At 70.2% G+C, this 49,463-nt stretch carries 54 protein-coding genes and 1 tRNA gene (1 of these 55 only partly in view); 29 read left to right on the top strand and 26 right to left on the bottom strand.

Annotated elements, in window-relative coordinates:
* Positions 1-390 precede the first annotated feature (390 nt).
* Positions 391-1,089, bottom strand: coding sequence for a GAP family protein (locus N1031_RS15870; RefSeq protein ID WP_259480715.1), 699 nt, complete (start codon positions 1,087-1,089; stop codon positions 391-393).
* 9 nt (positions 1,090-1,098) lie between these two features.
* Positions 1,099-2,349, bottom strand: coding sequence for a DUF1254 domain-containing protein (locus tag N1031_RS15865; protein WP_259480714.1), 1,251 nt, complete (start codon positions 2,347-2,349; stop codon positions 1,099-1,101).
* A gap of 158 nt (positions 2,350-2,507) precedes the next feature.
* On the opposite strand from N1031_RS15865, the gene N1031_RS15860 reads away from it, so the two are divergent.
* On the top strand, positions 2,508-3,092 hold the full coding sequence (locus N1031_RS15860; RefSeq protein WP_259480713.1) for a hypothetical protein: 585 nt from the start codon (positions 2,508-2,510) through the stop codon (positions 3,090-3,092).
* Between the two features lie 13 nt (positions 3,093-3,105).
* Entirely contained in the window at positions 3,106-3,999 is an 894-nt protein-coding gene (locus N1031_RS15855) for a formylglycine-generating enzyme family protein (RefSeq protein WP_259480712.1), read from the top strand.
* A gap of 3 nt (positions 4,000-4,002) precedes the next feature.
* On the opposite strand, the gene N1031_RS15850 is transcribed toward N1031_RS15855, so the two are convergent.
* Complete coding sequence (locus N1031_RS15850; protein WP_259480711.1) at positions 4,003-6,321, bottom strand: arylsulfatase; 2,319 nt, start codon at positions 6,319-6,321, stop codon at positions 4,003-4,005.
* Between the two features lie 98 nt (positions 6,322-6,419).
* Between N1031_RS15850 and N1031_RS15845 the strand changes: the two genes are divergently transcribed.
* Complete coding sequence (locus N1031_RS15845) at positions 6,420-7,424, top strand: DUF389 domain-containing protein (RefSeq protein ID WP_259480710.1); 1,005 nt, start codon at positions 6,420-6,422, stop codon at positions 7,422-7,424.
* Positions 7,425-7,548: 124 nt separating this feature from the next.
* The gene (locus N1031_RS15840) at positions 7,549-7,824 is read left to right on the top strand and encodes a helix-turn-helix domain-containing protein (protein ID WP_259480707.1); all 276 of its coding nucleotides are present in this window, start codon (positions 7,549-7,551) and stop codon (positions 7,822-7,824) included.
* Positions 7,825-8,082: 258 nt separating this feature from the next.
* Here the strand turns inward: N1031_RS15840 and N1031_RS15835 are convergent, their stop codons facing one another.
* The 4 genes from N1031_RS15835 to N1031_RS15820 form a co-directional block, all read right to left on the bottom strand.
* The gene (locus N1031_RS15835) at positions 8,083-8,538 is read right to left on the bottom strand and encodes a hypothetical protein (RefSeq protein ID WP_259480705.1); all 456 of its coding nucleotides are present in this window, start codon (positions 8,536-8,538) and stop codon (positions 8,083-8,085) included.
* A gap of 122 nt (positions 8,539-8,660) precedes the next feature.
* Positions 8,661-9,065 (bottom strand): PIN domain-containing protein, encoded by a 405-nt coding sequence (locus N1031_RS15830; RefSeq protein ID WP_259480703.1) that lies wholly within the window; start codon positions 9,063-9,065, stop codon positions 8,661-8,663.
* A complete protein-coding gene (locus tag N1031_RS15825) occupies positions 9,062-9,283 on the bottom strand; it encodes a type II toxin-antitoxin system VapB family antitoxin (protein ID WP_259480702.1) in 222 nt (73 codons plus the stop codon). The genes N1031_RS15830 and N1031_RS15825 overlap by 4 nt, the downstream gene beginning before the upstream one ends.
* Before the next feature lie 51 nt (positions 9,284-9,334).
* Positions 9,335-10,489 carry an epoxide hydrolase family protein gene (locus N1031_RS15820; RefSeq protein WP_259480701.1) on the bottom strand — a complete coding sequence of 385 codons (1,155 nt, stop codon included), beginning with the start codon at positions 10,487-10,489 and terminating at the stop codon, positions 9,335-9,337.
* 71 nt (positions 10,490-10,560) lie between these two features.
* Between N1031_RS15820 and N1031_RS15815 the strand changes: the two genes are divergently transcribed.
* Positions 10,561-11,142 (top strand): DUF998 domain-containing protein, encoded by a 582-nt coding sequence (locus tag N1031_RS15815; protein ID WP_259480699.1) that lies wholly within the window; start codon positions 10,561-10,563, stop codon positions 11,140-11,142.
* Between the two features lie 53 nt (positions 11,143-11,195).
* On the opposite strand, the gene N1031_RS15810 is transcribed toward N1031_RS15815, so the two are convergent.
* Positions 11,196-12,041: a M23 family metallopeptidase gene (locus tag N1031_RS15810; RefSeq protein WP_259480697.1), complete on the bottom strand. Its 846-nt coding sequence runs from the start codon at positions 12,039-12,041 to the stop codon at positions 11,196-11,198.
* 142 nt (positions 12,042-12,183) lie between these two features.
* Here N1031_RS15810 and N1031_RS15805 point away from each other — a divergent pair, with 142 nt between their 5' ends.
* Genes N1031_RS15805 through N1031_RS15795 form a run of 3 tightly spaced genes read left to right on the top strand, consistent with a single transcriptional unit; the run spans position 12,184 to position 14,122 of the window.
* Positions 12,184-12,846 carry a 4a-hydroxytetrahydrobiopterin dehydratase gene (locus N1031_RS15805; protein ID WP_259480696.1) on the top strand — a complete coding sequence of 221 codons (663 nt, stop codon included), beginning with the start codon at positions 12,184-12,186 and terminating at the stop codon, positions 12,844-12,846.
* 36 nt (positions 12,847-12,882) lie between these two features.
* Positions 12,883-13,725: an aldo/keto reductase gene (locus N1031_RS15800; protein WP_259480695.1), complete on the top strand. Its 843-nt coding sequence runs from the start codon at positions 12,883-12,885 to the stop codon at positions 13,723-13,725.
* Between the two features lie 46 nt (positions 13,726-13,771).
* Positions 13,772-14,122 carry a hypothetical protein gene (locus N1031_RS15795; protein ID WP_259480694.1) on the top strand — a complete coding sequence of 117 codons (351 nt, stop codon included), beginning with the start codon at positions 13,772-13,774 and terminating at the stop codon, positions 14,120-14,122.
* Between the two features lie 24 nt (positions 14,123-14,146).
* On the opposite strand, the gene N1031_RS15790 is transcribed toward N1031_RS15795, so the two are convergent.
* The 4 genes from N1031_RS15790 to N1031_RS15775 all read right to left on the bottom strand — a co-directional run bounded on the left by N1031_RS15790 (position 14,147) and on the right by N1031_RS15775 (position 16,266).
* Positions 14,147-14,410 carry a DUF6458 family protein gene (locus N1031_RS15790; RefSeq protein WP_259480693.1) on the bottom strand — a complete coding sequence of 88 codons (264 nt, stop codon included), beginning with the start codon at positions 14,408-14,410 and terminating at the stop codon, positions 14,147-14,149.
* A gap of 98 nt (positions 14,411-14,508) precedes the next feature.
* Positions 14,509-15,510: an aldo/keto reductase gene (locus N1031_RS15785; protein WP_259480692.1), complete on the bottom strand. Its 1,002-nt coding sequence runs from the start codon at positions 15,508-15,510 to the stop codon at positions 14,509-14,511.
* A complete protein-coding gene (locus N1031_RS15780) occupies positions 15,507-15,926 on the bottom strand; it encodes a MerR family transcriptional regulator (RefSeq protein WP_259480691.1) in 420 nt (139 codons plus the stop codon). The genes N1031_RS15785 and N1031_RS15780 overlap by 4 nt, the downstream gene beginning before the upstream one ends.
* Positions 15,927-15,987: 61 nt before the next feature.
* A complete protein-coding gene (locus tag N1031_RS15775; protein WP_259480689.1) occupies positions 15,988-16,266 on the bottom strand; it encodes a hypothetical protein in 279 nt (92 codons plus the stop codon).
* A gap of 129 nt (positions 16,267-16,395) precedes the next feature.
* Here N1031_RS15775 and N1031_RS15770 point away from each other — a divergent pair, with 129 nt between their 5' ends.
* Together N1031_RS15770 and N1031_RS15765 are read left to right on the top strand one after the other, a co-directional pair.
* Positions 16,396-16,560 (top strand): hypothetical protein, encoded by a 165-nt coding sequence (locus tag N1031_RS15770; protein ID WP_259480688.1) that lies wholly within the window; start codon positions 16,396-16,398, stop codon positions 16,558-16,560.
* A 95-nt stretch (positions 16,561-16,655) separates the two neighbouring features.
* Entirely contained in the window at positions 16,656-16,961 is a 306-nt protein-coding gene (locus N1031_RS15765; RefSeq protein ID WP_259480686.1) for a hypothetical protein, read from the top strand.
* A gap of 59 nt (positions 16,962-17,020) precedes the next feature.
* On the opposite strand, the gene N1031_RS15760 is transcribed toward N1031_RS15765, so the two are convergent.
* On the bottom strand, positions 17,021-17,323 hold the full coding sequence (locus N1031_RS15760; protein ID WP_259480685.1) for an iron-sulfur cluster assembly accessory protein: 303 nt from the start codon (positions 17,321-17,323) through the stop codon (positions 17,021-17,023).
* Positions 17,324-17,416: 93 nt separating this feature from the next.
* Positions 17,417-17,728: a tryptophan synthase subunit alpha gene (locus N1031_RS15755; RefSeq protein WP_259480684.1), complete on the bottom strand. Its 312-nt coding sequence runs from the start codon at positions 17,726-17,728 to the stop codon at positions 17,417-17,419.
* Positions 17,729-17,816: 88 nt separating this feature from the next.
* On the opposite strand from N1031_RS15755, the gene N1031_RS15750 reads away from it, so the two are divergent.
* The 5 genes from N1031_RS15750 (at position 17,817) to N1031_RS15730 (ending at position 24,398) form a co-directional block, all read left to right on the top strand.
* Positions 17,817-19,325 (top strand): MmgE/PrpD family protein, encoded by a 1,509-nt coding sequence (locus N1031_RS15750; RefSeq protein ID WP_259480683.1) that lies wholly within the window; start codon positions 17,817-17,819, stop codon positions 19,323-19,325.
* Entirely contained in the window at positions 19,325-20,230 is a 906-nt protein-coding gene (gene prpB, locus N1031_RS15745; protein WP_259480682.1) for a methylisocitrate lyase, read from the top strand. The genes N1031_RS15750 and prpB overlap by 1 nt, the downstream gene beginning before the upstream one ends.
* Positions 20,231-20,275: 45 nt before the next feature.
* A complete protein-coding gene (locus N1031_RS15740) occupies positions 20,276-21,394 on the top strand; it encodes a bifunctional 2-methylcitrate synthase/citrate synthase (RefSeq protein WP_259480681.1) in 1,119 nt (372 codons plus the stop codon).
* 36 nt (positions 21,395-21,430) lie between these two features.
* The gene (locus N1031_RS15735; RefSeq protein ID WP_259480680.1) at positions 21,431-22,654 is read left to right on the top strand and encodes a cation:proton antiporter; all 1,224 of its coding nucleotides are present in this window, start codon (positions 21,431-21,433) and stop codon (positions 22,652-22,654) included.
* Between the two features lie 160 nt (positions 22,655-22,814).
* Entirely contained in the window at positions 22,815-24,398 is a 1,584-nt protein-coding gene (locus N1031_RS15730) for a S1C family serine protease (RefSeq protein WP_259480679.1), read from the top strand.
* 132 nt (positions 24,399-24,530) lie between these two features.
* On the opposite strand, the gene N1031_RS15725 is transcribed toward N1031_RS15730, so the two are convergent.
* Positions 24,531-25,208: a DUF3800 domain-containing protein gene (locus N1031_RS15725; protein WP_259480678.1), complete on the bottom strand. Its 678-nt coding sequence runs from the start codon at positions 25,206-25,208 to the stop codon at positions 24,531-24,533.
* Positions 25,209-25,382: 174 nt separating this feature from the next.
* Between N1031_RS15725 and N1031_RS15720 the strand changes: the two genes are divergently transcribed.
* Together N1031_RS15720 and N1031_RS15715 are read left to right on the top strand one after the other, a co-directional pair.
* Positions 25,383-28,253 carry an AfsR/SARP family transcriptional regulator gene (locus N1031_RS15720; protein WP_259480677.1) on the top strand — a complete coding sequence of 957 codons (2,871 nt, stop codon included), beginning with the start codon at positions 25,383-25,385 and terminating at the stop codon, positions 28,251-28,253.
* Between the two features lie 38 nt (positions 28,254-28,291).
* The gene (locus tag N1031_RS15715) at positions 28,292-28,792 is read left to right on the top strand and encodes a nucleoside deaminase (protein ID WP_259480676.1); all 501 of its coding nucleotides are present in this window, start codon (positions 28,292-28,294) and stop codon (positions 28,790-28,792) included.
* Positions 28,793-28,830: 38 nt separating this feature from the next.
* On the opposite strand, the gene N1031_RS15710 is transcribed toward N1031_RS15715, so the two are convergent.
* Complete coding sequence (locus tag N1031_RS15710; RefSeq protein WP_310795706.1) at positions 28,831-29,322, bottom strand: gluconokinase; 492 nt, start codon at positions 29,320-29,322, stop codon at positions 28,831-28,833.
* A complete protein-coding gene (locus N1031_RS15705; protein WP_259480675.1) occupies positions 29,319-29,810 on the bottom strand; it encodes an Lrp/AsnC family transcriptional regulator in 492 nt (163 codons plus the stop codon). The genes N1031_RS15710 and N1031_RS15705 overlap by 4 nt, the downstream gene beginning before the upstream one ends.
* 157 nt (positions 29,811-29,967) lie before the next feature.
* On the opposite strand from N1031_RS15705, the gene ald reads away from it, so the two are divergent.
* A complete protein-coding gene (gene ald / locus N1031_RS15700) occupies positions 29,968-31,083 on the top strand; it encodes an alanine dehydrogenase (RefSeq protein WP_259480674.1) in 1,116 nt (371 codons plus the stop codon).
* A gap of 119 nt (positions 31,084-31,202) precedes the next feature.
* Here ald and N1031_RS15695 read toward each other — a convergent pair whose 3' ends face one another.
* A complete protein-coding gene (locus N1031_RS15695; protein WP_259480673.1) occupies positions 31,203-32,390 on the bottom strand; it encodes an MFS transporter in 1,188 nt (395 codons plus the stop codon).
* Positions 32,391-32,649: 259 nt separating this feature from the next.
* Here N1031_RS15695 and N1031_RS15690 point away from each other — a divergent pair, with 259 nt between their 5' ends.
* Entirely contained in the window at positions 32,650-33,198 is a 549-nt protein-coding gene (locus N1031_RS15690; RefSeq protein WP_259480672.1) for an NADPH-dependent FMN reductase, read from the top strand.
* Between the two features lie 22 nt (positions 33,199-33,220).
* On the top strand, positions 33,221-33,745 hold the full coding sequence (locus tag N1031_RS15685) for a flavin reductase family protein (protein ID WP_259480671.1): 525 nt from the start codon (positions 33,221-33,223) through the stop codon (positions 33,743-33,745).
* 68 nt (positions 33,746-33,813) lie between these two features.
* On the opposite strand, the gene N1031_RS15680 is transcribed toward N1031_RS15685, so the two are convergent.
* Positions 33,814-36,933 carry a DEAD/DEAH box helicase gene (locus N1031_RS15680; protein ID WP_259480670.1) on the bottom strand — a complete coding sequence of 1,040 codons (3,120 nt, stop codon included), beginning with the start codon at positions 36,931-36,933 and terminating at the stop codon, positions 33,814-33,816.
* A 128-nt stretch (positions 36,934-37,061) separates the two neighbouring features.
* Here N1031_RS15680 and N1031_RS15675 point away from each other — a divergent pair.
* Positions 37,062-37,135 (top strand) — tRNA-Arg (locus N1031_RS15675).
* Positions 37,136-37,175: 40 nt separating this feature from the next.
* On the top strand, positions 37,176-38,168 hold the full coding sequence (locus N1031_RS15670) for a hypothetical protein (protein WP_259480669.1): 993 nt from the start codon (positions 37,176-37,178) through the stop codon (positions 38,166-38,168).
* Between the two features lie 27 nt (positions 38,169-38,195).
* On the opposite strand, the gene N1031_RS15665 is transcribed toward N1031_RS15670, so the two are convergent.
* From N1031_RS15665 to N1031_RS15640, 6 genes are all read right to left on the bottom strand, one after another.
* Positions 38,196-38,855, bottom strand: a complete 660-nt coding sequence (locus N1031_RS15665; protein ID WP_259480668.1) for a DUF5701 family protein — start codon at positions 38,853-38,855, stop codon at positions 38,196-38,198.
* Positions 38,856-38,957: 102 nt separating this feature from the next.
* Positions 38,958-39,146 (bottom strand): hypothetical protein, encoded by a 189-nt coding sequence (locus N1031_RS15660; protein ID WP_259480667.1) that lies wholly within the window; start codon positions 39,144-39,146, stop codon positions 38,958-38,960.
* A gap of 58 nt (positions 39,147-39,204) precedes the next feature.
* Entirely contained in the window at positions 39,205-39,696 is a 492-nt protein-coding gene (locus N1031_RS15655) for a cupin domain-containing protein (protein ID WP_259480665.1), read from the bottom strand.
* A 72-nt stretch (positions 39,697-39,768) separates the two neighbouring features.
* Positions 39,769-41,043 carry a lipase family protein gene (locus tag N1031_RS15650; RefSeq protein ID WP_259480664.1) on the bottom strand — a complete coding sequence of 425 codons (1,275 nt, stop codon included), beginning with the start codon at positions 41,041-41,043 and terminating at the stop codon, positions 39,769-39,771.
* Positions 41,027-41,416, bottom strand: a complete 390-nt coding sequence (locus N1031_RS15645; protein WP_259480663.1) for a YchJ family protein — start codon at positions 41,414-41,416, stop codon at positions 41,027-41,029. Before N1031_RS15645 ends, N1031_RS15650 begins: the two co-directional genes overlap by 17 nt.
* Entirely contained in the window at positions 41,413-42,045 is a 633-nt protein-coding gene (locus N1031_RS15640; protein WP_259480662.1) for a TMEM175 family protein, read from the bottom strand. The genes N1031_RS15645 and N1031_RS15640 overlap by 4 nt, the downstream gene beginning before the upstream one ends.
* Positions 42,046-42,124: 79 nt before the next feature.
* Between N1031_RS15640 and N1031_RS15635 the strand changes: the two genes are divergently transcribed.
* Entirely contained in the window at positions 42,125-43,576 is a 1,452-nt protein-coding gene (locus tag N1031_RS15635) for an MFS transporter (protein ID WP_310795707.1), read from the top strand.
* A gap of 36 nt (positions 43,577-43,612) precedes the next feature.
* On the opposite strand, the gene N1031_RS15630 is transcribed toward N1031_RS15635, so the two are convergent.
* Complete coding sequence (locus N1031_RS15630; protein WP_259480661.1) at positions 43,613-44,530, bottom strand: aldose 1-epimerase family protein; 918 nt, start codon at positions 44,528-44,530, stop codon at positions 43,613-43,615.
* A gap of 157 nt (positions 44,531-44,687) precedes the next feature.
* On the opposite strand from N1031_RS15630, the gene N1031_RS15625 reads away from it, so the two are divergent.
* The 6 genes from N1031_RS15625 to N1031_RS15600 form a co-directional block, all read left to right on the top strand.
* Positions 44,688-45,185 (top strand): hypothetical protein, encoded by a 498-nt coding sequence (locus N1031_RS15625; RefSeq protein WP_259480660.1) that lies wholly within the window; start codon positions 44,688-44,690, stop codon positions 45,183-45,185.
* Positions 45,186-45,297: 112 nt separating this feature from the next.
* Positions 45,298-46,236: a cysteine synthase A gene (gene cysK, locus N1031_RS15620; RefSeq protein WP_259480659.1), complete on the top strand. Its 939-nt coding sequence runs from the start codon at positions 45,298-45,300 to the stop codon at positions 46,234-46,236.
* A gap of 27 nt (positions 46,237-46,263) precedes the next feature.
* On the top strand, positions 46,264-46,872 hold the full coding sequence (epsC, locus tag N1031_RS15615; RefSeq protein WP_259480658.1) for a serine O-acetyltransferase EpsC: 609 nt from the start codon (positions 46,264-46,266) through the stop codon (positions 46,870-46,872).
* A gap of 496 nt (positions 46,873-47,368) precedes the next feature.
* Positions 47,369-48,409, top strand: coding sequence for a substrate-binding domain-containing protein (locus N1031_RS15610; RefSeq protein WP_259480656.1), 1,041 nt, complete (start codon positions 47,369-47,371; stop codon positions 48,407-48,409).
* Positions 48,410-48,414: 5 nt separating this feature from the next.
* Positions 48,415-49,458 carry an ABC transporter permease gene (locus N1031_RS15605; RefSeq protein WP_259480654.1) on the top strand — a complete coding sequence of 348 codons (1,044 nt, stop codon included), beginning with the start codon at positions 48,415-48,417 and terminating at the stop codon, positions 49,456-49,458.
* 1 nt (position 49,459) lies between these two features.
* Positions 49,460-49,463, top strand: the start of a protein-coding gene (locus N1031_RS15600) for an ATP-binding cassette domain-containing protein (RefSeq protein ID WP_259480653.1). The gene runs 827 nt beyond the window's last position; only the first 4 of its 831 coding nucleotides appear in the window; the start codon lies at positions 49,460-49,462; its stop codon lies off the right edge, out of view.

The following is a 49,463-nucleotide window of genomic DNA, read 5'->3' as shown; positions in this document are numbered from 1 at the left end:
GACTGCCCGCAACCGTTCACTTTTCAACCGCCACAACCGTTCAGAACTGCACCGCCACCGACATTGATTCCGCTGGAACTCATATTCACGTTGCTCTCGTAGACGGCGCACTCAGTGTGGCACGAGCGCCTCATCCGAAACTCACGTTCAAACCGGACTGCCGTTTGCCCACGATTTGCCCACAAGTGAAGCGACGCTCACCTGATTCATCCAGTGACAGATTTCTCAAGATGCCCGGATCTATAGGCCTCCGACGGCGTGGAGCTGGAGACTGCCGAGGCATCGATTGAATTCAAATCCCACCGTCTCCGCTCCACGAATACCCGGTGAGGCATCTTTCCGCCACTCGAGTGGTGTCGCTGTCGAGCAGGCAGCCGCTTGATCGCGTCGTCAGGGGAGGACTCCGAGGCTGCGCAGGGCCTTGACGGCGAACCAGGCGCCGAAGACGAAGCCGATCACGATGACCAGTACGCGGTTGTGCCTGGTCAGCCAGGCTGAGAGACCGTCGAGCAGGCGCGCCGAGCGGCGGGGGAGACACGCGACCACGAGGATGATCGCCAGGTGCGTGATGTTCGACAGAAGGACGAACGCGACGAACACGGCCACCGATCCGGCCGTTCCCAGCTGCTCGTCCGCGATCGCGCCGATCGCGCTCAGGGTGAAGACCCAGAACTTGGCCCCGATGAGCATGAGGCCGGCGCCGAGCAGGAACGCTCTCCCGGCGCCGATGGTGTCGAGCGCCTGCATCCACTTCGGGGGTGCGGCGTCCGGATCGTCACCTGCGATCAGTTGCTTGAACGCGCCGGCGAGGAAGACCACCGCGATCACGAGCAGCAGTCCCGCCACGAAGGGGCTCGTTCCGCCGCTGGTGCCGCCGTCGCCGTCGGCATCCGGCGTGGCGGCCGGCGCAGCGAAGACGAAGCCGAACAGCACGCCCTGCAGCACGACGACGAGGATCCGGCCGGTCACCCACGCACCCGCGGTGCGCACGCCCCGGGAGCCTCGCACGAGCAGCACGGTGATCATGAGCTGCACCGGCACGATCGCGCCGCCGATGATCAGCGGCACCAGCGTCGTCCACAGGTCCACTAGGGCCCCCTACGGGTTCTTGACGATCTCGAACACGGGTGAGGTGTAGTCGCCGCGCTGCATCGCCTCGCTCGGGCCGTAGAGGCGCAGCACGAGGTAGGTGTTCTCCTCCGGGATCGGCAGGAGATTGCCGTCGGCCGCGTGGGCGTTGACATCGCTGCTGAGGAGCAGGGTGTACCGCCCGTCGGCGTCGGGGGTGAGGGTGCGGTCGCCGCGGCTGTGGCGGTTGAGCGCGTTGTGCGCCATCAGCCGGTTGCCGTAGGCGTACGCCGTGAACGACCAGAACTCGCTCACCTCGGGTGCCGAGAAGCGCGCGCGGTACTCCTTGCCGCCGGAGCCGTTCAGGATGAGGCCGTCCGACCCGGTGTCGATCTTCACGTACACCGACTCCACCGGCGGCAGGCCCCACTGCCCGAGGAAGGTGCCCGCGGCGAAGAGGTCGCGTGCCCCGTGCTGGAGTTCCTCGCGCGTGCCGAGCAGTTCGCCGGCGTTCGTGAGGGTGGGAGCGAGCTCCTCCAGGTGCTTCATCCCGAGTTCCTCGCCGCGCGCCGCCGCCTCGAGCTGCTCGGCCGTGAACTCCGTGCGCCCCGGCTCGAGCCCGATCGCCGCGTACCGCCCGAGCCACTCGACGTCGGCAACGGCCATCGACCCGTCGGCGAGCGAGAAGGCGACCCGCTCCAGCCAGTCGGTGCTGGCCGGATCCGGGAACTCGCGCTGCGTCGCGGGAGGGGTGGGCGTGCCGAGGTGCTGCGAGAGCGTCTCGAGCCGCCACCGGTCCTGAAGGGCGCGCGCCACCTCGAGATCGTCGCCGCCGACGGTCATGATGCGGCCCATGACCTTGATGAGGTTCGACTCGGAGCGGATCACCTCGTCGACCCCGTCGGGCACGTCGCCGTCCCAGGCGCGGGCGGCGAACAGGAAGGTGCCGCCGCGGGTGCCGCGGGTGCGCGATCCGATCATCGCGTTCGTGTAGTGGCCCATGTCCATGGTGTGCAGGATCCAGTAACGACCCTCGTCCGCATCCGGAATCGTCACCACGACGGGTTCGGCCGCCACGTCGAACCAGCCCTGCAGGTGCAGGGTGTCGTTGTTGATGGTGGGATGCGCAGTGTAGGTGTCGTCGGCCAGATCGCGGAGCTTCTGGAACCGGTTCAGCGCACCGCCCGGCGCGATCGTCGTCTCGTAGAGGAATTTGTAGGCCTCGTCGATCGAGTACGCATACAGGTAGGCATCGCGGGCGAGGTCGTCTGAAATGGTCACGAGACCGAGACTGCCACCGCGAGCAGGCCCTCGTCCACCATGGGTGCGCTCGCGGTGTGATGACAGCGAACGGGAGTCCACCGCCTATCGCTCGGCGGATGGAGCCGGTACGGTTGCGGTCAAGCGCTCAGACGATGCACCTCGGGGAGGCGATCAGGATGGTCGATCCGGTCACACGCCGGTCTGCTGATGCGACTCGGCGCACGGTGCTCACCGGAGCGGTCTGGTCGCTGCCGGTGCTCGCGGTCGCGGTCGCCACGCCGTCGGCTTCGGCATCGACGCAGCTCGGCCGGCTGGCCATCGAGACGGTCGGTGGCGGTACCTGGGTCGATCCCGAGTCGGGCTACTACGGAGTGACGGTGCAGCTGCGCAACAATGCCGACTTCGCCACCGCGGAGCCGATCACCTCGGTCGTGCTGACCGTGACGCTCGCACCCGGCGACGTCAGCGATCCTCCGGTGCCCGTCGTCATCGCGAACCAGGGTGGCTCCAGCCCGACGGTCAACCTGCCGACGACGGACCCCACGTGGACGGCCGGCACGGCATTCCCCGACGGCGACGGCGACATCGTCTACACGCTCAGCTACTCCGGGAGCATCGCGGCGCAGACGGGCGTCTGCAACGTCTCGTTCGGCATCCAAGGCCCGGCGTCAGGCCTGGTGTCGCCGCTGACGGGAACGATTGTCGGTGTGGGGACTCCCAGTGATGGGTTCACCCCCTCGCGAACCGGGACCATCTACTGAGCGAGGAGCGCCGTTGATCCGGATCGAGGGCGGCCGTTTCAGTATGGGCTCGGACGAGTACTATCCCGACGAGGCTCCCGTGCACGAGCGCACGATCGAGTCGTTCTGGATCGAGGAGTACGCGGTGACGAACTCCCGCTTCGCCGAGTTCGTGCAGGACACCGGATACGTCACCGTGGCGGAGCGCCCTCTCGACCCGGCCGACTTCCCGGGCGCCTCTCCCGCCGATCTCCTTCCCGGTGGGATGGTGTTCACACAGACCGCGGGCCCGGTCGATCTGTCCGAGTTCCGCCACTGGTGGACTTGGGTGCCCGGGGCGTCGTGGCGCACCCCGCTCGGCCCCGGTTCGTCCTTGGAGGGCCGCGGGGAGCATCCAGTGGTGCAGGTGGCGTTCGAGGATGCCTCGGCGTTCGCGGAGTGGGCCGGTGGTCGTCTGCCGAGCGAGGCCGAGCACGAGTACGCCGCGCTCGGCGGGACGTCGGGGCGGCGATTCGCATGGGGAGACGACCCCTACCCGGACGCCGCGCCCAGGGCGAACACCTGGATCGGGCGCTTCCCCTACGACAACCGCGGACGCTTCGGCGCCGACACCGCTCCGGTGGGCTCGTTCCCCGCCAACGGCTACGGCCTGTTCGACATGATCGGGAACGTGTGGGAGTGGACCGGCGACCACTACTCTCCGCGCCACGTCGTGCCGGGCGTCGTCGTGCCGGATGCCGGTTCACGCGTGAACCTCCTCGGCACCGACGGGCCGGTCCCCGGAGCCCCGGCCCGTCGTGTGCTCAAGGGTGGGTCGTACCTGTGCTCTCCCGACTACTGCCTCCGCTTCCGGCCCGCCGCGCGGTCACCACAGACCGAGGATTCCGCGAGTACGCACATCGGCTTCCGCGTCGCACGTGACGCGTGACCGTCACCCTGGCAGCAGCTCCACGACGACCTTGTGCAGCGTGCCGGTGAACCGGAACGGCACGTCGTAATCGCGCACCACGGGTGTTCCGGTGTCCTCGCCGATGTCGAAGGTCTCGTCGGCGGAGACCCGCACCGGGATGGTGCTGTCGATCCGCCCCTGCGCGACTTCGTCGCCATCGACGAGAAGGGTGGCGGTACCGCCGCTTCCCGGTGCTCCTCCGTCATAGGCGAAATCGAGCACGACCTCGTGATGCCCGGCGGTGAGCGGCTCGGTGGCGGCGACTGTGAACTTGTGCTCGGGGTAGTGCGACCGCGCGTAGGCGAAGGTGGGCCTACCGTCGAGGAGGTAGAGGGCGTTGCCACCGAACCAGCCGCCCTGGCACATCAGTATCCCCACCGCGCCGCCCTCGGGGACGCTCACCGTCGCGGTGACCCGGTAGGAGGTGTTCTTCATGTTCGGGGCCATGCCCTCGGTGATCCGGGTGATGCCGGGGTAGTAGGTGTAGACCGTGCGGCCGGCGTTGTGCACCGGCCGGTTCTCGGGCCGGAGCCGCTCGATGTAGCGGTCGTCGAGGGGCAGCACCTGGTTCTTCGCCGCCTCGCTGAGGAAGAGCTGCCGCAGCTCCTCGAGTTTCTCCGGATGCTCCGCGGCCACGTTCCTCGACTGTGTGAAGTCGTCTTCCAGGTTGTAGAGCTCCCACTCGTACTCGTTGAACGGGTCGTCGTGGGTCTCGCCCATGCCCACCCAGGGCAGCCGCTTCGGCGCCGTGTTTGCCAGCCATCCCTCGTGGTAGATGCCCTGGTTGGCGATGACCTCGAAGTACTGTGTCGTGTGCGTCTCGGGCGCATCCGGGTCGTCGAAGAAGGGCACAAGACTCGTGCCGTTGAGGGCCTGCTGCTCCACACCGTCGATGGAGTCGGGCATCGGGATGCCGGCCGCCTCGAGGATGGTGGGCACGATGTCGGTGATGTGGGTGAACTGGCTGCGCAACCCGCCCCCTCCGCTGATGCGGGCCGGCCATGACACCACAGCCGAGGTGCGCGAACCGCCGAGGTGCGAGGCGATCTTCTTGTCCCACTGGTAGGGCGAGTTCATGGCGTGGGCCCAGCCGTGCGAGAAGTGGTTCTGGAACCACATGCCGCCGAACTCCTCGATGTTCTCCACCATGAAGTCCTCGCGGTCGACCACCCCGTTCACCAGGGTGCCGATCTCGCTCGTGAAGCCGTGACCGGTCGGGTCCTCGGCGCTGGAGCCGTTGTCGCCCTGGATGTAGATGATGAGGGTGTTGTCGAGCTCACCGAGTTCCTCGATGGCATCGACGACCCGGCCGATCTGGTGGTCGCAATGGGCGAGCGCGGCCGCGTAGCACTCCATCTCGCGCGCACACACCCGCTTCATCTCGTCTGAGAGGTCGTCCCAGCGGCGGTAGTGCTCGGGCGTGGGGTTCAGGACCGCGTCGGGCGGGATGACGCCGAGCTCCTTCTGACGCTCATAGGTACGGATGCGCTGCTCGTCCCAGCCGTGGTCGAACTGCCCGGCGAACTTCTCGATCCACTCGCGTGGCGCGTGGTGCGGGGCGTGCGCGGTGCCCGGCGTGTAGTAGGCGAAGAACGGCTTGGCCGGGTCGATGGCCTTCTGGCGGCGCACCCAGGCGATCGCGTGATCGGCCATGTCCTCGTCGAGATGGTAATCGTCCTTGTCGAGGTAGGGCTCGACGGGCGTCGTGCCTTCGAAGACGGCCGGCCGGAACTGGTGCGCGTCTGCACCCAGGAACCCGTAGAAGTACTCGTAGCCGAGACCGGTGGGCCAGAGGGTGAAGGGGCCCGCCGGGGTGGTGAGCCAGTCCGGAACGTTGTGGTTCTTGCCGAACCAGGCCGTGCCGTAGCCGTTCGCGGTGAGGATCTCGCCGATCGTTCCGACGCTCTTCGACACGATGCTGTGGTAACCGGGAAACGGCGTCGAGAACTCCATGATGATGCCCGTGGCCGCCACGTGATGGTTGCGGCCCGTGATCAGCGCCGCCCGTGACGGTGAGCACAGCGCGGTGGTGTGGAAGCGGTTGTACTTCAGGCCCCGCTCAGCGAGCCGGGCATAGGTCGGGGTCGGGATCGGGCCGCCGAACAGCTCCGACGCCCCGAACCCCACGTCGTCGGTCATCACCAGGAGCACGTTGGGCGCGCCGTCCGGGGCCGAGACCTCCCGCGGCCAGTCGATCGGGTCGGAACCCGAGATCGTGGAGTCGATCCTGCCCACCCGCTGATAGGCCGGAATCGGCAACCTCGTGCGATCCGGCCATGTCACACCCTCGTTGTCACCCATGCCTTCTTTCTAGCGTCTAGCTCGCGGGCAGCACAACGATTCGAGTGGAACGCTAGCCGATGATTGAGGTTGCTCCAGGGAGCGGTCACGATGATCCCATGACTGCAGCAGAAACGACCGCCCGTGACCGCTTCAACTCGGTCGACGAGATGCGCGACTCGGTGCTGTTCGACGGTCCGGAGCGGAGCCGCCGGATCTCGCGGTTCTGGCTGCTGCTCATCCTGGCGTCGGTGATCGCCTCCGCCGGGGTCGTCGGCGACTCCACCGCCACCGTCATCGGCGCGATGATCGTCGCCCCGCTGATGACGCCCATCCTCGGCACCATGCTCGCTACGGTCATCGGCGACCGGCGCAATCTCATCCGCTCCCTCGGCTTCGTGATCGCCGGCGCCCTCGCGGCCGTGGCGATCGGATACGTGGTCGGCCTGATCGTCCCGGTCGAGGTGCTCGCATCGACCAACTCCCAGGTCGCGGCCCGCGTCTCGCCTCGCCTCATCGACCTTCTCGCCGCTCTCGCCACCGGGGTCGTCGGATCGGTCGCACTCGTGCGCCGCGACATCTCCGACACCCTCCCGGGAGTCGCCATCGCCATCTCCCTCGTGCCGCCGCTCACCGTCGCCGGCCTCGCCCTCGAGTCGGGCTCGCCCGCCCAATCCGTCGGCGCGGTCCTCCTGTTCACCACCAATGTCGTGGCCATCCTGTGCACGGGCATCATCGTGATGTCGATCTACGGCGTGACGCGCCTGGCTGCCGAGCCCACCGCCGATCGGAAGAAGGCCTCGCTGCGCCGACCGATCATCCTGCTCTCCGTCATGGCCGTGATCGTCGCCATCCCGCTCGCCATCACCAGCATCACCATCGCGACCACCACCATCACCGATCAGCGGATCAGAGACATCAGCGCTTCCTGGGCCGAACCGCACGGCTGGGCCGTCACCGATGTGGTGCGCACGGGCACCGAAATCCACATCGAGGTCGAAGGCCCCCTGCCCGACCCCGACACCGACGACCTCGTCGCCGCCCTTACCGCCGCCGGCGTCGACATTACCCCGATCATCGTCGATCTGACCCCGGTGACGACCGTGCGTCTCTCGGACGAATGACCTCACCAAAGACACCGATTGCCACCGGCCGAGAATCGAACGCATCAGGCGCCGCGGGTCGGCGTTAGAGAACGGACTGAGAGCGCCCACTGATCGAGGTCGAGAACATTCACATCGGTGGGGCATGTCCGGCATGAAGCGCGTTCGCGCGCAGAGTGGGACCACCCGCAAGGAGCTGGTGGAACTCGCTGACCTTTCTCCGTCGATCGTGGGCCGGATCGAGCGGGGCAAGCTGGATCCGACGTGGGGAACCTTGTCGCGGATCCTCGAAGCAACTGGCAACCAGATCAGTGGCGAAACCGTGGTCTCCGCGGGAGACCCGACCGCCATCGCCGCAGCGAAGACCGTGCTCGAGTCCGTACTCACACCGACGGATGATTCGCCGACCTCTACCGGCTGACCCTCGCGGTTTCGCCGGAGGAGGCAGCGGCTGTCTTCGATCGGGGTGCCCTGGATCCTCGAATCGCCGACGCGGTCCGGCTAGGTCGGGACCATCTCGTCGAACTTCTGACCGACTCGTCCCTGGTGGCGAGCATGGTCGCCGATGCCTGGGGCGATCCCTCGCGTGAACTAGACTTCCGCGTCGCGATCGATAACTGGCGCCGGCGTTTCGAGGTTCCTCGTTCCTGATCGGGGCGAGCCCGACTCGAAGACGCTCTTACAAAGGGACGATGGGCAGCGTCACGCTCGACGATTGGTCCCCGTAGTCGACGGTGCCGGTGACCGAGCCCGAGGCGCCGAAGTCGCTGTTGAGCACTGAGACGTTGACCTCGGTGGAGGACCCACCGGCAGCGATGTCCTGGTCGTAGCGCAGGGTGAGCACGTCGGTGCCGAAGCCGCTCAGGATCGTCCACTGCGATGCCATGGCGTACATGTAGAACGTCGGGGACACGGTGACCACAAGGAGTACGCCGCTCTCGATGACCTGGGTGCCGGTGTTCCAGAGCCGGTAGAACACGGAGCCGTTCGGGTTGGTGAAGGGTTCGGGTGCTTGGCGGAGCTCGAACGCGAGCGTCGTGCTTGCAGCCGCTGCCGGAGCAGCCGCCGCGAGGGCGACCACGGGCACCCCCCACGCTGCTGCGAGAACAGACCTGCGTTCGATGGGTGTCGACATGGTTTCCCCTCCATGGTGGGCGGTCGTCGCACACCCAGGGCGAAGATAACAGGAGGACCGCGCTCGGGCGAGGGCGGCGACCACCCCAATCCGCGGGGTTCCGACCGCTGTCGCCCCGTCAACTAGCCCGCCACGTACTCCTGTCGGACCGCGCCTCGAGTGGCTAGTTCGATGTACCCGAAGTCACGGTCGGAGTTGAGGATGACGGCGTCGTTGACGACCGCATAGGCGGCGATGAGGCAGTCGAACGCCGCGGCCGCGCGTACCAGCCCGGATTCCCAGAGCGCCTGTTGCACACCCAGCGCGTGGTTCTCGTCGGGGTGCTCCCATGCCGGCAACAGTTGCTCCATGTCGGCCCGGAGCTCGTGGTACTCCTCCGGGTTCCGCGCCGAATGGCAGTACTCGAGGATTTGAGGCGGGCAGGTGATGATCAGGTGATTGGGCGAGAGTTCCCGGAGTCTCGTCGCGATCGCTTCGCTCGTGGAGGCCTTCTGCCAGATGCTGTTGTCGACGAGATAAGTTGTCACCGGTCGGTTGTCGCAGTCGAGGGCGAGATGGTCGGAGCGTCGATCTGGTTGGGCTCGAACTCGCGGGCGATGATCCGCTCGACCGCCGCGGGTTGGCGGCGCACGGCGATGAGGGTGCGCAGTGCAAGATCCACCGTCTCGCGATTGGAGGTCGTGCCGGCGAGTTCCTTCGCTTGGCGCAGCCCATTCGGATCGATGTCGATCGATGTGACGGCCATGATGTCTCCTTCGGCTATATAGATCATTATATAGCCGATCTCGTGGATGCGTCAGTCAGCACAAGCCCGCACGGTGGCGAGGATGCCCGCGGCGACGGCGTCGGGCTGCTCGAGGGCGCCGAAGTGCCCGCCGGCGTCGGGCTCGATCCACACCCGCAGGTCGGGGAACCGCCGTCGGGCCCAGCGCTCCGACACCCACGGCGCCTCGTCGGGGAACATGATGCCCCCGGTGGGGACGGTGACCGGCGACGGATGCGGGTCGTCGAGCACCGCGCTCACGGCCCCGATGCTCTCCCGGTAGAGCCGTGCCGAACCGCCGGCGGTGCGCGTGAACCAGTAGATCGACGCGGCGTCGAGGATGTCGGTGGCCGTCACTCCCGGTGAGCCCGACCACTGCCGGTACTTCTCGCCCAGCCACGCCAGAAGGCCCGCGGGCGAGTCGGTCAGCCCGTACGCGACCGTCTGCGGCCGGGTCGCGTGCATCGCCGAGTAGGCGCCGCCGTCGGTGCCGCGCTCCCGCATCTTCGCGATCGCCGCGCTCTCGGCGGGAGTGAGATCGTCGAGGGTCGCCGGGTCGGGGGCGACGAGGGGTGGGATGAGGGCGAGACCGCGAACTCGCGACGGATGCCGCCGCCCGAGCTCGGTCGAGACGCTCGTGCCCCAGTCGCTCCCGGCGGCGAAGAAGCGGTCGACGCCCAGGGCGGTCATGAGCTCGCTCCAGGCGTCGGCGATGCGCTCGATCCCCCATCCCGACTCCGCGGGGATCTCGCTGAAGCCGTACCCCGGCAGTGACGGCACCACGACCGTCATCGCATCGGCGGGGTCGGCCCCGTGACGAGCGGGATCCGCCAGCCGCCGGGCGACCCGCAGGTACTCGGCGAAGGTGCCCGGCCAGCCGTGCGTCAGCACGATGGCGGGCGCGGCGTCCGAGGCCGCGGTGTCGGCGCCCTCCGCGCGAAGGACGACCGCGTGAAGACGGATGCCGTCCACCTCGACCAGAACCTGGGGATGCGCGTTGAAGAAGGCCTCCCGGGCCCGCCAGTCATAGCCCGAGAGCCAGAACTCCACCATCTCCTGCAGCCACGCGACCGGAACCCCGGCCGTCCATCCGGGGTCGACCTCACGCGGCGGCCATCGCGTGGCCTCGAGGCGGTGCCGCAGCTCGTCGAGCTCGGCGTCGGTCACAGCGATCCGAAAGGGCTGCACCCTCGAATTCTCGCACCTGGACGGCCTCGCGGGCAGAGGGACGCACGCTCGCACCCGATAGGGTGGTGGGCATGACGGGGGTCGCGGCGATATTGCTCATCGTGGGCGCGGCCGTCGTGCTGGGCGCGCTCGTCGTGCTCCACCTCGCCCCCACGGGCCTCAACCCGCTGCGCGACCCCGTGAGCCAGTACGGCATCACCCGCTTCAAGCGCGGCTACGCCACGGCCGCGTGGGGTGCGACGCTCGGCGGCATCGGGGGCGGCCTGCTCATCACCACGGTGCACGGCAGCCCCACCGTGGGCGCGGTGCTGGTGTGGGTGTTCGCGGTGGCCCGGTTCCTCATCCCGTTCGCCCCCATGGATGCGCCGCACCAGCCCCGCACGAGCACGGGTCGGCTGCATAACATCCTCGCCATCGTCGCGTTCGCCACCGTGACGGCGGGCGCGTTCCTCGGCGCCGGCGACCTCCACGACGCGGGCTTCGAGGCGATCGCGACCTTCTCCACCGTCGCCGCCATCGTGATGGCGATCGGGTCGGCCGGGTCGATCCTCGGTTTCTTCACCGCGTTCTCGCGCCTACCCGGCGTGTTCGAGCGGCTCATCTACCTGGGCTTCATCGCCTGGTTCGGCGTGCTCGGCATCGCGTTCGTCTGAGCCGAACTGAGCCGTTCCGATCGGCGGCACGGCGACCGGATGCGCGCCTGTCGTCAGTTGCGCGCCACCAGCCAGGAGTACGGGTCGACCGGAGTGCCCTCCACGTGCACCTCGAGGTGCAGATGCGCCCCCGTCGACGTGCCCGTATTGCCCACCGAGCCGATCTGCTGACCCGGCAGCACCGCATCCCCCACCGACACCACGGGCGACCCGGTGAGCATGTGCCCATACCAGCTGCTCACGTTCTGTCCGTCGATCACGTGGTCGATCACCACGTACACGCCGAGCCCGCCGCCGTCGGTGCGCTGCACCGTGCTCACCACGCCGGCCGCGATCGCGCCGATCGGCTTGCCCTGACCCGGCGTGAGGTCGAGCCCCTTGTGGTTCGTGCTGCCGATGCCACCGGGCGACGACCGCGGGCCGAACCCGCTCGAGATGGGCACCCCCACGGGGAACGGCCACTGCACCGCGCTGCCCGTGTCGTTCGTGTAGGTGGCCGCCGTGCGGAAGCCGAGCGCCGCCGCCCGCTGGGCCGCGAGCGCCGCGCGCTCCGCCGCGCGGGCGGCCTCGAGCTCTTCGGGGGTGGTGGCGTCGTAGCCGTCGCGCAGCACCGACGCGCTGGGTCCGGATGCGGTGAGCAGCTCCTGGGGCGGCAGGGCCTCGGCCGCGAGCTGGGCCGGCGCGGGCGACGAGGTGACCGGCAGCGCCGCCGCCGAGAGCGAGGTCGCCGTGACGAGCAGCGTGGCGAACGAGAACGCGACCACCGGGCGCATCCGGGGCCGTGCGAGCGACACCCGCCGTCGAGACACCCGCTCGCGGCCGGCCTGTCTCTCGGCCTCGCGCAAGGCGCGCCGGGACGGCGGTGGTGCGAGCGGAGCGGGTGGAACGGAAGCTGTCACGGAGATTCGATGCCTGAGGTGCGGGCGGACGGGGACGAGGTCACCCACGCTAGGCGCGCTTCATAGGGAACGACTGAGTGCCTCATCGGATGCCCACAGCTGAGGGGTGCGTCGCCCCGCCGACCAGGAGTAGAACTGGGACATGAGCGATGCGATCTCGCCGAAGGACTTCAGGGCCGCCGAGGGCACCGACGACTGGCGGGTGGTCGGCGACGGGGCCCGCGCCTGGTTCGACGCGGGCGACTTCGCGCGCGGTGCGGCGCTCGTCTCGGCGATCGCGGGCCTCGCGGATGCGGCGGGGCACCACCCCGACGTCGACCTGCGCTACTCCGGGGTGGCCGTGCGGCTCATCAGTCACGACGTGGGCGACATCAGTCACCGCGACCTCGCGCTGGCCCGCGACATCTCGGCAGCCGCGCGCGAGCTCGGCGCGACCGCCCGGCCCGAGCTCGTGCAGAGTCTCCAGATCGCCATCGACGCCGTCGACGTGCCCGCGGTGCGCGCCTTCTGGGAGGCAGTGCTCGGCTACTCCCCGGTGGAGGATGCCGATCTCACCGACCCCCGCGCATCCGGGCCCAACGTCTGGATCCAGCAGATCGACGCCGCCAGGCCCGAGCGCAACACCCTCCACGTCGACCTCTACGTGCCCCGCGACGTCGTCGAGAAGCGGCTGGCTGCGGCGCTCGCCGCGGGCGGGCGGGTGGTGAACGACGTGAACGCGCCGGAGTGGTGGACCCTCGCCGATCCGGAGGGCAACGAGGTCGATCTCGCGCCGTGGCGCGACGACAGCCCGTGGGCGGCCTAACGGCCGTCTCGGGTGCACGACGAGAGAAGGACGATGATGGACAGATTCACCAGCCGCGGCGGACTCACCCTCCCCGCCGTCGGGTTCGGCACCTACCGGATGAACGGCGAGACCGGCATCGCGGGACTCGTGAGCGCCCTCGATGCGGGCTACCGGCTGCTCGACTCGGCCGCCCGCTACGACAACGAGGCGACGGTGGGCGAGGCCGTGCGGCGCTCGGGGGTGCCGCGTGACGAGGTGATCGTCACCTCGAAGCTTCCGGGTGCCTACCATCGTCACGACCTCGCCACGGCGATGATCGAGGAGAGCCTGCTGCGCACCGGCCTCGATCACCTCGATCTGTACCTCATCCACTGGCCGAACCCCAGCGCCGATCTCTACGTGGAGGCCTGGTCAGCCCTTATCGAAGCCCGGGAACGCGGTCTCGTGCGGGCGATCGGGGTGTCGAACTTCCTCCCCGAACACCTGGAGAGGCTGCGCCACGAGACCGGGGTGGTGCCCGAGGTGAACCAGATCGAGATGCACCCCTACTTTCCGCAGGCCGAGCAGCGGGCCTATCACGAGCGCGAGGGCATCGTCACCGAGGCGTGGAGCCCGCTCGGCCGGCCCGTGGAGAACTCGCCCGAGATGCTCGACGATCCGGTCATCGGCGGGGTGGCGGCGGCGCACGGCGTGACCCCGGCCCAGGTGGTGCTGCGGTGGGTCGTGCAGTCCGGAGCCATCCCCTTGCCGAAGGCCGCGTCGCGCCGGCGGCAGGAGGAGAACATCGACCTGTTCGGGTTCGCGCTCCACGACGAGGAGTTCGACGCGATCACCGCACTCGGCCGGCCCGATGGCCGCACCTACGACCAGGATCCCGCCCGGCACGAAGAGTACTGAGAGTCGCCGATTGGCCTAAGTAGTTGACCAGGAGTAACAATAAACTGTGAGCGACGAACTGATGACCCCCGAGAACAACGTCCAGCGCATCATGAGCACGGGCACGGTGTGGTTCGGCGTCGCGGTCGGGTCGGTCGCCGTGGTGGCGGGACTGCTGCTCGCGTCGGGGTGGCGGCCGAGCGAGCTCTCCAACGGCCTCCAGACCCTGTGGTGGGTGGCTTCCGGAATCGTGGTGCTCAGCATCGGCCTGATCGGGTGGTCTGGCTGCCCCATCCTCGAGGTGAGCGTCGCCGTCGCCGACCGCAACAAGACCCGTACCATGCAGCTCGGCGTGATGCTCTTCATCATCGGCGGGGCTGCCGCGCTGCTCGCCGTGATGCTCGAACCGGCCGCCTGAGCAGTCGGCCGAACCGCCGGCGGATCAGACCGTCGGCGGGCCGCTCGTGTCGGTCGTGCTGCGCGTGACCTGCTCACCGCTGGCCGGGTCGACCGCCGACCGCGTGGTCGACGTCGAGCGTCGGCGCTGCAGCGTGAAGACGAGGCTGATGACGAACACCACGACCCCGGCGCCCATGAGGATGTAACCGATCAGCGCGAGGTTCACGAACCCGCCGAGATCGACGTTCACCGCGAAGGCGAGGATCGCCCCGATGACGAAGAGTGCGATTCCGGTTCCGATGCCCATGTCCCACGTCCTTCCGTTGTGCAGGTCGCGCACCTGCCTACCACCACGGCCCTGCGACCGCTCGGGTCGACCGAGATGATCATCAGGTGTCGGGCGAGCTAGCGGTCGGCGCCGGGCGCAGACGTGCGTGCGTCACGGGTGCCGGTGATCTCCGACTCGGGGAGTGCTGCGGTGAGACGGGCGAGCGTCGGCTCGTCGAGCGCGAGCGAGGCGGCGGCCGCGTTCTCGTCGAGGCGCTCGCGGCGCCGGGTGCCCGGAATCGGCACCGCACCCTCGGCCATCACCCAGGCCAGCGACACCTGACCGGGCGTGGCACCGAGCTCGCGGGCGATCTCCTCGACCCGGGCCACGAGGGCGAGGTTCGCTTCGATCGCGGCCGGCTGGAACCTCGGCAGGCCGCGCCGCGCATCCGTCGCATCGAGGTCGTCGACCGAGCGGATGCGCCCCGTGAGCACGCCGCGGCCGAGGGGCGAGAAGGCGACGAGCCCGATTCCCAGCTCGTCCATCGCGGCCTTCTCGCCGTTGTGCAGCACGTCGCGCGAGAAGAGCGAGAACTCCGACTGCACCGCGGCGAGCGGATGCACGGCGTGCGCCCGCCGGATGGTGGCCGCCGAGGCCTCGGAGAGCCCGATGTGCCGCACCTTGCCCTCGGCCACGAGCTCGGCCATCGCGCCGACGCTCTCCTCGATGGGCACGGCGGGGTCGACCCGGTGCAGGTAGTAGAGGTCGATCACGTCGGTGCCGAGGTGGCGCAGCGACCGTTCGGCAGCGCGGCGGATGTAGGCGGGGGTGCCGTTGCGGCCGTGCACGGTGCCGTCGTCGTCGGTCTCGCTCGAGGCCTTGGTGGCGAGCACCACCTCGTCGCGACGGTCGCCGAGCGCCCGTGCGATGAGCTTCTCGTTCTCGAACGGCCCGTAGGCCTCGGCCGTGTCGATGAAGCTCACGCCGAGGTCGACGGCGTGGCGGAGGGTGGCGATCGACTCGCGCTCGTCGGCGGCACCGTAGAAGGCGCTCATGCCCATGGCGCCGAGGCCGAGGGCGGAGACCTGGAGGTCGTCTCCGAGCGAGGTGAGCGGGATGCGGGTGGGCGCGGTCGTCATGCGTTCTCCTTCTCGGCCACCGCGTGGCGGTAGCTGCTGATCTTGGCGTCGAGCGCGGCCAGGTGCGCTCGGGTGCGGGCCAGGTCGGCGAGCACCCGCTCGCGGTGCTGCTCTAGCACGGCGAGGCGCGACGCCTCGGTGCCCGCGGTGCGGCTGAGTTCGGCCATGCGGCGAACGTCGCCGATGCCCATCCCTGTCTCCCGCAGCATCACGAGACCGGCGATCCAGGCGAGGTCGGCGGAGCCGTAGCGCCGTCGGCCGCCTCCGTCGCGGGGTGCGGGGTCGAGTAGCAGGCCCGCCCGTTCGTAGTAGCGGAGCGTGTCGACGCTCAGCCCGGTGGCGCGCGCGGTCTCGCCGATCGACAGGCCCTCGGGAGGCACGTCGACCTCGAGGGAGGGGAGGGGGACTTCGCTCATGACTCCCATGGTGCGACCTGGAGTGCACTCCAGGTCAAGCGGTTCTGCGAAACCGGAGGGGTCAGCGGGTGACGGCCACGTAGACCAGTGCGGCGGTGCCGCCGACGAGCAGCACGGCGGCGAGGATGCGCACGGCGAGGTTGCGGGTGAAGTGCTGCCAGGGGGACTCGAGGTCGGGGCGGTGGAACCGGCCCTTGCGGGAACCGTGCGGAGCGCGCGGAGTGCTCGGCGTGGGGGCGGGCACCGGAGCGGGAACGGGCACGGGCTCGGGGCGGCGGGCCACGGTCAGATCGAGGTCCCAGGGGAGCTCGTCGTCGGATTCTCGTGGTTCTGACCGCATGCCGGCGAGCCTATGCCGATGCCGTCCGGACGGCGATGGGGAGAACTCCCCACACCGCCACAGCGGCGAGAACCCCGGGAGCGCGGCGTGGTGTGCGGCGATGTCGGTGGTGCGGCGCACAATGGCCGCATGATGAACACGCAATCCTGTGAGCGCTGCGAAGGGTCGGGTGCCGACCCGATGCAGGCCTTCTTCGACGACGTCGTCGAGCTGTGCTCGGAGTGCCGTGGCGACGGAGTGGTCGTTGTCTTCGACGACGAAACACTTTACGCGGAGCTGCCGCTCTCGGCCTAGCCCCGCAAGGAATGGTGCCGAGTCCCTCAGGGGATGGGAGAATCGCTACAAGAGGTGGTGGCACGACGACCGGCAGCTCATGAGGGGAGGCAGCGATGGCGACGAGATACCGCCGCGGCCTCGCGCGGTCGGCTGCTCCTGCGAAGCTCGACGAGGGCGATCCCTACGCCCAATACCTCAGCTGGGTGGCCGACGGCCGGCCGACTCTCGCCAGCGCGGCCGGTGATTCGGGGCTGATCGACGGCCCCATCGCGCTCGCCGCCCGCCCCGAAGAGAGCACGGTGCTGCTGGGTGAGCACGTGCAGGTGCAGGAGCGCGCGGCCTCCGGTGGTGCCGAGTCCCTGCTGCCGCGCAGCCGCTGGCAGCGTCTGGTCGACGCCATCCGCGGGCCGGGCCGCTGACGCGACGAAGCCGCCGGCCTCGGGGCCGACGGCTTCGTGCGATGACGCGTCTCGGTCGCTCAGCCCACGCGGGCGAGCGAGAAGTGCACCGCCCCGTGGTCGTCGACGTTCGCGTCGAGGATGGTGTCGTCGAGCACCGGGGCCACGATGTCTTCGAGGTACACCCGGGCCCCCTCGCTCTCGACGACTTGGTCGGTCGGCTCGGGTCGCGGCGCGACGGCCACGTCGAAGCTGTCGCCCTTCTCGGCGGTCGAGATGCGGAGCCCCACTTCAGAGGCTCCGGGGGTGTCGCCGAGACTCACGATCGTGCGGTCGGCGAGGGTCTTCACGACGGTGCCGGCGTTCTCGGTGAGGGTGAGCATGTGCTTGTCCTTCCGGTTGCGATCAGGAGTTCACCACCCTGCTCTCCTCGGCCGTCCGGCGGAACCCCTACTCAGGGAGCTTTGCGGTGCTGCTCAGGCCGCTGTGTGCTCGCCGATCAGCCGCCACACGGTGCGCGTGAGGGCCGGATGCTCGAGGGCGATCTGGCGCATCACCCGGTAGTCGCGGGCGGGCGAGGGCTTACGGCCCCCGTCGGCGGCGATGTTGTCGGCCCGCAGAAGGTAGACCACGAGCTCGTCGACGGTCGGCAGCTCTTCCATGAAGTCCCACGGGTCTTCGCCGGCCAGCAGTCGCTCCTGCACGATGGTGGCGAGCTCGTCTCCGGCCTCGGCGCGCAGCACCTCGAGACTCGCGCGCCCGCGCGGCAGGTGCTGGTCCAAACTCACCCTTCGAGCCTAAGACACCGTCCGCGACTCTGGCGCGTCGCGTAAGGTGAGCCACACCAGGCTGTGAACAGAAAGGCGCACCGGCGCGATGAATCTGCACGACGTCCGCGTCCGTCCGAGTGAAGACCAGTTGCCGCGGGAGCAGCAGCTGGCGTGGAAGATCGCCGAGGTGGCGGTCGATCCGGTCGAGGTCACCCCCGAGGTCACCGAGATGGTCATCAACCGGGTCATCGACAACGCGGCCGTCGCCGTGGCGAGCATCACGAGGGGCCCGGGTGTCGCCGCCCGCGCCCAGGCGCTCGACCACCCCTATGAGGCCGGTGCCGCCGTGTTCGGCGTGACCGGAGGCTACAGCCCCGAGTGGGCGGCCTGGGCGAACGGGGTGGCCGTGCGCGAGCTCGACTACCACGACACCTTCCTCGCCGCCGAGTACTCGCACCCGGGTGACAACATCCCGCCGATCCTCGCCGTGGCGCAGCATCGCGGCTGCGACGGGGTGGCGCTCGTGCGGGGCATCGCCACCGGCTACGAGATCCAGGTCGACCTGGTGAAGGCCATCAGCCTGCACAAGCACAAGATCGACCACGTCGCCCACCTCGGCCCGAGCGCGGCGGCCGGCATCGGAACCCTGCTCGGGCTCGGCACCGAGACCGTGTTCCAGGCCATCGGCCAGGCGTTGCACACCACCACCGCCACCCGCCAGTCGCGCAAGGGCGAGATCTCCACCTGGAAGGCGCACGCCCCCGCGTTCGCGGGCAAGATGGCGGTCGAGGCCGTCGACCGGGCGATGCGCGGGCAGACCAGCCCCACCCCCATCTACGAGGGGGAGGACGGCGTGATCGCGTGGCTGCTCGACGGCAAGGATGCGCACTACACGGTGCCGCTCCCCGCCGCGGGCGAGGCCAAGCGCGCCATCCTCGACACCTACACCAAGGAGCACTCGGCCGAGTACCAGGCCCAGGCCTGGATCGACCTCGCCCGCCGGCTGCACCACGCGCATCCGGAGCTCACCGACCCGGCCAACGTGGGCAGCATCACCATCCACACCAGCCACCACACGCACTACGTGATCGGCTCGGGCGCGAACGACCCGCAGAAGTACGACCCCACGGCCAGCCGGGAGACGCTCGACCACTCCATCCCGTACATCTTCACGGTGGCGCTGCAAGACGGTGCCTGGCACCACGTCGACTCCTACGCGCCCGAGCGCGCCGCCCGGCCCGACACCGTCGAGCTGTGGCACCGGGTGCGCACCCTCGAAGACCCGGAGTGGACCCGCCGCTACCATTCGCTCGACCCGGCCGAGAAGGCGTTCGGCGGGCGGGTGGAGATCATCCTGCGCGACGGCTCCACCATCACCGACGAGATCGCCGTGGCGGATGCGCACCCGCTCGGGGCGCGGCCGTTCGCCCGGGCCGACTACGTGAAGAAGCTGCGCACCCTCGCCGCCGGTGTGATCGAGGACGCGGAGATCGACCGGTTCCTCGGACTCGCCGAGCGCCTGCCTTCGCTCTCTCCTGCCGAGGTGCGCGCGCTGAACCTGGTGGCCCAGCCGGGCCTGCTCGAGGCCATCCCGCTGCCGAAGGGACTGTTCTGATGCTGTACTCCACCGTGCCGGCCGCCGAGAAGCGCGCCCGGTTCCGCGCCGCGCTCGACTCGGGTGTGCTGCAGCGGCTGCCCGGGGCGTTCAACCCGCTGAGCGCTCGGCTCATCCAGGAGAAGGGCTTCGAGGGCGTCTACATCTCGGGCGCCGTCATCGCGGCCGATCTGGGGCTGCCCGACATCGGGTTCACCACCCTCACCGAGGTGGCGACGCGGGGCGGCCAGATCTCGCGGATGACCGACCTGCCCACCCTCATCGACGCCGACACCGGGTTCGGCGAGCCCATGAACGTGGCCCGCACCGTGCAGGAGCTCGAGAACGCGGGCGTCGCCGGCCTGCACATCGAAGACCAGGTCAACCCGAAGCGCTGCGGGCACCTCGACGGCAAGGCCGTGGTCGACGCCGACACCGCGGTGAAGCGCATCAAGGCCGCCGTCGATGCCCGGCGCGACCCCAACCTGCTCGTGATGGCCCGCACCGACGTGCGCGGGGTGGAGGGGCTGGGCGCGGCGATCGACCGGGCGAAGCAGCTCGTCGACGCGGGTGCCGATGCGCTCTTTCCCGAGGCGATGGCGTCGCTGGAGGAGTTCGAGGCGATGCGCGCGGCGATCGACGTGCCGATCCTGGCGAACATGACCGAGTTCGGCAAGAGCGAGCTGTTCACGAACAAGCAGCTGGCCGACGTGGGCGTGAACCTCGTCATCTACCCGGTGTCGCTGCTGCGCATCGCGATGGGTGCTGCAGAACGCGGGCTCGACCGGCTGGTCGACGAGGGCTCGCTGAAGGGCGAGGTGGCCGGGATGCAGACCAGGGCCCGCCTCTACGAACTGCTCGACTACGAGGCGTACAACGCGTTCGACACCTCGCTGTTCAATTTCGACGTCCCGACCGCTCGATGACCCGCACCCGCCAGTTGACCCGCACCCGCTCGATGAGGAGCTGACATGACCGATCCGTCCGACATCCGCAAGGGCCTCGCGGGCGTGGTGGTCGACACCACCGCCGTCTCGAAGGTCAACCCCGAGACCAACTCGCTGCTCTATCGCGGCTATCCGGTGCAGGAGCTGGCCGCCTCCTGCTCGTTCGAGCAGGTCGCCTACCTGCTCTGGCACGGCGAGCTGCCGACGGAGGCGGAGCTCACCGCGTTCGAGGAGCTCGAGCGGTCGCAGCGCGCCCTCGACCCGGCCGTCAAGCGGGTCGTCGACGAGTTGCCGCTCACCGCGCATCCGATGGACGTGCTGCGCACCGCCGTCTCGGTGATCGGGGCGCTCGACCCCGACTGGGCCGACGCGTCGCCCGCGGGCAACCTCGCGAAGTCGGTGGCGCTGCTCGCGCGCATCCCGGCCGTCGTCGCCTACGACCAGAGGCGGCGTCGCGGGCTGCCGCTCGTGGCGCCCGACGACTCGCTCGGCTACTCGGCCAACTTCTTGCGCATGACCTTCGGCGAGGTGCCGAGCGAGGTGGTGGTGAAGGCGTTCGACGTGTCGATGATCCTCTACGCCGAGCACTCCTTCAACGCCTCCACCTTCACCGCGCGGGTGGTGACCTCGACGCTCTCCGACCTCTATTCGGCCGTGGTCGCGGGCATCGGCGCGCTCAAGGGTCCCCTGCACGGCGGCGCCAACGAGGCCGTCATGCACGTGTTCGACGAGATCGGGTCGGCGGATGCGGCCGAGGCGTGGCTCGACGACGCGCTGGCGTCGAAGAAGAAGATCATGGGGTTCGGGCACCGCGTCTACAAGAACGGCGACTCGCGGGTGCCGACCATGAAGGCGTCGCTCGACACCCTCGTGGCCGAGTACGACCGGCCCGACCTGCTCGCGCTCTACGACGCACTGAACGACGCGATGCAGGCCCGTAAGGGCATCCAGCCCAACCTCGACTACCCCTCCGGGCCGGCGTACCACCTGATCGGCTTCGACACCGGGACCTTCACGCCGCTGTTCGTGGCGTCGCGTATCACCGGCTGGACGGCCCACATCATGGAGCAGCTGCAGGCGAACGCGCTCATCCGCCCGCTGTCGGCCTACGTGGGGGTCGCCGAGCGGCACGTGGGGCGGTGACGCCGAGTCGGTAGGGTTCGGTCAGGGGGTGTGCTGATGGATGGACTCGACCCGATGTCGATCGTGGTGATCGCCGGGCTCGCGGTGATCGCCCCGCTGCTGGCCGGCGCCGTCGGCCGGGTGGCCAAGGTGCCGCTGGTGGTGTTCGAGATCGTGCTCGGGATCATCGTGGGCCCGAGCATTCTCGGGTGGGTGGCCGAGAGCGGGTTCATCGACGGGCTGTCGGAGTTCGGGCTCGCCGTGCTGTTCTTCATGGCCGGCAACGAGATCGACTTCAAGGCGATCAGCGGGCGGCCGCTGCGCCGAGCGAGTCTGGGCTGGCTGATCTCGCTGGCGGCCGGTGTCGCCGCCGGGCTGCTGCTCGCCCCGTCGATCGAGGCGGGCATCATCATCGGCATCGCGCTCACCTCGACGGCGCTCGGCACCATCATGCCGATGCTGCGCGACGCGGGAGAGCTCTCCACCCCGTTCGGCCGCGCCGTGACGGCGCTCGGCGCGGTCGGGGAGTTCGGGCCGTTGGTGGCGATCTCGCTCTTCCTCAGCGGGCGGTCGCCGATCGTGGCCGGGGTGGTGCTGTTCGGGTTCGTGCTGGTCAGTGGGCTGGCCATCCTGATCGCCGCCCGCGGGCCCTACCCGAAGCTGCACGCCATCGTGAACGCCACCCTGCACACGAGCGGGCAGTTCGCGGTGCGGCTGGTGCTCTTCATCATCGCGGCGCTCGTGGTGCTGAGCATCGTGCTCGGGCTCGACATGCTGCTCGGGGCCTTCGCCGCGGGCGTGCTGTTCCGCGCCTTGCTGCGCGGAGCCGCCGAGGCCGACCTCGAGCTGGTCGAGACGAAGCTCGAGGCGGTGGCGTTCGGCTTTCTGGTGCCGATCTTCTTCATCTACACGGGTGTCACCTTCGATCTCGTGTCGCTCGTGAGCGACCCCGACGCGCTGCTGCTGATGGGGGTGTTCCTCGTGCTGCTGCTCGTGGTGCGCGGGCTGCCGGGGGTGCTCGCGGCGCCGCCCGGCGCATCCGCTCGCGACCGCGTGGCGATCGGGCTGTTCAGCGCGACCGGGCTGCCGATCATCGTGGCGGTGACGAACATCGGGCTCGACCAGGGGGTGCTCGCCGCGTCGACCGCCGCGGCGCTCGTGGGTGCGGGCATGCTCTCGGTGCTGGTGTTCCCGCTCATCGCCTTCGGCCAGCGCCGTCGCTCTCTTGGCGGTGCGCCTCTGGCACCCGACCGCGACCCCCACATCGCCGTCGAGGGCTGACCCGCTCCCCGCTCTGCTCCTTCCTCGCCTCCACCTCCCCCGCTGCTGGAGGTCCGGGTGAGGCGGGCGAGGCTTGCGCGGCGGGCGCGACGGTTGCGGGGAGGTTGCGGGGCCGGGATGCGCGGTCGCGGGCCTGCGCGCCGTTCCTACGCTGGCCCGCATGACTCGGTTTCCCTCACACTCTCCGTCGCGCGCGGCCGCGATGCTCACCCTCGGTGCCGGCACGGCTCTCGCGCTGACCGCCTGCTCGTTCTCGTTCGGACCCGGAGACGGTGTCTCGACACCCGGGGCGGGCGGCGTCACGGGCGCAGACGCCGGCGGTGCGGTCGGATTCGACGCGGTGCAGTCCGCGGTGCTGCAGATCGAGGCGGTCGGCACCTTCGCCGACCCTGAGTACGGCGACTACGAGGCGGCCGGCCGCGGGTCGGGCTTCATCGTGACGCCGGACGGTCTGGCCGTCACCAACAACCACGTCGTGGTCGGCGCCGGCACCCTCGACGTGTGGGTGGGCGGCGACACCTCCACCACGCTCAACGCGAAGGTGGTGGCGTCGAGCGAGTGTCTCGATCTCGCCGTCATCCAGCTCCAGAAGGGCGACTACCCCTACTTCGCCTGGCACGAGGGCGAGATCACCACGGCGACCGACGTCTACGCGGCTGGGTTCCCTCTCGGCGACCCCACGTTCACCATGACCCGCGGCATCGTGTCGAAGGCGTCGACCCCCGGAGAGACGCCGTGGGCCTCGCTCGATTCCGTCATCGAGCACGACGCGCGCATCCGTTCAGGTAATTCGGGCGGGCCCCTGGTCGATGCCGACGGCCGCCTGATGGGCGTCAACTACGCCGGCAGCGACCTCTACGACACCAACCTCGCCATCCACCGCGATGAGGTGCAGGCGGTGCTCGACGAGCTCGAGACCGGCACCGACGTGCTGAGCCTCGGCATCAACGCCCACGCCGTCACCGACGACGAGGGCAACGGCCTCGGCGTGTGGGTGAGCTCGGTCGCCGCGGGGTCGGTGGCGGATGCGGCGGGCGTCGAGCCCGGCGACCTGCTCACCCGGATGCAGGGGGTCACCCTCGCGCAGGACGGCACCCTCTCCGACTACTGCGACGTGCTGCGCACCCACGGGCAGGACGGCGTGATCGACGCCGAGCTCTACCGCCCCGCGGAGGGCATCTACTACCGCGGTCAGTTCAGCGGCGACCCGCTCGAGCCCGTCGAGGTGCTCGGCGGAGCCGGCGGGGTGGCCGGTGGCGGGTCGAGCACGGGATCGTTCGAGACCGTCTCCGACGACTCCGGCACCATCTGGGTGGAGGTTCCTGCAGCCTGGAACCAGATCGACGGAGCACCCCTCGATACGGATGCGGGTCGCTGGGCCACGATCGTGGCCGCTCCCTCGCTCGACGGGTTCAACAACTCGTGGAACACCCCCGGTGTCGCGATCTCGGCGTCGACGGAGGCGGTAGGGATGGTCTCGCCCGACGACCTGTTGCAGGGCAGCGCCGACTTCCTCGTGGGGGAGGGCTGCACGTCGCTCGGCCGCCAGCCGTTCGCCGACGGTTACCACACGGGAGAGTTCGAGGTCTTCGACTCCTGCGGTGGCGTGGGGGCGCGGTACCTCACCCTCGCCGCCACGAGCGACGACGGCAGCTACGTCATCACCGTCAACGTGCAGGCCAACAGCGACGACGACCTCGCCGCCGTCGACCGCATCCTGGGCAGCTTCATCGCGGAGTTCTGAGTCGCTGCGGCTCCAGATGGGCACTTGAAGAAATCCTCACCATGGTGCAGGCTGGAGGTGCGGACCCGCCCGGCTCAGAGCCGGAGACCGGGTCCAGCTTCTTTTCTCGGGTGTCATGTGCGGGGTGTTGGCTCAGACCTCGAACAGTCCGGTGTCGATTCCGTTGAGAAGTTCGCGCCAATTCCAGGCGAATTCCTTCTCTGGGAGACGGACGATCTGCTGGTAGCTCGCGTAGGCGACCATGTCGGCGAGTTGTATCCACTGACTGTGGTGGGAGTTCAGGAATCCAGGATCTTCCATCAATGCCCTGCCGTCGAGTGCGAGTGATCGGTGCGCAGAGGCATATGTCGCGTCGGTGCCATCGCCATCCATCAGGATGTAGCCGAGTTCCCCGGCCCTCCGGAGCCGAACATCGAGCATTGAGACCAACTCTCTGTAGACCCTGGCGCGTTCGCGGGAGTACTCGGTGCGACGGAGTCCGCTCCGAGAGAAGATCGTCCCGACGCCGACCCACTCCCAGGTAGCCAAGCGGCACAGTGACTCCTCGACGACCTGGGATCGATGGAGCTTTCGGCGGTTCCACCCCTCACCTCGGCTTGACGGGTTGCCTCGGCCGTTGGCGAAGTTCGTGGCGTGCAGTTCGTACTGCTTCGCGATCCCGTGGCGCTGATCGAGATCCTTCCTCCAGGCCAAGACATCGCGCAGGCCTGACCCCCAGTGGTCTGCGGCCAGTTCGAGCCAGCTGAAGGTGGCGATCCCACTGCGCTCGGCGCCGGAGTCGTCGACGTAGAAGAGTCGGACCGGCTTCACGGACCGGTGTGGACTCGGCTCGGATCGCATGGTGATGAGAACAGCACAGATGCCGGGTCGGCGAGGATGATCGCACTGCGTTGTGGATAACGTCGAGTTGTGAACAAGTGCTGCGGAGAGGTTTTCAACTTACAGGGTATTGACTAACTCATTGAGGGGATGAATACTGTTCGGGTGCCTACGAACCCCCTCCGTATCCAGTTGTTCGGGCCCGTGCGCGTGCGCCGCGGGCGGGAGCATCTGCTGCTCGGCGGCGTCTTCCGCCGCGCCATCGTGGCCCGGCTCGCGCTGGTAGCGGGAGAGCCGGTCTCGACCGACGAACTCGTGGCGGGCCTGTGGCCGCAGCCGCCCGCTGCGGCAGTGAGTTCGCTGCGGGCGCAGGTGTCGCGTCTGCGCCAGGGCGAGCTCGGCGGCGTCGTAGGGGGTGGTCGTGGCGGATACGTCCTCGACCCGCAGGGGGTCGAGATCGACGCCGCAGAGTTACGTGGCCTCGCCGCCACGGGAGCGGATGCCCCGCGAACGTGGCAGGGCAGGCTCACCGCGGGCGCGCCGCTGGCCGATCTCGACGGATTCCCCTTCGTGCCCGAGGCGCGGGAGCGGCTGGCGGAGCAGCGGGTGGCGGCGGTCGAGGCGTTCGCCGGCAACCGGCTCGCCGACGGCGATCCCCGAGAAGCGCTCGGAGCGCTCACCTCGCTGCTCGCGATGGAGAAGGCCGCGCGTGAGTCCACGATCGTGCTGGCCGCCGAGGCGAGTGCGCGTCTCGGTCGCGCCTCGGAGGCGCTCGAACTGCTCGACGGAATCTCGGCAAGGGAGAGCCCGATCGAGATGGAGATGCACTCCATCGCCCTGCCGCTCCGAGCCGGCGGGATGCACAGGGTGGCCGTGCAGGAGCGCCCGGTGGATCTCGACATCGCCGCGCTGCGGGAGGCCATCGTGCGTCACGACCCCGCCGTGTCGCCACCGCGCACGGCCGATCTGGTCGCCCGTCGCGGCATTCCTCTGCCGATCAGCTCGTTCGTGGGCCGGAGCGACGAACTCGCCGCGGTGCACGCCGCCCGGCGGTCATCGCGACTCATTACGCTCGTGGGCCCCGGCGGGGTGGGCAAGACGCGCCTCGCCATCGAGAGCGCGCGGCGGGTGGCGCATCCGGAGGACGACGAGCAATGGATGATCGACCTTACCGTCCTCGACCGTGCGGACGGGTTGCCCGACCTGCTCGCGGAATGCCTCGGCGGTACACGGCCCGATCGCGTGTCTGGAAACGAGAGCGTGCTCGACGCCGTCGCCGAGCGGCTCGCCGGCCGCCGGGTGCTGCTCGTGCTCGACAACGCCGAGCATCTCAGGCAGGCCGTGGCGGCGCTCGCCATCGACCTCCTCGCCCGCTGCCCCGGTCTCACCGTGCTGGTGACCACCCGCGAAGCGCTCCGGGTGCCGGGCGAGAAGCTCATCCCCGTGGAGCCGATGTCGGTCGACGACAGCGGCGACGCGGTCGCGCTCTTCGAGGCCCGCGCCCGCGACGTGGTGCCCGGCTTCGACGCGAGCGCCGACCTCCAGCGCAGCGTGCGCGCCATCTGCGCCCGCCTCGACGGACTCCCGCTCGCGCTCGAGCTCGCCGCGGCGCGCCTCGACGTGCTCGACCTGGACGAGCTTCGTGCGGCCATCGAACAGGACGGCCTGCTGAGGCTCCACCCGAACGCCTCGACGGGTGACCGCCCGCACGACAGGGGCCGCCACGCCGACCTCCGCGCCACCCTCGACTGGAGCATCGACCTGCTCTCCCGGCCTGAGCGACTCCTGCTGCGCCAGCTCGCCTGGTTCGCGGGCGCCTTCGACCTCGACGCCGTCGATGCGATCTGCGCCTCCGAGCACGGCCGGCCGCGCGATCTCGTACTCGCTCTGGCGCGCAAGTCCCTCGTCGCGGTGGACAGCACCGCGGGTCGACGGCACTACCGCCTGCTGCAGTCCGTGCGCCAGGCGCTGCTCGAACCGGGCCCCGAACCCGACTGCCCCGAGGTGCTGGAGCGCTGGCGGCGACGCCACACGCTCCACTACGCCTCCTGGGTGCTCGCGCTCGACGACCGGGTGCGCAGCCCCGAGGCCCGCGAGCTGCATGCCCGCCTCGATGCGGCCCGACCCGACCTGCAGCTCGCGTTCGAGACCGCGGTCGGGGCCGCCGATCGCGAGAACGCTCTGCGGCTCGCGGGCGGGCAGGCGTGGCATTGGTTCCGGCGGGGGTCGTTCGTGCGGGCCAGGCACGCGCTCGACCGGGCGTTCGCGATCGACGGCGCCGCGCATCCGGACACCGTGGCCAGGGCCTGCCTCGGTGCCGTCATGAACATCCACCGCTCGGGCGACGAGTTCGGTGGCGAGCGCTACGCCTTCGAGGGAGCAGAGGCGGCCGGGCTCTCGGGCGACCCCACCTGGCGGTCGCTGTTCGCGGCGTGCACGGGCATGTGGCGGGCGACGGTGGGCGACGTGGCGGGCCACGACGAACGGATGCGCGTGGCGGTGGGGCTGCTCGACGAGGTGGCACCCTGGGCGGTCAGCGAGGTGCACCTGTTCCGCGGCATCGCGAAGGGCTATCTCGAGCAACCCGCGCAGGCGCTCGAGGCCTTCGCCGAGGCACACCGCACCGCCCGGGCCTGCGGGCACAGGTGGGCCGTCGATGCTGCGGCGCTGCGCCTGGCGCACCTCTACATCAAGCTCAGGCGCGGGCGGGACGCGGTGTCGCAGGTGAGGGCGGCGGTGCGCGGCGCGGTCACCGACGGCGATATGCACGCGGTGGTCACGACGCTGCACACCGGGGCCGGGGCGTGCGCGCTGCTCGAGCGGCACGGCGACGGTGCGGCGCTGCTCGGGGTGGTCGACACCGTGGCCCAGCGCTTCGGCTACGACCGGCGGTCGGTCGAGCCCGCCTACTGGAGCGGCTACCGCGACCGCGTGCGGCAGGGGCTCACGCCGGCCACGTGGCGACGGGAGTACGCCAGAGGCACACGACTCGGCATCGGCGACGCGATCAGGCTTCTCGAGGAGGTCGCGTCGTGACGCCGCGCCCGCGCCCGCGATGGCCGTAGGGTGGCGGCATGGATGCAGACGACGAGCGGGATGCGCGGCTGACCCGCGCCGTGGAGCTGGCGGCCGAGGCCAGGGCGCGGGGCGACCACCCCTTCGGTGCGCTGCTGGTGGCACCCGACGGCACGGTCGTCGAGGTGCTCAACTCCGTGCTCACCGACCGCGACCCCACCGGGCACGCCGAGACGAACCTCGTGCGCGCGGCGGCTCGGCGGCTTGAGGCGGGCGAACTCGCCGCGTCGGTGCTCTACACCAGCACCGAGCCGTGCGCGATGTGCAGCGGCGCCATCTATTGGGCGGGCATCGGCACCGTGGTGTTCGCCCTGTCGTCGTCCGCGCTCACCGCGATCGTCGAGGAGCAGAGCCGGGCGGCAGGGCGGGGCGACGAGGCCGAGCCGACCCTCGAGCTGTCGTCACGCGAGCTCTTCGCGCGGGGCGGCCGCACGGTGACGGTCGTCGGCCCGATCGAGGTGCCCGGCGGGGCCGAGGTGCACGCCGGCTTCTGGGCTTGACCCTACTGGGCCTGACCGCGCGCGGCAGGCGCCGCTTCTCAGCCCATCGCCGCGACCGCGCGCGTCAGCACCTCGTCGGGCGTGCCGTCGATGCTCACCCGCGCACCGTGCTCGTCCGGCGCGAGCGACTCCAGGGTGGCCAGCTGCGAGGTGAGCAGAGCCGGCGGCATGAAATGCCCGACCCTCGCCGAGATGCGGCGGAGCAGCAGCTCGGGGGTGCCGTCGAGTTCGACGAAGAAGGTGCCGGGCGCGGCACGGCGGATGCGGTCTCGGTAGACCCGGCGCAGGGCCGAACAGGCCATCACGACCCCCTCCGAGTGGGCGGCGAGCGTGGAGCCCACCACGTCGAGCCAGGGCCACCGGTCGTCGTCGGTGAGCGGGATGCCCGACGCCATCTTCTCGACGTTGGCCGCCGGATGCAGGTGGTCGGCATCGATGAACGGCAGCCCGAGCCTCGCCGCGAGACCCGCGCCGACGACCGACTTGCCGGCCCCGGAGACCCCCATCACCACGACGGCCGACCCGCTCACGAACCCACCGCCTGGCGCACCTCGGCCCAGCTGCCGCCGGCGGCCATGTGCTCCACCCCGATGAGGTGGTCGAAGATGATGTTCGTCTGCGTCGACGCGACCGAGCTGTCCATGCTGAGTTCGGTTGCCACGAAGTCGCGCAGCTGGCCGGTGGTGGTGCAGGCGACGTGGATCAGGAAGTCGTCGGCCCCGCCGAGGAAGAACACGTCGAGCACGTTCGGCAGGGTCACCACCCGCTGCGCGTAGGTCTTGATCTGGGCCCGGGCCTGGGCCTTCAGGCGTACCGCGACGATCGCCTCGATCGGTAGCCCGAGCGACGCCCAGTCGGGCTGGGCGTGGAACGAGCGCAGCACGCCGTTCTCGACCAGGGCGCGCACCCGCGCCAGGCAGGTCGAGGGTGCGATGCCCACGCGCTCGGCGAGCTCCTTGTTGGGGAGGCGGCCCTCGCGGCAGAGCTCCCAGACGATGCGCTCGTCGATTTCGTCCATGGTGGCCATCGGGCCCCTTTCGTCGAATCAGAGGCCCTCATATACGACCACGGCCGAATTATATTCGGACTGGATGACATAAAGACGAATCCTGTCTCATAATCGTGTTCGACCGAGCGCGCCGCGCGCATCCGTACGCCCCCGACGAGGAGACCCCGTGATCATCGGCGTTCCGAAAGAGATCAAGAACAACGAGTTCCGCGTGGCGATGACGCCGTCGGGCGTCTTCGAACTCGTCAAGCACGGCCACAGTGTGCTCGTCGAGCACGGTGCGGGCCTCGGCGCCGCGATCGCCGACGCCGAGTACGAGGTCGCCGGGGCCGTGCTCGCCGATGTCGACACGGTGTGGGGCGCCGAGATGATCGTGAAGGTCAAGGAGCCCATCGCCCCCGAGTACGGGCGACTGCGCGAGGGCCAGCTGCTCTTCACCTACCTCCACCTCGCGGCGGCCGAGCCGCTCGTCGAGGCCCTCCTCGCCTCGAAGGCCACCTCGATCGCCTACGAGACGGTGCAGCTGGCCGACGGGTCGCTGCCGCTGCTCGCCCCCATGAGCGAGGTCGCGGGCCGGCTGTCGGTGATGGTGGGCAGCTACCACCTCATGGGCTCGAAGGGCGGCCGCGGCGTGCTGCTCGGCGGCGTGCCCGGGGTGCGCCCGGCGAAGGTCACCGTCATCGGCGGCGGCATGGCCGGCGAGAACGCGGTGCAGCAGGCCGTGGCGGCCGGGGCCGACGTGACGGTGCTCGACCTCAGCATCCCGCGGCTGCGCCACCTCGACGAGGTGTACGCGGGGCGCGTGAAGACGGTCGTGTCGAACGCCTACGAGATCGAGCGCTCGGTGCTCGAGGCCGACCTCGTGATCGGCGCCGTGCTGGTGCCGGGAGCCGCCGCACCGAAGCTCGTGTCGCACGAGCTCGTGGCCCGCATGAAGCCGGGGTCGGTGCTCGTCGACATCGCGATCGACCAGGGCGGATGCTTCGCCGACTCGCGGCCCACCACGCACGACGAGCCGACTTACGTGGTCGAGAACTCCATCTTCTACTGCGTGGCCAACATGCCCGGTGCCGTCTCCGCCACGTCGACCGCGGCGCTCACCAACGCCACGCTGCCCTACGTGGTGCGGCTCGCCGACCTCGGCTGGAAGGCTGCCGTGGCCGCGACCCCCGCGCTCGTGCCCGGCGTCTCCACGGTCGACGGTCACCTCACCCACGCGGGCACCGCCGAGGCGTTCCCGCGCTTCGGGTACACGCCCTTCTCCGAGCTCCCCGCCGCCTGAGCCGACCCGGCGCGAGCCGGCACGAGACCCTGTGCGGGTGGGCCCGCTGTGGTGGGCGCGCCCATCCGCACAGCACCTTCCCGCGCTCGGCATCCTCCCGCCGGCTCAGCACCCTGCGCTCAGTCGCGCAGCACGAGGGCCGCGAGGACCGCTGCAACGGCGACGAGCGCGACGATGATCGCGACGACGGCGCCCCATCCGCCCGAGACCAGCGCCACGCCACCGAGCCACCCGAACAGGCTCGACCCGGCGTAGTACGCGAGGTTGTACAGCGACGCCGCCTGGGCGCGCCCGACGGTGGCCTCGCGCCCCGTCCATCCCGAGGCCACCGCGTGCGCCGCGAAGAACCCCGCGGTCGCGACGAGCAGGCCGGCGAACACCACCGGCAGCGAGTCGACGAGCGTGAGCAGCACCCCCACGGCCATCACCACCGCCGACCCGACCAGCACCCGCTGCCACCCCCACCGGGTGGCGAAAGCCCCCGCTCGCGACGCCGACAGCGTGCCCGCGAGGTAGGCGAAGAAGATGAGGCTCACCACGATCTGTGGCAGCCAGAACGGGTCGCCGATGAGCCGGAAGCCCAGGTAGTTGTAGAGCGCCACGAACGCACCCATGAGCAGGAACCCTTGCGCGTACAGCGTGAGCAGCCGGGGCGATCGGATGCTCGCAGTCAGCCGGTGGCCGAGTCGCGCCGCCGCCGACCCGGCCTCGGGTCGCGCGAATCCGCGCGGTCGCGGCACCAGCACCGTGAACGCGAGCGCCGACAGCGCGCAGAGCACCGCCACTGTGAGCATGCCGACCCGCCACGACACGGCCTCGCCCACCGGCCCGGCCACCACCCGTCCGAGCAGCCCGCCCACCGAGGTGCCCGCCACATAGATGCCCGCGGCTCGCCCCGCATCCGCTCGTCTGATCTCCTCCTGCAAGAACGCGATCGCGGCCGCGGGCACCCCCGCGAGGAACGCGCCCTCGAGAAAGCGGCCGCCGAGCAGCAGCGGGATGGACGGGGCGAACGGCACCAGCAGTCCGAGCAGCGAGGCTCCCGAGAGCGAGATCACCATCGACCGCACCCGCCCGAGCCGATCGGCGAGCACCGACCAGGGCAGCACCCCCGCGGCCAGGCCCAGAGTGGCGACCGAGAGGGTGAGCGCAGCGGTGGCGGGCTCGACGCCGAGCTCGGCCGATATCTCGGGCAGCAGGGCCTGCGGCGAGTACAGCTGCGCGAAGGTGGAGACGCCGGCGAAGAACAGGCCCGCCAGGATGCGCCGGTAGGCCCGGCTGCCCCGCGCATGACCGTCCCAGCTCACGCTCCGAAGCCTATCCGGCCACGAATCCTGCCCGAATCCGACGAAATGTTACCGGCGAAATACGCCTGTAATCTGCGGCGGCGATACTGGAACAGCAACGTAAGCCGTTGCGGGCCCACCGGGCCACAAGATCTCGGTGGTGTGTGTGAGAGATGTCGATGTCTCCTGCCCGTCCCCGCGGATCGTTCGAACGTACGACTGGCCAGGTGCATTTCCCGCATCCCTCATTTCCTGTCAATCGGTAATGAAGTGGAAAGCAATGGCACTGAAAGCAACGATCGTCGTCGGCAATCCGAAGCCGAAGTCGCGCACTCTCAAGGTCGCGGAGACCCTGGTCGAGAAACTCCTCGCCCCCGGCTCCTACGAGCTCGAGATCATCGATCTCGCCGATCACACGGCCGAGATCTTCGCGTGGCCCTCGGAGGAGATGGCCGCCCTGAACGCCCGGGTCGCCGAGAGCGACCTCGCGGTGTTCGCGTCGCCCACCTACAAGGCCAGCTACACCGGCCTTCTCAAGGCCTTCCTCGACCGGTACCCGGCGAACGGCCTCGCGGGCGTGACGGCGATCCCGGTGCACACGGGGGGTGACCTCACCCACGCGATGGGCCCGACGGTCAACCTCGCACCGCTGCTGGTGGAGCTCGGAGCGGTCGTGCCCGGCCGCGGCTTCTACTTCGTGGCCGGCCAGATGGACCATCTCGACGAGATCGTCGACCAGGCCGCCGCGGAGTACGCCGCGAACCTCGCCCGCCTCGCCACCGTCGCCGCCGCGACACAGTCCGCTACCGCATCCGTGCCGGTTTCCTGACCGCAACTAGGAGCTGAGAACAATGACCATCGCCCCCGAAGAATCCATCGTCACCGGTCCCGCGTTCGACCCCCGTGTCTTCCGTGACACGCTGGGCCACTACGCCTCCGGCATCACCATCATCAGCGGCATCGACGAGGAGGGCCCGATCGGGTTCACCTGCCAGTCGTTCTACTCGGTCTCGACCGAGCCGCCGCTGGTCTCGTTCAGCGTCATGACGAACTCCACCACCTACCCGCGCGTGCGGGAGACCGGCAAGTTCGTGGTGAACGTGCTCGCCCACGACCAGCACACCGTGTCGAACCAGTTCGCCCGCAAGGGCACCGACAAGTGGGCCGGCATCGAGTGGACCCCCACGGCCGCCGGCAACCCGGTGATCGCCGATACCCTGATGTGGCTCGACTGCGACATCTGGGCCGAGCACGAGGCCGGCGACCACTACATCGTCATCGGCCGTGTCAACGAGATGAGCCCGGCGTCCTGGCACAAGGAGGAGCCCCTCCTGTACTTCAAGGGCCAGTACCGCCACCTCCGCGAGGCCAGCTAGTCTCGCCCACCGACGGCATCCGGGGCTGCGCCTCCCGACAGTGCGCCGCCTCCCGAATACGCTGCGCCTTACCCGAGCAGACCCCGGATGTCGTCGGCCGAGAGCCCCTGTGAGAACAGATCGTCCTCGCCCGGTGCGTCACTCCCCCCGCTCCCGAGCACGTCGTCGAACAGCTCGGCCTTGCGCTCCTTCAGCTGCATGACCTTCTCCTCGATGGTGTCCGCTGCCACCAGGCGGTAGACGTTCACCGGCTTGTGCTGCCCGATGCGGTGCGTGCGGTCGATGGCCTGGTTCTCGCTCGCCGGGTTCCACCACGGGTCGAGCAGGTACACGTAGTCGGCCTCAGTGAGCGTCAGCCCGAAGCCGCCCGCCTTGAGACTGATGAGGAACACGGGCGCATCGCCCTCGCGGAACCGCGCGATCACCTCCGGGCGCTTCGTGGTGGACCCGTCGAGGTACTCGAAGCGGATGCCCGCGGCCGTCAGGCGTTCGGCCGCCTTGCCGAGAAAGCCGGTGAACTGGCTGAACACCAGGGCGCGGTGCCCCTCCGCCACCACCTCGCCGAGGTGCTCGAGCAGCACGTCGAGCTTCGACGACGGGATGTTCGTGTGGGCCTCGTCGACGAGGCTCGCGTCGAGGCTCAGGATGCGCAGCAGGGTCAGCGAGCGGAACACGATGAAGCGGTTGCGGTCGAGGTCGTCGAGCAGGCCGAAGAGCTTGCGCCGCTCACGCTGCAGGGTGGCGTCGTAGAGCTGCCGGTGTGCCGGCGAGAGCTCGACTTCGAGCACCTGCTCCTGCTTCTCGGGCAGCTCGGGGGCGACCTGGTCTTTGGTGCGGCGCAGCAGGAACGGCCGGATGCGCCGCCTCAGCGTGGCGAGGGCCTCCGGTGAGATGCCGCGCTCGATGGGGCGCTGGAACTTCTCGGCGAAGCGGGTGGCGGAGGGGAAGAGACCGGGCGCGACCAGGTCGAACAGCGACCACAGCTCGAGCAGGTTGTTCTCGAGCGGGGTGCCCGTGATGGCGAAGCGCACCGGAACGTCGAGCTCGCGCACGGTGGCGTGCAGCTTGGAGAGGTGGTTCTTCACGAACTGGGCCTCGTCGAGGAAGAGGCTCGACCAGCGCTGGGCGCGGTAGGCGCGGGCGTCGAGGCGGAGGAGGGCGTAACTCGTGACGACGACGTCGGCCTCGGCGGCGAGTTCGGCCAGCGGGCGGGCGGCGACCTTCTCGGTGGTGGTGACGGTGCGCACCCGGAGGGAGGGTGTGAAGCGTTCGGCCTCGAGCGCCCAGTTCGCGACCACGGAGGTGGGGGCCACGACGAGGAAGGGGGCGGGTCGCTCGGTCTCCGCCGTTTCGCGGGCGTGGGCGATGAGGGTGAGGGCCTGGAGAGTCTTGCCGAGGCCCATGTCGTCGGCGAGCACCCCGCCCAGTCGGTGCCGCCACAGCTGGGCGAGCCAGTCGAACCCCGCCCGCTGGTAGGGGCGGAGCTCGGCGGTGACCGCCTCGGGCACCAGGGTGGGCGGGACCGCGCCGCCGCCCGCATCCGGAGCCTCGTTCTCTGCCGCTGTCATCGCCAGCGCCGCCACCGACGATCGCCAGGCCGCCGCCTCCGGGCTCTGCTCGGCCACGTCGTCGAACGCCGGGAACACGGCGAAGCGGTGCCGGCTCACCCGTGGGCCGGTCTCCCACTCGTCGAGCGCGTCGGCCTCGTCGAGCAGCTCGCGCAGGCGGTCGAACGCCGGGTGGTCGAGCGAGAGGTAGCTCTTGTCGACCATGAGCAGCTTCTTGCGGCCCTGGGCCAGCGCCTTGAACAGGGGGCCGAACGGCACCGTGTATCCGTTGATGTTCACCACAAAGCCGAGGTCGAACCAGTCGCGCTTCAGCGTCTCGACCGCGGTGAGGGTGACCTCGGGGTGCCCCTCGATCTCGCGGTAGGCGGGCCGCTCGCCGATCACGTCGACCCGCACGTCGGCGCGCGCCTCGAGCATCGGGATCGCCTTCTCGGCGAACGCGGCGGCATCGACCCCGCGCAGCGTGAGCGAGGGGGTGAGGGGGTCGATCGTGGGCGGGAAGCGGGTGAGCACCGCGTCGAGCTCGATCGCGACCGCCGCGAGCGTGGCCGTCTCGGCGGTGGGGTCGCGGTGGCCGGCCCAGTCCCAGTCGAGCTGCAGCACGTCGCCGGGGCGAAACCGTGCGGTGAGCACGAGCGTGGGCGGCGGAACCTCGGGGAGGGTCAGTGCGTCGTCGGTGCTCTCGAGGGTGACGCCGCGCTGCAGGTCGGGGTAGTACTCGGCGAAGAACTGCTCGGTGTCGGTCGCGGGCACGTGCAGCGGGGCGCGCCCGAGAAGGGCGGTCTCTTCGGGGGTGAGCGGATGCGCGAGGCGGGCGAGCACGATGAGCGGCTGCTTCGAGAGGGTGTAGCGGTAGACGCCGTGGGTGCCGAGGGCGCCCGCGTTGTGGGCGGGGTGGGGCGGATGCGCGGGGTCGCCGTGATCTGTGACGACCGGATCGAGCAGGAGAGAGCCGTCGGGCCCTCCCCGCGCCAGCAGGAGCACCTCGACCGGGTCGCGCGACACCACGACCGCGCCGCTGCGGGCCGAGGTGACCAGCTCGATGCCGAGCGTCTCCGCCTCGGCGAGCAGCTGCCAGAGCAGAGGGCTGGTGAACTCGTCGAGGGTGATCCACTCGGCTTCGGCCGGTGCGGTCTGGGGGCGCGTGGCGCGGTGGAGGGCGGCGAACTGTGCGAACCAGCGGTGGTGCTCGGGGTCGAGCCGGTGGCGGTTCACCTGGTGGCTGAACGAGCCCCAGGTGAGGTTCGACTTCACGTACGAGCCCGACGAGCTCCGCACGGCGGGGCGCACGCCGAGGCGCCGGGGTGCCCTGAGCGCGAGCGCATCGGCGAGCTGATCGGGGTCGAGCGGATCGGGGTCGAGCGGGTCGCTGCCCGGTGAGCCTTCGGGCGCAGCCAGGTCTGCGTCGTCGGGGACGGCCTTCGCCGAGGTCGGGCCCCGCCACCTGTCGTGGGTGCGCGGGGTGAGTGCCCGCAGCTCGAACTGCAACCCCATCGGGGTCGTGCCCTCCGGTGGCGCACCCCGCGCATCCTGAATCGGCCGCTCCTCCGCGGCTCCCAGCACCGAGCCCATCACGCTGCGCCAGCCCGCGCGCGGATCGGGGCGGGATTCGGCAGGCATGCACCCATGCTCTCACCGGGTGCCGACATCGGCGCCCGCCCGGGGGAGCGGCGTCGGGTGCCCGCGTTGCCCCGCTCGGCCGTGCGTGCTAGGCTCTGATACTCGTGCGGTGGATTCCACTGCATGATGCGCCCTTAGCTCAGCTGGATAGAGCGTCTGACTACGGATCAGAAGGCCAGGGGTTCGAATCCCTTAGGGCGCACCGAATCACCGAGGCTCCGATCATCGCGATCGGAGCCTTTTTGCTGGGCGGCGTCGACGGGTGGGGTGCGGTGTACACAGGGCTCGCGGCCGGAGTTATCGGGGTGGCGATCGGGCTCCTGGTCGTGGCATTGCTGCTGCGGTGGTCGACCGTGAGGCTGCTCTCCACCACGGCGCCCGAGGTGTCTCCGGCTCCCGCCGCCCGGGCGGAGCGGACTGCACCGGTGCCCCCGACGAGTCAGGTGCTCGACGATTCGCTCTTGGCCGGCGTGGAACGACGTGCGGCTGCGGCTCTGCTGCTCGATCTTCAGGCGCGTGGCGTCATCGTGCTCCGTGAGGCTGCGCGTGGAAGGGCGCCCGCCGTCGAGATCGCCGTGCCTGCCGCACTCGCGCCCGCCGAGGCGCAGATGGTTCGTGCCTACCTCGACGCCGAACCCGTGGCCGGGCTCCACCAGCCGGGCCGATCACGGGATGCGCGCCGCGGCCGCCTGGCAGAGGCACTCGACGAAGCGGCTTGGGCGGCCTCGCGGCGCGGCGTGATCAGTGCGCCGTGGCGGTGGCCATCGCTCCTCGTCGTGACGCTCGCGCTGCTCGGCGTGCTCGTCGCTGCCTTCCTCATCGTTCTCGTCGTGCCGAACCCGGCCTCCACCGCGCTCGCCATCGCCGCCCTCCTCGCGTTCGCCGCCGTCGTGGCGGCCGTACCCGCGCGCCTCGGCCGTCCCCACCCCACCACCGACACCCGCCGCCGCGAGCTGCGCACCCTGCGCGCCTCGACCGCCGCCTCCGCCTCCGCAGCTGTGCCCTCGGCCGGCCCAGCGCCGGTGGCGACAGCCGGATCCGCGCCCTCCGCCCGCGACCTCGTCGCCCTCGCGCTCTTCGCCCCGCGTGCGACCCTCGCCGGTGTCGCCCTCCCCGGCGTTCCCGCCCTCACCCTCCACGACCTCATGCGCGCCGCCGACGCCGGCAGCCCTCGCTTCCGCCTCGCCTACACCGTCATCGATGGCATCAGCTTCCTCAACCGCGCAACCTCCTGACCGCCGCAGTGTAACGGCGGGTGGCGGTCAGCAGCGGGCGGCGGAGGCGAAGCCGAGCCAGGTGTGGCGGTTGCCGGCCCAGCACCAGCCGAGCTTCGGGGCACCCCGGACGGCGCGGCCGTCGCGGCCGGTGCCCGACGAGATCCAGATCGCGGGGGTGCGGGCGTCGAGCCCGCCCGCCGGGCGGCGCAGGCGAGAACCGATGGTCATCGCGCAGAAGTTCGGCTCGAGCTGATCGGGCTGCTGCAGGAACCAGCTGACCCCCTCGCTGACGGTCAGCGGCCGGCGACCGCGGGAGACGATCTCGGGCAGCGCCTCGTCGGGGCTCCAGTTGCGCAGGTCGTCGCCCCGCTCGACCTCGTGCACCAGGTACAGCGGCCGGTCGGGCACGTCGATGTCGTCGAGCGGCTCGAACTGGTCGAGGTCGGAGAAGTCCGACACCACGAAACCCGGCTTGCCCGAGCGCGAGAGCAGCGGCACCAGCCTGCTCACGGGCACCAGAGAGGGATGCACGATGAGGATCGACCGCGCCCCGCCCCGCAGCTTCGACGCCGCGCTCCGCAGCTCCTCGGCGCTCACCCCGGCCAGCTCGGGCACCCCCAGCGCCACCAGCCGCTCCACCTGCTCCCGCACGGTCGGCGTTGTGGCCGTGGCGGTCGGGGCAGGAGCGGTTGAGGTCAAGGACACGGGCGGCCCCTCTCGTTCGGCGACGATCAGGCCAACCCCGCGCATCCGCCAAACCTTCCCGCAAGCACCCCGCGCGCCGAGTGCAGTAACGAGCGGCGTCCGTCAGTCCGCGTCAGGATCGACGAGATCGGCCGTCGGGCCGGGGGCCTCGGGGTCGGCGTCACCGTCCGCGTCGGGGTCGGGGTTGTCGGCGTGCGGGTCGGCCGACTCGGACTCCCGGCCGGCGTCGGGTGCCGCCTCGCTATCGGGTCCGAGATCGGGGTCGAGCTCGTCGTCGCTCAGGTCGCTCATGGATGCTCCGTTCGTCGCCCCCCAGTGAACTCCCCGGCGGCCGAGCCGCCAAGGGGGCTCAGGACGCGGCGGGCGCGTACCGCGCGACGGTGGCCGCGTTCTGCACGAAGACGGCACGGTCGGCGTCGTCGAAGGTGTCGGGGATGCCGCCGAGCACGAGCTCGTGGAACCCCTTCACCGAGGAGTCGGAGGCCTGCGAGCCGAGGTCGTTCGCCATCACCGTCACCGCGTACAGCTTCTCGGTGGCGGAGGCGTTCTTGATGTGGTGCACCGACCCCACAGGCAGCACCAGCACGTCGCCGGCGGTCACCGCGACACTGTGCTCGTCGCTCACGGCCACGCCCTCGCCCTTGAGGAAGACGAAGATCTCCACCGACTCGGGATGCGAGTTGTCGGGCTGGCTCCCCGACGGGTCCCAGATCTCGAAGAACACGCTCGTCGGCGACCCGTCGGCCGGCCCGGTGAGCGGCACCAGCTTCACGGTGTCGCCCGCGCTGATGCGGTAGGCGACGAGGTCGGAGTCGTGGGTGAGAAGCGGGGCCGTGGTCATGCCCACAGGCTAGGGCCACGGCGTTTCGGGCAGGTTTCCGTGCGGCAGCGGGTTTCCGTGCGGCAGCGGATTTCAGTGCGGCAGCCCGAGCGACCCCAGCCACTCCATCAGTTTCGGCACCGCTCGCAGCGCCACCGTCCCGTGTCCTGTGCCCTCGATCGTGTACGACGTCACCGTCGTGCCCGCCTCCGCCTGCGACTTCACGAACGCCGCCGTGATATCGGGGTGCACCAGCTGGTCCACATCGCCCTGCGCCACGAACAGCGGCACCGGCAGCGCCGCACCGCCCGAGCCGGGGGTGTTCGCCGCGAGCAGGTCGGCCCAGGGCTGAGTGGTCGACGGGTCGCCGCTGAGGTAGTCGCCCACGAGCGGCGCACCGATCTCGTGCAGCTGCGAGTTCTGCCCCAGCAGGCACAGCTCGTTCATCGAGGGCGCTGCGGCCGCGGCGGCGGGGGTGAGGATCGTGTCGAGCGAGGCGCCCGGGGTCGACGGCCCGTACACCGAGGCGTAGGCGGTGAAGGCGTACGACCCGATCGTGACCCCCGAGATATCGCCGATGTCGGCCTTCAGCAGCGCCGCGAGATCGGTGGCGGGCGCGGCCACGGCCACCGCCTTCAGCTGCAGCTCGGGAGCGTAGGCGGCCGCCTGCTGCGCCGCGAACAGCGCCGCCTGCCCGCCCTGCGAGTGCCCCCACAGCACGAGTTCGGTGCCCACCCGCGCATCCGGGATGCCGCGCGCGGCCCGCACCGCATCGAGCACGTTGTTGCCCTCGGTCACCCCGATCAGGTACGAGTCGGGTCCGTCCACCCCGAGCCCCGAGTAGTCGGTGGCGGCGACCGCGTAGCCGGCGTCGGTCAGCTCCTTCAGCCCCTCGACGAGGTCGAACGGGTCGAGGCCCACCGAGGGTGCACAGCGGATCGCGGTGCCAGTGGTCGGATGCGCCCACGACACCACGGGCCAACCGCCCGCCGGCGGGTCGCCGTCCGGGGTGATCACCAGCCCCGACACCACGATGTCGTCGCCCAGCACGTCGGTGGAGTGGTAGAGCACCCGCCACGCGAGGGTGCCGGGAGGGGCGCTGCCGATCGGCTCGCTCCTCAGCACCGTGCCCGGCGCGGCGGGGTCGACCGTGGCGGGCAGCGTGTAGAAGGGCTGCTCCGCGGCTTCCTCGGCGGCGCCTTCGGCCAGGCGCAGCGCATCGGTCCAGAACGTCGAGGCGACCGACAGACCCACCACCACCGCGGCGGTGAGTACGATCGCGAGCAGCCCGTCGACCACGAGCCGTCGACCCCGGGTGCGCGGGTGCGCGTTCCCGCTGCCGACCCCCGGCTCAGGCTTCGCCGACATAGCTCCACCGCCCGCCGTCGCGCCCGAACCGGCTCCGCTCGTGCTGGGTGCCACGGCGCCCGGTGCCGTCGGCCTCGGTCACGCGATAGCGGGCCGTGAACTCCACCTCACCCTCCGTGTCGAGCAGGCCGCCACCGCTGCGCCCCACGATCTCGAGCGACAGCCACCGGATGCCCGGGTCGAGCTCGAGGCTCGCCGGCCGCGTCGACGGGTGCCAGCTGGCGAGCAGATAGGTAGCGTCACCCCGCGCGAAGGCGGTGTACCGCGAGCGCATGAGCCGCTCGGCGGTGGGTGGATGCGCACGGCCCGCCAGGTAGGGCTCGCAGCACTGCCCGAAGGTGTCGCCCGAGAGGCACGGGCAGCGGTCGCTCACGCCTCGGAGCCGGGCACGACGGCCGTGCGGCGGGCGTGCATGCGCTTCTCGATGATCTGCAGGGGGGTCGAGAGCAGGAGCACGAAGAGCCAGAACAGCCCGCCCGACGGGAACAGCACGACGAGCACCAGCACGACGAGCATCATCCCGGCCATGATGAGCGAAGGGGCCATGCGGAGAGTGCCGCGCACCGCCTCCGCCTGCAGCTCGGGATGGCGCACGAACTCGAACTGCTGCCACACCGCGGTGAGGCTCGTCGCCGCCATGGTGCCCACGTAGAGCGCAGTCGTGGTGGGGTCGTCGTGCCCGCTCACGGCGATGAGCTCGGTGGGGAACGGCAGGAAGACGATGGTGAGCAGCCACAGCAGGTTGATCCAGAGCGTCGCCCGGTTGTAGTCGACGATCTTCTCGAACATGCCGTGGTGCGCGAGCCAGAAGCGGCCGATGACCGCGAAGCTGATGACGAACACCAGCAGCCGGGGGCCGTCTTCGACCAGCAGCTCGTCGATCGGCTTGCCGCTGACCTCGGTGGCGGTCTCGACCAGCGGGAGGATGAGCAGGGTGATGGCGATGGCCACGACGGCATCGCTGAAGTTGACCAGCCTGTCGAATCCCCGTTCCGTGCGCATGCGCCCATTATCCCGGGCCGGGAATACCACTGTCTTCCCCCAGGTTGGGGCTTTCCGAAGGTAGTTAACAGGAGGCAAGATTCTGGACCCCGATGAACGCGCTCGTCTGAGCCGACCCCTCGACGACCGCGCCGTCGTCTTCACCCTCGCCTTCACCGGCCTCGTCACCGCGTTCATGATGACGCTGCTGGTGCCGCTCGTCCCCGAGCTGCCCGACATCCTGCGGGTCTCGGCCGAGGACTCCCAGTGGGCGGTGACCGTCACCCTGCTCACGGCCGCCGTGGCCACGCCCATCTTCGGGCGGCTGGGCGACCTCTACGGCAAGCGCCGCATGGTGCTCATCGTGCTCTCGTTCGTGCTGCTCGGCTCGCTCATCGCCTTCTTCTCGCACGAGCTGGCGCCGCTGATCGTGGGCCGGGCGCTCCAAGGCACCGGTCTGGCCGTCATCCCGCTCGGCGTGAGCATCCTGCGCGACGTGCTGCACCGCGACCGCGTGGGCCCCGCCATCGCCCTGGTGAGTGCCACCCTCGGCATCGGTGGCGCGATCGGCCTGCCGCTGGCCGCCGTCATCTCGCAGTTCCTCGACTGGCACATCCTGTTCGCCGTGTCGGGCGTGCTGGCGCTCGCCGGGTTCGCGCTCGTGTGGCGCTTCATCCCGGTGAGCACGCTCCGGGCCGAGGGCACCTTCGACGCCCTGGGCGCGGTGGGTCTCGGTATCGGTCTGGCTTCGCTGCTGCTCGGCATCTCGAAGGGGTCGGGATGGGGGTGGGGCTCGCCCGCGACGCTCGGCACCCTCATCGGCGGGGTCGTCGTGCTGGTGCTCTGGGTGCTCTTCGAGCTGCGATCGCGCAGCCCGCTCATCGACATCCGCGTAGCCGCGAGGCCCACGGTGCTGCTCACCAACCTCGCCTCCATCACCGTGGGGTTCACCTATTTCGCCAGCACGGTCGTGCTGCCGCAGCTGCTCGAGGCCTCGACCGCCACCGGGGTCGGCCTCGGGCAGTCGATGCTCGTGTCGAGCCTGTGTCTCATGCCGAGCGGACTCGTGATGTGGGCCATGTCGCCCGTGGCCGCGCGGCTCATCGCCGCCCGCGGGGCGCGCACGAGCCTGCTGCTCGGGATCACCATCATCGCCGTGAGCTACCTGCTCGCGGTGTTCCTTATGAGCGAGGTGTGGCACGCGGTGCTCATCGCCACCCTCGTGGGCTTCGGCGTGGGCTTCGCCTACTCGTCGATGCCCACGCTCATCATGGGCGCGGTGCCCTCCACCGAGACCGCTGCCTCGAACGGCCTCAACTCGGTGATGCGCACGCTCGGTTCGTCGATCGCGAGTGCGGTGTTCGGCGTGGTGCTCGCCTCGCAGCTGGTGTCGGCAGCGGGGGAGACCACCCCGAGCGCGAGCGCGTTCCAGGTGTCGTTCGCGGTGTCGGCGGTGGCCGCGGTGATCGGGGTGGTGTTCACGGTGTTCATTCCGAAGCACCACCGGCCGTACCGGTCGGCGAGTCTGCCCGACGCCGACGACCGCGGCTGAGCGGCGGGGTCGAGCGGCCAGGAGCGCTGGTCGGGCTCAGAGCGCGGCGATGCTCCAGGATGCGGTGGCCGAGGCCCCCGGCGCGAGCACGATCAGGTCGAGGCCGGAGTTGAACGCGTCGGGAGGGCAGGTCATCGGCTCGACCGCCAGGCCCGAGCGCGCCGAGGCGTCGGCGGTGTGCACCTGCACCCAGCGGCACTCCGGCCCGAAGGTCATCGCGACGCCGGTGCCCGCCGGCGAGGTGACCGTGACCGTGGCCACTCCTTCCGCATCCCGGGTCAGCGAGGTGAAGGCGTGGTCGATGAAGGTGTCGGCGATGAGGCGGGGGGAGCGGAAGTCGAACGCCCCGCCGTCTTCGACCGCGACATCCGAGAGACCGATCGGGATGAGGCGCTCGGGCGTGACGGTGAGAACCTCGGATGCGGGCAGCTCGAGAGTCCAGTCGTCGACCGTGCCGGGGCCGGCCACGAGGTAGGGGTGCGGTCCGGTGCCGAACGGTGCGGGGTCATCGCCCGTGTTGAGAGCGGTCACGCTCTGGTGCAGGCCGGCGTCGTCGAGGCGGTACTCCACGGTGAGCTCGAGGCGGTGGGGGTAGCCCGCCTGCGACTCGACGGTGGCGCGCAGCGCGACGCGGTCGACGGTGCGCTCGGCGACCTCGAAGTCGAGCCAGGCCACGAGGCCGTGCAGGGCGTTGCCGCGCTCGGGCTCCGTGAGGGGCAGCTGGGCGGTCTCTCCGCCGAACACGTAGCGGCCGTCGGTGACCCGGTTCGGCCAGGGCGCGAGGGTGGCGCCGCGGTAGGCGGGGCGCTGCTCGTCGACGCCGTAGGGCACCACGAGGTCGCGGCCGTCGTGCTGCAGCACGCGCAGGGAGGCGCCGATGCTCGCGACGGAGGCGCGGTAGGGGCCGCTCTCGAGGTCGATGCGTGCTCCGGAGAGGGGGCGGACAGCGGGCACGGCGACTCCTAGCGGGGGACGGACGGATCGCCCCCACGCTACCGGGCGTGGCCACCGCCGGAAAAACCCTGGGCCGTGGAGGCCGCATCGCGGTAACCTTCGAATCAGCTTCGAATCAGCAGGGACTCGAACCAGTGACGAGGAAGGGACGCCCGCCATGACCGACCCCAACCAGCCCCCCGTGCCTCCGCAGCCGTCGGTGCCGCCGCAGTCGTCGACGCCTCCGGCGGCACCCCCGCCCCCGGCACCCGCCTACCAGGCCGCTCCTCCGGTGACGCCGCCCCCGGTGTCGGCACCGCCCACCGCCGCTCCCGGGTACGCCGCGGCGCCGCCGGCCACCTTCCCGGGCAAGTCGCTCGGCATCGCCGGCCTCATCGTGGCGATCGCGGGCTTCTTCATCTTCCCGCTGGTGGCGCCGATCGCCGGTCTCATCATGAGCATCATCGCGCGCAAGCAGTCTCGCGAGGCCGGTTTCGCGAACGGGCCTGCGAAGGCGGGTGTGATCGTGTCGATCATCGCGATCGTGCTCGAGGTGATCGGCCTCATCATCTTCATCGTCGTGCTCGTCGCCCTCGCGGGAAGCGTGATCGACGCCTGTGCGCAGCTCGGACCGGGCGTGTGGGAGGTCGACGGCATCACCTACACCTGCAACTGAGCATCGCCGCGGCACGCGCGCCGCGCATCCTGGAGCCCCGCCCCGCGTCATCTTCGCCGGGCGGGGCTTCTGCGTGGCTAGAGTGAAGTCGACCCTTCGGAAGGACGCATCCATGGCTGCTCAGATCTACGCCGACGTCACCGCCATCGTCGGCCGCACCCCGCTCGTTCGCATCAACCGTCTCACCGAGGGCATCGACGCCACGGTGCTCGGCAAGCTCGAGTTCTACAACCCCGCCAACAGCGTGAAAGACCGCATCGGTGTCGCCATCGTCGACGCCGCCGAGAAGTCCGGGGCGCTGAAGCCCGGCGGCACCATCGTCGAGGGCACGAGCGGCAACACCGGCATCGCGCTCGCGATGGTGGGTGCCGCCCGAGGCTACAAGGTCATCCTCACGATGCCCGAGACGGCGTCGTCGGAGCGGCGCGTGGTGATGCGCGCCTACGGGGCGGAGCTCGTGCTCACCCCCGGCCCCGAGGGCATCAAGGGTGCGCTGGCGAAGGCGCAGGAGATCGTCGACTCCACCGAGAACGCGATCCTCGCGCGCCAGTTCGAGAACGAAGCCAACCCGGCGGTGCATCGCACCACCACGGCCGAGGAGATCTGGGCCGACACCGACGGCGCCGTCGACATCTTCGTCGCGGGCATCGGCACCGGCGGCACCATCACGGGCGTGGGCCAGGTGCTCAAGGAGAAGAAGCCCGGGGTGCAGGTCGTCGGTGTCGAGCCGATCGACTCGCCGCTGCTCACGCAGGGCGTGGCGGGGCCGCACAAGATCCAGGGCATCGGTGCCAACATCGTGCCGCCCATCCTCGACCGCGAGGTGTACGACGAGATCATCGACGTCACGCTCGACGACGCGCTGACCGTGGCCCGCGACCTCGCGAGCGAGGAGGGCATCATGGCGGGCATCTCGTCGGGTGCCATCATGTGGGCGGCCCTCGAGGTCGCGAAGCGGCCCGAGAACGCGGGCAAGACCGTCGTCGCCGTGGTGTGCGACCTCGGTGAGCGCTACATCTCGACCCCGCTGTGGGCCGGGCTCGCCGACTGAGCGGGCCCGCGTGATCGGGGTGCGCCGGTGAGCGTCGGCCGCCGTCTTCTCGCCCGCGTGCGCGAAGACGTGGCCGCCGCGCGCGCTCACGACCCGGCGGCGCGGAGTGCGCTCGTGGTGGTGCTGTCATACCCCGGGGTGCACGCGGTGTGGCTGTACCGGGTGGCGCACCGCTGGTGGCGGGCGCCAGGGCTCCGGCTGCCGGCGCGGCTGCTGTCGCAGTTCGCTCGGTTCCTCACGGGTGTGGAGATCCACCCGGGTGCGCGCATCGGCCGACGGTTGTTCATCGATCACGGGATGGGCGTGGTGATCGGTGAGACCGCGGTCATCGGCGACGACGTGATGCTCTACCACGCGGTCACGCTCGGCGGGAAGAGCTCGCGCCGCGAGAAGCGCCACCCCACGCTCGGCGACCGGGTGACGGTCGGTGCGGGCGCCACCATCCTCGGGCCGGTGGTCATCGGCTCCGACAGCAGCGTGGGCGCGGGTGCGGTCGTCGTCAAAGACGCCCCCGCGGGTTCCGTGCTCGTCGGCATCCCCGCCCGCGACGTCGCGCACGCCACCCCCGGCGCCTCCGGCCCCCGCGACTCCCTCACCGACCCCGCCTTCTACCTCGACCCCGCCATCTACATCTGACGTCGCCCTACGAGCCCCACCCATCCGCGCATCCGCCCTACCTCGCGCGTCCCGCCCCACCCGCGCGTGCGCCCTACCCCGCGCATGCCGCAACCCGGACTCCACCCGCTCGTCTGCTCGTCGGAGTGTTCGGGCTTCGCCACGCGAGGCGCGATCCTCGCCCCATGCGGTGCCGGCCGTCGCCACGCGTGGCGAACTCGACGCGCAACACCTGCGCGGGTGCGGGGTGGGGGGGATGGTGGGCGCGTGGTGGCGCGTGAGGTCGGCCGCGCCGCGACAGCCACGCGAGCCGGGTTGCTCGCCGCCGACGGCGCCGCTCGTCGTGTGGCGTGGCGAACCCGCCGCGCGCCTACGTAGGGCGAGGTGGATGCGCGGGCGGCCGATGTGAGAGCGGGCAGGGGTGGAGAGAAAATGCTGCTGCATATCTTGAAATCGTAGAAATTTCCGGTACGGTGTGGGAATCGGTAATCATTTCCTACCCTCCCGAGAGGACATCATGCACGCTCGTATCCGCAGCATCGTCGCTGCGTCGGCCGTCGGAGCGATGGCGCTCCTCGGCCTCAGCGCCTGCAGCACCGCTTCATCGTCGAACTCGGACGAGCCCCTCGTGGGCCTCGTCATCAAGACCCAGGACAACCCCTTCTACGTGAAGATGACCGAGGGCGCGAAGGAGGAAGCCGAGGCACTGGGCTTCAACCTCCAGGTCGCCTCCGGCGACGGCCAGAGCGACGTGGACTCGCAGATCACGGCGATCGAGAACTTCACCGCCCAGGGCGCGAAGGCGATCCTCGTCACCCCCGCCGGCGACGGCATCATCCCGGCCATCCAGAAGGCGCAGCAGGCGGGCGTCGTGGTGTTCGCCATGGACTCCCCGCTCGGCGAGGGCTCCGGCATCGACGGCACCTTCGCCACCGACAACGTGCTCGCCGGCCAGCTCGTGGGCGAGTGGGCGAAGGCCGCGCTCGGCGACACCCCGGCCCGCATCGCCACGCTCGACCTCTCCACCGACCAGATCCCGGTCGACGTCGCCCGCAACCAGGGCTTCCTCGAGGGCTTCGGCATCGACACGGCCGACCCCACCAAGATGTGGGACGAGACCGACGATCGCCTCGTCGGCCACGAGGTCACCGACGCCAACGAGGCGGGCGGGCGCACCGGCATGGAGAAGCTGCTGCAGAAAGACCCCACCATCAACCTCGTCTACACGATCAACGAGCCCACCGCCGCCGGCGCCTACCAGGCCGTCACCGCCGCGGGCCTCGAAGACCAGATCACGATCGTGTCGGTCGACGGCGGATGCCCGGGCGTCACGAACGTGCAGGAGGGCATCATCGCCGCCACGAGCATGCAGTTCCCGCTCGAGATGTCGAAGCAGGCCCTCCAGGCGGTGAAGGCCTACCTCGACGACGGCACGAAGCCCGCCAACAGCGAGGGCCTCGACTTCACCAACACCGGCGTCACCCTCATCACCGACCAGCCGCAGGAGGGTGTCGACTCCGAAGACACCGCCTGGGGCCTCGAGAACTGCTGGGGCTGACCGACATGACCGACACCAAGCCGGCCGACACGACATCGGCGGTCGGGCTGGTCGAGATCGGCCGCTCGGAGCGCCTGGGGCCCCTGCAGTGGATCGAACGGCGGATGCTCTCGCGCCCGCTGATCGGCCCCATCGCGGTGCTCGTGATCGCCCTGATCGTGTTCTCGATCGTCTCGCCCAACTTCGGCACCCTGCAGAACTTCTCGCTCATCCTGCAGCAGGTGCAGGTGATCGCGATGCTCGGCATCGCCCAGACCCTCATCATCCTCACCGCGGGCATCGACCTCTCGGTGGCGGCCGTGATGCTGCTGGCGCAGGTGGTGATGGGCAAGGTCGCGGTGGCGATGGGGCTCCCGGTGGAGCTCGCGCTCGTGGTGGGCATCCTCGTCGGCGTCGCCTGCGGCGCCATCAACGGGCTCATCGTGACCAAGCTCAACATCCCGCCGTTCATCGCCACCCTCGGCACGCTCAGCATCTTCTACGCGCTCAACATCTTCATCTCCGACGGTGAGAGCGTGCCCTACGCCGACGTGCCTGCCCTGTTCACCTTCCTGGGCACGGGGTTCCAGGTGCTCGGCACCACCTTCACCTACGGGCAGGTGCTCACCATCCTCATGTTCGTGCTCTTCGCGTACATCCTGAGGAGCACCGCCTGGGGCATGCACATCTACGCGGTGGGCGACAACATCGAGGCGGCGAGGCTCTCGGGCATTCGGGTGAACCGGGTGCTCATGTCGGTGTACGTGGTGGCGGGCCTCATCATCGGCGTGACCGCGTGGCTGCTCATCGGCCGCATCGGCTCCATCTCGCCCACGGCGGGCGCGAGCTACAACCTCGCCTCCATCACCGCGGTCGTCATCGGCGGCACGAGCCTGTTCGGCGGCCGCGGCCGCATCATGGGCACGCTGCTCGGCGCGGTGATCGTGGGCGTGTTCTCGAGCGGCCTCTCGCTCGCGGGCTTCGACAACCTCTGGCAGGAGTTCACCATCGGACTGCTCATCATCGGCGCCGTCGCGGTCGACCAGCGCCTGCGCAAGATCGGACGCTGAGATGA

The sequence above is a fragment of the Herbiconiux moechotypicola genome (genome assembly GCF_024979255.1).
Lineage (GTDB): Bacteria > Actinomycetota > Actinomycetes > Actinomycetales > Microbacteriaceae > Herbiconiux > Herbiconiux moechotypicola.
This window is presented reverse-complemented; position numbering and strand designations above follow the sequence as displayed.

What these genes read in the sequence shown, in the direction of transcription:
- cysK (WP_259480659.1), top strand. Translation starts at nt 45,298, where the DNA reads ATGGCTGCTCAGATCTACGCCGACGTCACCGCCATCGTCGGCCGCACC.
- N1031_RS15860 (WP_259480713.1), top strand. Translation starts at nt 2,508, where the DNA reads ATGGTCGATCCGGTCACACGCCGGTCTGCTGATGCGACTCGGCGCACG.
- N1031_RS15655 (WP_259480665.1), bottom strand. Translation starts at nt 39,696, where the DNA reads ATGACCACGGCCCCGCTTCTCACCCACGACTCCGACCTCGTCGCCTAC.
- N1031_RS15690 (WP_259480672.1), top strand. Translation starts at nt 32,650, where the DNA reads ATGGCACTGAAAGCAACGATCGTCGTCGGCAATCCGAAGCCGAAGTCG.
- N1031_RS15770 (WP_259480688.1), top strand. Translation starts at nt 16,396, where the DNA reads ATGATGAACACGCAATCCTGTGAGCGCTGCGAAGGGTCGGGTGCCGAC.
- N1031_RS15715 (WP_259480676.1), top strand. Translation starts at nt 28,292, where the DNA reads ATGGATGCAGACGACGAGCGGGATGCGCGGCTGACCCGCGCCGTGGAG.
- N1031_RS15775 (WP_259480689.1), bottom strand. Translation starts at nt 16,266, where the DNA reads ATGCGGTCAGAACCACGAGAATCCGACGACGAGCTCCCCTGGGACCTC.
- N1031_RS15760 (WP_259480685.1), bottom strand. Translation starts at nt 17,323, where the DNA reads ATGCTCACCCTCACCGAGAACGCCGGCACCGTCGTGAAGACCCTCGCC.
- N1031_RS15705 (WP_259480675.1), bottom strand. Translation starts at nt 29,810, where the DNA reads ATGGACGAAATCGACGAGCGCATCGTCTGGGAGCTCTGCCGCGAGGGC.
- N1031_RS15805 (WP_259480696.1), top strand. Translation starts at nt 12,184, where the DNA reads ATGAGCGATGCGATCTCGCCGAAGGACTTCAGGGCCGCCGAGGGCACC.
- N1031_RS15765 (WP_259480686.1), top strand. Translation starts at nt 16,656, where the DNA reads ATGGCGACGAGATACCGCCGCGGCCTCGCGCGGTCGGCTGCTCCTGCG.
- N1031_RS15815 (WP_259480699.1), top strand. Translation starts at nt 10,561, where the DNA reads ATGACGGGGGTCGCGGCGATATTGCTCATCGTGGGCGCGGCCGTCGTG.
- N1031_RS15845 (WP_259480710.1), top strand. Translation starts at nt 6,420, where the DNA reads ATGACTGCAGCAGAAACGACCGCCCGTGACCGCTTCAACTCGGTCGAC.
- N1031_RS15800 (WP_259480695.1), top strand. Translation starts at nt 12,883, where the DNA reads ATGGACAGATTCACCAGCCGCGGCGGACTCACCCTCCCCGCCGTCGGG.
- N1031_RS15660 (WP_259480667.1), bottom strand. Translation starts at nt 39,146, where the DNA reads ATGAGCGACCTGAGCGACGACGAGCTCGACCCCGATCTCGGACCCGAT.
- N1031_RS15740 (WP_259480681.1), top strand. Translation starts at nt 20,276, where the DNA reads ATGACCGATCCGTCCGACATCCGCAAGGGCCTCGCGGGCGTGGTGGTC.
- N1031_RS15610 (WP_259480656.1), top strand. Translation starts at nt 47,369, where the DNA reads ATGCACGCTCGTATCCGCAGCATCGTCGCTGCGTCGGCCGTCGGAGCG.
- N1031_RS15605 (WP_259480654.1), top strand. Translation starts at nt 48,415, where the DNA reads ATGACCGACACCAAGCCGGCCGACACGACATCGGCGGTCGGGCTGGTC.
- N1031_RS15685 (WP_259480671.1), top strand. Translation starts at nt 33,221, where the DNA reads ATGACCATCGCCCCCGAAGAATCCATCGTCACCGGTCCCGCGTTCGAC.
- N1031_RS15750 (WP_259480683.1), top strand. Translation starts at nt 17,817, where the DNA reads ATGAATCTGCACGACGTCCGCGTCCGTCCGAGTGAAGACCAGTTGCCG.
- N1031_RS15735 (WP_259480680.1), top strand. Translation starts at nt 21,431, where the DNA reads ATGGATGGACTCGACCCGATGTCGATCGTGGTGATCGCCGGGCTCGCG.
- N1031_RS15825 (WP_259480702.1), bottom strand. Translation starts at nt 9,283, where the DNA reads ATGGCCGTCACATCGATCGACATCGATCCGAATGGGCTGCGCCAAGCG.
- N1031_RS15790 (WP_259480693.1), bottom strand. Translation starts at nt 14,410, where the DNA reads ATGGGCATCGGAACCGGAATCGCACTCTTCGTCATCGGGGCGATCCTC.
- N1031_RS15780 (WP_259480691.1), bottom strand. Translation starts at nt 15,926, where the DNA reads ATGAGCGAAGTCCCCCTCCCCTCCCTCGAGGTCGACGTGCCTCCCGAG.
- prpB (WP_259480682.1), top strand. Translation starts at nt 19,325, where the DNA reads ATGCTGTACTCCACCGTGCCGGCCGCCGAGAAGCGCGCCCGGTTCCGC.
- N1031_RS15785 (WP_259480692.1), bottom strand. Translation starts at nt 15,510, where the DNA reads ATGACGACCGCGCCCACCCGCATCCCGCTCACCTCGCTCGGAGACGAC.
- N1031_RS15730 (WP_259480679.1), top strand. Translation starts at nt 22,815, where the DNA reads ATGACTCGGTTTCCCTCACACTCTCCGTCGCGCGCGGCCGCGATGCTC.
- N1031_RS15650 (WP_259480664.1), bottom strand. Translation starts at nt 41,043, where the DNA reads ATGTCGGCGAAGCCTGAGCCGGGGGTCGGCAGCGGGAACGCGCACCCG.
- N1031_RS15640 (WP_259480662.1), bottom strand. Translation starts at nt 42,045, where the DNA reads ATGCGCACGGAACGGGGATTCGACAGGCTGGTCAACTTCAGCGATGCC.
- N1031_RS15840 (WP_259480707.1), top strand. Translation starts at nt 7,549, where the DNA reads ATGTCCGGCATGAAGCGCGTTCGCGCGCAGAGTGGGACCACCCGCAAG.
- N1031_RS15850 (WP_259480711.1), bottom strand. Translation starts at nt 6,321, where the DNA reads ATGGGTGACAACGAGGGTGTGACATGGCCGGATCGCACGAGGTTGCCG.
- N1031_RS15835 (WP_259480705.1), bottom strand. Translation starts at nt 8,538, where the DNA reads ATGTCGACACCCATCGAACGCAGGTCTGTTCTCGCAGCAGCGTGGGGG.
- N1031_RS15680 (WP_259480670.1), bottom strand. Translation starts at nt 36,933, where the DNA reads ATGCCTGCCGAATCCCGCCCCGATCCGCGCGCGGGCTGGCGCAGCGTG.
- N1031_RS15625 (WP_259480660.1), top strand. Translation starts at nt 44,688, where the DNA reads ATGACCGACCCCAACCAGCCCCCCGTGCCTCCGCAGCCGTCGGTGCCG.